General features: G+C 62.8%; 48 protein-coding genes and 2 pseudogenes (2 of these 50 running past the window's edge). 23 read left to right on the forward strand and 27 right to left on the reverse strand.

The genetic code is table 11. The features are described from left to right. A protein-coding gene (locus tag QOL79_RS15695; RefSeq protein ID WP_082665240.1) for a beta-galactosidase crosses the window boundary here: on the forward strand, positions 1 to 949 show its 3' portion. 1169 nt of this gene lie to the left of the window's left edge; the window shows 949 of its 2118 coding nt (coding positions 1170-2118); its start codon lies beyond the left edge, outside the window; it ends in the stop codon at positions 947 to 949. Positions 950 to 1374: 425 nt separating this feature from the next. Beyond that, positions 1375 to 2361, forward strand: coding sequence for an acrylyl-CoA reductase (NADPH) (acuI, locus tag QOL79_RS15700; RefSeq protein WP_054590310.1), 987 nt, complete (start codon positions 1375 to 1377; stop codon positions 2359 to 2361). A gap of 64 nt (positions 2362 to 2425) precedes the next feature. On the opposite strand, the gene QOL79_RS15705 is transcribed toward acuI, so the two are convergent. Further along, complete coding sequence (locus QOL79_RS15705; protein ID WP_054588729.1) at positions 2426 to 3001, reverse strand: SDR family NAD(P)-dependent oxidoreductase; 576 nt, start codon at positions 2999 to 3001, stop codon at positions 2426 to 2428. Here QOL79_RS15705 and QOL79_RS15710 point away from each other — a divergent pair. Further along, positions 3000 to 3161 (forward strand): hypothetical protein, encoded by a 162-nt coding sequence (locus tag QOL79_RS15710; protein ID WP_158500099.1) that lies wholly within the window; start codon positions 3000 to 3002, stop codon positions 3159 to 3161. The genes QOL79_RS15705 and QOL79_RS15710 overlap by 2 nt on opposite strands. A gap of 735 nt (positions 3162 to 3896) precedes the next feature. On the opposite strand, the gene QOL79_RS15715 is transcribed toward QOL79_RS15710, so the two are convergent. After that, positions 3897 to 4394 carry a hypothetical protein gene (locus QOL79_RS15715; RefSeq protein WP_212596805.1) on the reverse strand — a complete coding sequence of 166 codons (498 nt, stop codon included), beginning with the start codon at positions 4392 to 4394 and terminating at the stop codon, positions 3897 to 3899. A gap of 203 nt (positions 4395 to 4597) precedes the next feature. Between QOL79_RS15715 and QOL79_RS15720 the strand changes: the two genes are divergently transcribed. From QOL79_RS15720 to QOL79_RS15740, 5 genes are all read left to right on the forward strand, one after another. Continuing rightward, positions 4598 to 6715 carry a sensor histidine kinase gene (locus tag QOL79_RS15720; RefSeq protein ID WP_283420068.1) on the forward strand — a complete coding sequence of 706 codons (2118 nt, stop codon included), beginning with the start codon at positions 4598 to 4600 and terminating at the stop codon, positions 6713 to 6715. After that, complete coding sequence (locus tag QOL79_RS15725) at positions 6712 to 7365, forward strand: response regulator transcription factor (RefSeq protein WP_283420069.1); 654 nt, start codon at positions 6712 to 6714, stop codon at positions 7363 to 7365. The genes QOL79_RS15720 and QOL79_RS15725 overlap by 4 nt, the downstream gene beginning before the upstream one ends. 155 nt (positions 7366 to 7520) lie before the next feature. Continuing rightward, positions 7521 to 10925, forward strand: a complete 3405-nt coding sequence (locus tag QOL79_RS15730; RefSeq protein ID WP_283420070.1) for an autotransporter domain-containing protein — start codon at positions 7521 to 7523, stop codon at positions 10923 to 10925. A 68-nt stretch (positions 10926 to 10993) separates the two neighbouring features. Continuing rightward, positions 10994 to 11821 (forward strand): 2OG-Fe(II) oxygenase, encoded by an 828-nt coding sequence (locus QOL79_RS15735; RefSeq protein ID WP_283420071.1) that lies wholly within the window; start codon positions 10994 to 10996, stop codon positions 11819 to 11821. A 60-nt stretch (positions 11822 to 11881) separates the two neighbouring features. After that, the gene (locus tag QOL79_RS15740) at positions 11882 to 12118 is read left to right on the forward strand and encodes an NAD(P)-binding protein (RefSeq protein WP_283420072.1); all 237 of its coding nucleotides are present in this window, start codon (positions 11882 to 11884) and stop codon (positions 12116 to 12118) included. Positions 12119 to 12403: 285 nt separating this feature from the next. Here QOL79_RS15740 and QOL79_RS15745 read toward each other — a convergent pair whose 3' ends face one another. The 4 genes from QOL79_RS15745 to QOL79_RS15760 form a co-directional block, all read right to left on the reverse strand. After that, on the reverse strand, positions 12404 to 12850 hold the full coding sequence (locus tag QOL79_RS15745; protein ID WP_283420073.1) for a hypothetical protein: 447 nt from the start codon (positions 12848 to 12850) through the stop codon (positions 12404 to 12406). Between the two features lie 62 nt (positions 12851 to 12912). Further along, a complete protein-coding gene (locus QOL79_RS15750) occupies positions 12913 to 13869 on the reverse strand; it encodes a hypothetical protein (RefSeq protein ID WP_283420074.1) in 957 nt (318 codons plus the stop codon). A gap of 109 nt (positions 13870 to 13978) precedes the next feature. Continuing rightward, entirely contained in the window at positions 13979 to 15370 is a 1392-nt protein-coding gene (locus tag QOL79_RS15755; protein ID WP_283420075.1) for an SEL1-like repeat protein, read from the reverse strand. A gap of 10 nt (positions 15371 to 15380) precedes the next feature. Beyond that, positions 15381 to 15842 carry a hypothetical protein gene (locus QOL79_RS15760; RefSeq protein WP_212598864.1) on the reverse strand — a complete coding sequence of 154 codons (462 nt, stop codon included), beginning with the start codon at positions 15840 to 15842 and terminating at the stop codon, positions 15381 to 15383. 242 nt (positions 15843 to 16084) lie between these two features. On the opposite strand from QOL79_RS15760, the pseudogene QOL79_RS15765 reads away from it, so the two are divergent. Next, positions 16085 to 16297 (forward strand): annotated as a pseudogene (locus QOL79_RS15765) (IS630 family transposase); the annotation flags it as partial. Between the two features lie 919 nt (positions 16298 to 17216). Here QOL79_RS15765 and QOL79_RS15770 read toward each other — a convergent pair. The 6 genes from QOL79_RS15770 to QOL79_RS15795 all read right to left on the reverse strand — a co-directional run bounded on the left by QOL79_RS15770 (position 17217) and on the right by QOL79_RS15795 (position 23175). Next, on the reverse strand, positions 17217 to 18311 hold the full coding sequence (locus tag QOL79_RS15770) for an ABC transporter permease (RefSeq protein WP_176141658.1): 1095 nt from the start codon (positions 18309 to 18311) through the stop codon (positions 17217 to 17219). Then, entirely contained in the window at positions 18308 to 19459 is a 1152-nt protein-coding gene (locus tag QOL79_RS15775; RefSeq protein ID WP_283420076.1) for an ABC transporter permease, read from the reverse strand. Before QOL79_RS15775 ends, QOL79_RS15770 begins: the two co-directional genes overlap by 4 nt. Then, complete coding sequence (locus QOL79_RS15780) at positions 19456 to 20502, reverse strand: HlyD family secretion protein (protein WP_079639905.1); 1047 nt, start codon at positions 20500 to 20502, stop codon at positions 19456 to 19458. Before QOL79_RS15780 ends, QOL79_RS15775 begins: the two co-directional genes overlap by 4 nt. Then, positions 20492 to 21961: a TolC family protein gene (locus QOL79_RS15785; RefSeq protein WP_283420077.1), complete on the reverse strand. Its 1470-nt coding sequence runs from the start codon at positions 21959 to 21961 to the stop codon at positions 20492 to 20494. The genes QOL79_RS15780 and QOL79_RS15785 overlap by 11 nt, the downstream gene beginning before the upstream one ends. After that, a complete protein-coding gene (locus tag QOL79_RS15790) occupies positions 21958 to 22572 on the reverse strand; it encodes a TetR/AcrR family transcriptional regulator (RefSeq protein ID WP_079639907.1) in 615 nt (204 codons plus the stop codon). Before QOL79_RS15790 ends, QOL79_RS15785 begins: the two co-directional genes overlap by 4 nt. Before the next feature lie 90 nt (positions 22573 to 22662). Then, positions 22663 to 23175, reverse strand: coding sequence for a LysR substrate-binding domain-containing protein (locus QOL79_RS15795; RefSeq protein WP_283420078.1), 513 nt, complete (start codon positions 23173 to 23175; stop codon positions 22663 to 22665). Between the two features lie 260 nt (positions 23176 to 23435). On the opposite strand from QOL79_RS15795, the gene QOL79_RS15800 reads away from it, so the two are divergent. Further along, the gene (locus QOL79_RS15800; protein ID WP_283420079.1) at positions 23436 to 23936 is read left to right on the forward strand and encodes a hypothetical protein; all 501 of its coding nucleotides are present in this window, start codon (positions 23436 to 23438) and stop codon (positions 23934 to 23936) included. A gap of 356 nt (positions 23937 to 24292) precedes the next feature. Here QOL79_RS15800 and QOL79_RS19560 read toward each other — a convergent pair. Continuing rightward, a pseudogene (locus QOL79_RS19560) lies at positions 24293 to 24722 on the reverse strand (IS66 family transposase); the annotation flags it as partial. Positions 24723 to 24993: 271 nt separating this feature from the next. Here QOL79_RS19560 and QOL79_RS15810 point away from each other — a divergent pair. The 3 genes from QOL79_RS15810 (at position 24994) to QOL79_RS15820 (ending at position 26603) form a co-directional block, all read left to right on the forward strand. Continuing rightward, positions 24994 to 25305 carry a DUF3732 domain-containing protein gene (locus QOL79_RS15810; RefSeq protein WP_283420106.1) on the forward strand — a complete coding sequence of 104 codons (312 nt, stop codon included), beginning with the start codon at positions 24994 to 24996 and terminating at the stop codon, positions 25303 to 25305. A gap of 153 nt (positions 25306 to 25458) precedes the next feature. Continuing rightward, a protein-coding gene (locus QOL79_RS15815) for an IS5 family transposase (RefSeq protein WP_283420080.1) occupies positions 25459 to 26216 on the forward strand; the annotation gives its coding sequence in 2 pieces (ribosomal slippage) (positions 25459 to 25792 and positions 25792 to 26216; 759 coding nt in all). A gap of 33 nt (positions 26217 to 26249) precedes the next feature. Beyond that, positions 26250 to 26603 carry a VOC family protein gene (locus tag QOL79_RS15820; protein WP_283420081.1) on the forward strand — a complete coding sequence of 118 codons (354 nt, stop codon included), beginning with the start codon at positions 26250 to 26252 and terminating at the stop codon, positions 26601 to 26603. Here QOL79_RS15820 and QOL79_RS15825 read toward each other — a convergent pair. The 5 genes from QOL79_RS15825 to QOL79_RS15845 all read right to left on the reverse strand — a co-directional run bounded on the left by QOL79_RS15825 (position 26581) and on the right by QOL79_RS15845 (position 30759). Further along, a complete protein-coding gene (locus QOL79_RS15825; protein WP_502957495.1) occupies positions 26581 to 26943 on the reverse strand; it encodes a YHS domain-containing protein in 363 nt (120 codons plus the stop codon). The two genes, QOL79_RS15820 and QOL79_RS15825, sit on opposite strands and share 23 nt — an antisense overlap. Positions 26944 to 26984: 41 nt before the next feature. Then, on the reverse strand, positions 26985 to 28751 hold the full coding sequence (locus tag QOL79_RS15830) for an oleate hydratase (RefSeq protein ID WP_283420082.1): 1767 nt from the start codon (positions 28749 to 28751) through the stop codon (positions 26985 to 26987). Between the two features lie 27 nt (positions 28752 to 28778). Then, entirely contained in the window at positions 28779 to 29645 is an 867-nt protein-coding gene (locus tag QOL79_RS15835) for a 3-hydroxyacyl-CoA dehydrogenase (protein WP_046407406.1), read from the reverse strand. Continuing rightward, a complete protein-coding gene (locus QOL79_RS15840; RefSeq protein WP_066730388.1) occupies positions 29642 to 30070 on the reverse strand; it encodes an acyl-CoA thioesterase in 429 nt (142 codons plus the stop codon). The genes QOL79_RS15835 and QOL79_RS15840 overlap by 4 nt, the downstream gene beginning before the upstream one ends. Positions 30071 to 30135: 65 nt before the next feature. Then, a complete protein-coding gene (locus QOL79_RS15845) occupies positions 30136 to 30759 on the reverse strand; it encodes a TetR/AcrR family transcriptional regulator (RefSeq protein ID WP_050746444.1) in 624 nt (207 codons plus the stop codon). A gap of 155 nt (positions 30760 to 30914) precedes the next feature. Here QOL79_RS15845 and QOL79_RS15850 point away from each other — a divergent pair, with 155 nt between their 5' ends. The 8 genes from QOL79_RS15850 to QOL79_RS15880 all read left to right on the forward strand — a co-directional run bounded on the left by QOL79_RS15850 (position 30915) and on the right by QOL79_RS15880 (position 39666). Beyond that, positions 30915 to 31403, forward strand: a complete 489-nt coding sequence (locus tag QOL79_RS15850; protein WP_283420083.1) for a hypothetical protein — start codon at positions 30915 to 30917, stop codon at positions 31401 to 31403. 99 nt (positions 31404 to 31502) lie between these two features. After that, positions 31503 to 31802, forward strand: coding sequence for a CtrA inhibitor SciP (gene sciP, locus QOL79_RS15855; protein WP_283420084.1), 300 nt, complete (start codon positions 31503 to 31505; stop codon positions 31800 to 31802). Between the two features lie 198 nt (positions 31803 to 32000). Further along, the gene (locus QOL79_RS19565) at positions 32001 to 32339 is read left to right on the forward strand and encodes a c-type cytochrome (protein ID WP_349306425.1); all 339 of its coding nucleotides are present in this window, start codon (positions 32001 to 32003) and stop codon (positions 32337 to 32339) included. 153 nt (positions 32340 to 32492) lie between these two features. Next, entirely contained in the window at positions 32493 to 33497 is a 1005-nt protein-coding gene (locus QOL79_RS15860; RefSeq protein ID WP_283420085.1) for a rod shape-determining protein, read from the forward strand. Positions 33498 to 33652: 155 nt separating this feature from the next. Beyond that, positions 33653 to 34354 (forward strand): VIT1/CCC1 transporter family protein, encoded by a 702-nt coding sequence (locus tag QOL79_RS15865; RefSeq protein WP_257541477.1) that lies wholly within the window; start codon positions 33653 to 33655, stop codon positions 34352 to 34354. Between the two features lie 216 nt (positions 34355 to 34570). After that, the gene (gene mgtA, locus QOL79_RS15870) at positions 34571 to 37159 is read left to right on the forward strand and encodes a magnesium-translocating P-type ATPase (RefSeq protein WP_257541479.1); all 2589 of its coding nucleotides are present in this window, start codon (positions 34571 to 34573) and stop codon (positions 37157 to 37159) included. Positions 37160 to 37455: 296 nt separating this feature from the next. Beyond that, positions 37456 to 38925, forward strand: coding sequence for a catalase (locus tag QOL79_RS15875; RefSeq protein WP_283420086.1), 1470 nt, complete (start codon positions 37456 to 37458; stop codon positions 38923 to 38925). A gap of 81 nt (positions 38926 to 39006) precedes the next feature. Beyond that, complete coding sequence (locus tag QOL79_RS15880; protein WP_257541481.1) at positions 39007 to 39666, forward strand: NADPH-dependent FMN reductase; 660 nt, start codon at positions 39007 to 39009, stop codon at positions 39664 to 39666. Between the two features lie 151 nt (positions 39667 to 39817). Here QOL79_RS15880 and wrbA read toward each other — a convergent pair whose 3' ends face one another. The 3 genes from wrbA to QOL79_RS15895 are packed head-to-tail and all read right to left on the reverse strand — an operon-like array spanning position 39818 to position 41639. Continuing rightward, the gene (gene wrbA / locus QOL79_RS15885) at positions 39818 to 40417 is read right to left on the reverse strand and encodes an NAD(P)H:quinone oxidoreductase (protein ID WP_257541483.1); all 600 of its coding nucleotides are present in this window, start codon (positions 40415 to 40417) and stop codon (positions 39818 to 39820) included. Next, positions 40414 to 41226 (reverse strand): DODA-type extradiol aromatic ring-opening family dioxygenase, encoded by an 813-nt coding sequence (locus QOL79_RS15890; RefSeq protein WP_257541485.1) that lies wholly within the window; start codon positions 41224 to 41226, stop codon positions 40414 to 40416. The genes wrbA and QOL79_RS15890 overlap by 4 nt, the downstream gene beginning before the upstream one ends. Before the next feature lie 5 nt (positions 41227 to 41231). After that, on the reverse strand, positions 41232 to 41639 hold the full coding sequence (locus QOL79_RS15895; protein WP_257542018.1) for a DoxX family protein: 408 nt from the start codon (positions 41637 to 41639) through the stop codon (positions 41232 to 41234). 103 nt (positions 41640 to 41742) lie between these two features. On the opposite strand from QOL79_RS15895, the gene QOL79_RS15900 reads away from it, so the two are divergent. Next, positions 41743 to 42615 carry a LysR family transcriptional regulator gene (locus tag QOL79_RS15900; RefSeq protein ID WP_257541487.1) on the forward strand — a complete coding sequence of 291 codons (873 nt, stop codon included), beginning with the start codon at positions 41743 to 41745 and terminating at the stop codon, positions 42613 to 42615. A 440-nt stretch (positions 42616 to 43055) separates the two neighbouring features. Here the strand turns inward: QOL79_RS15900 and QOL79_RS15905 are convergent, their stop codons facing one another. Then, on the reverse strand, positions 43056 to 44171 hold the full coding sequence (locus QOL79_RS15905; protein ID WP_054588728.1) for a Fic family protein: 1116 nt from the start codon (positions 44169 to 44171) through the stop codon (positions 43056 to 43058). Positions 44172 to 44337: 166 nt separating this feature from the next. On the opposite strand from QOL79_RS15905, the gene QOL79_RS15910 reads away from it, so the two are divergent. Continuing rightward, positions 44338 to 46329: a hypothetical protein gene (locus QOL79_RS15910; RefSeq protein ID WP_283420087.1), complete on the forward strand. Its 1992-nt coding sequence runs from the start codon at positions 44338 to 44340 to the stop codon at positions 46327 to 46329. Positions 46330 to 46518: 189 nt separating this feature from the next. On the opposite strand, the gene QOL79_RS15915 is transcribed toward QOL79_RS15910, so the two are convergent. The 5 genes in view from QOL79_RS15915 to QOL79_RS15935 are tightly spaced (each overlapping or abutting the next) and all read right to left on the reverse strand, a layout consistent with a single transcriptional unit that may run on beyond the window. Then, positions 46519 to 47064, reverse strand: a complete 546-nt coding sequence (locus QOL79_RS15915; protein ID WP_283420088.1) for a phospholipase D-like domain-containing protein — start codon at positions 47062 to 47064, stop codon at positions 46519 to 46521. Beyond that, entirely contained in the window at positions 47064 to 49283 is a 2220-nt protein-coding gene (locus QOL79_RS15920) for a DUF8724 domain-containing protein (protein ID WP_283420089.1), read from the reverse strand. The genes QOL79_RS15915 and QOL79_RS15920 overlap by 1 nt, the downstream gene beginning before the upstream one ends. Continuing rightward, a complete protein-coding gene (locus tag QOL79_RS15925) occupies positions 49276 to 53610 on the reverse strand; it encodes a DEAD/DEAH box helicase family protein (RefSeq protein ID WP_283420090.1) in 4335 nt (1444 codons plus the stop codon). The genes QOL79_RS15920 and QOL79_RS15925 overlap by 8 nt, the downstream gene beginning before the upstream one ends. After that, complete coding sequence (locus QOL79_RS15930) at positions 53607 to 56351, reverse strand: Hint domain-containing protein (RefSeq protein ID WP_283420091.1); 2745 nt, start codon at positions 56349 to 56351, stop codon at positions 53607 to 53609. Before QOL79_RS15930 ends, QOL79_RS15925 begins: the two co-directional genes overlap by 4 nt. Beyond that, positions 56351 to 57671 carry the 3' portion of an N-6 DNA methylase gene (locus QOL79_RS15935; protein WP_283420092.1) on the reverse strand. Its footprint extends 284 nt past the window's final position, so the window shows 1321 of its 1605 coding nt (coding positions 285-1605); its start codon lies beyond the right edge, outside the window — the gene reads right to left on this strand; the stop codon is at positions 56351 to 56353. Before QOL79_RS15935 ends, QOL79_RS15930 begins: the two co-directional genes overlap by 1 nt.

Here is a 57671-nt window from a genome sequence, read left to right on the forward strand (position 1 = left end):
TCATGGTACGCTTGTCGGTCCCGACGGGCAGCCGATGCCGGTCTTCGATGAAATTGCGCGGACGGCACGCGAAATGGCGGCGATGTCACGGTGGTTGAAAGATACGCAGCCCGAGAAAGCCGAGGTCGCTCTGCTCTACTCGCAGGAAAGCCGTTGGGCGATCGAGGCGGAGCGGCACAGTCGCGACTATGATCCCGTCGCAACGATCACGGACTGGTATCGCCCGTTCGCCGACGATGGCTATCGAGTGGACGTACTTCCGCCCGACGCGGATCTTGCAGGCTATCGCCTGGTCGTGGCGCCGAATCTCAATATCTTGTCGGGCGACACCGCGGAACGGCTGAAGGCTTATGTCGAGCGGGGAGGCCATCTGGTCCTCGGTCCCCGATCGGGAATGAAGGACGGCGACAACGCACTGTGGCCGATGCGCCAGCCCGGACCGCTGGGGACCTCGCTTGGCGGACGTGTCGGTTATTATTATCCGCTGGACGGCCCAGTTGCAATGTCGGCGATATTTGGCGACACCACTGCGCATATATGGGGCGAGGTGCTCGAACCCGTCGCCGACGACACTAAGGTGCTGGGGCGTTTCGGCAGCGATCAGGGTTGGCTTTCGGGGCAGCCCGCCCTCCTGCGACGAAAGGTTGGACGAGGCAGCATCGCCTACCTTGGCGCCATTCTCGATCAGCAGGGGCAGGGCCGCTTTACCCGTTGGATGATCACGGAGGCCGCCGTGCCGCGTCCCTTGATGACGCCGGTCGACGGTGTCGAGTTCATGACGCGCGCGCGCGGTGCCGAACGCTTCATCATCGCCGTCAACCACGGTGAAACGGCAAAGCGAATATCTCTGCCCGCTGGAGCTGGTTGGCTACATTCCGATGATGTGCAGGGTGATATGCTGCGGCCCCATGGTGTCGCACTGGCCCATGTTAAGCATGGCACAAGATAGGTCGTAATGGTGTCGGTGTCACGCTGTGGGGCCCATCCCCTCATTGTATGTCGCCGGCCGCTGCGTTCGCGGTTCAGATGATGGCCTAAGCGGATCTCGGAAAGCGGGCGTCGGACGGATCTGCGGCGACAAGGCGCCTGGAACTTGCTCGTAACAGGCCTTCCGAACGCGGCCCAAAAGCTGCCGGTTGGGATCTTCTCTTACTCTTCCGGTCTCACCCCGACGCGTCCGACGTTTGGCTGCGGCAAAACTGGTAGCCTGGCGCCGGCGCGAATATCGCTGCCATGGCGAAAAGGGATAAGTGTGTGGCCGGGGAGGGCATTCCATTCGTTGCTCAGATGGCGATGAACGAGCGTGCGATCGGGTTCGAACCTTGAATTCCACGGCCGGGGTGACCGGCGTCACCCTTACGAGAAGGAATGTTCGTGACCAAAGCGATATTGATCGAGCGCGAAAATGATAAGCATGTCGCCGCGTTGCGTGAGATCGACGACGGGCTTTTGTCCGTTGGCAACGTCGTCGTCGATGTGGAATATTCGACGATGAACTATAAGGACGGACTGTTGATCACCGGCGAGCGGTCGCTCGTGACCAAATTCCCGATGATCCCCGGCATCGATTTTGCGGGAGTTGTCGCTGATAGCGAGGACCCGCGATGGCAGCAGGGTGACCGGGTTGTCGCCAACGGGTTCGGTCTTGGCGAGCGCCATCTTGGCGGGCTTGCTCAGCGGGTACGGGTGGAAGGCGACTGGCTGGTTCGTCTGCCCGACAATGTTTCGCCGTTCCAAGCCGCCGCCATCGGCACAGCGGGATATACGGCAATGCTTTGCGTGCTCCGCCTGGAAAGGCTGGGGGTTCTTCCCGACGATGGCGATATTCTGGTCACCGGGGCGAGCGGCGGCGTCGGCGGCGTGGCGGTCGCGCTGCTCAGCAAGCTCGGCTATCGGGTCGTCGCCGCAACGGGCCGGATGAGCGAGGCGGATTATCTGAAATCGCTCGGCGCCGCGGAAATCCTCGACCGGGCCGAACTGGCGGCACCCGGCGAACCCATGCAGCGGCAGCGCTGGGCGGGCGCCATCGATACGGCGGGCAGTCATACGCTGGTCAATGTCATCGCAGGCATTCGTTATGGCGGCGTGGTCGCTGCCACGGGGCTTGCGCATGGGATCGACTTTCCCGCGACGATGTTTCCATTCATTCTGCGCGACATCACCTTGTCGGGCGTCGACAGCGTCATGCAGCCGATGGCGGCGCGCGAAGAGGCGTGGGCGCGCCTCGCGACCGATCTCGACGTAGCGAAGCTGGAGGCGATGGTCGAGGAGATCGGGCTGTCCGATGTGATCGAGCGCGCGCCGCGTATCCTGGCCGGGGAAATTCGCGGCCGAACTGTTGTCGACGTCAATCGCGACTGAAGACCGACTGGCTGATGATGATGGTCGACGGCCGGTCCCGCAATGCGGAGCCGGCCGCCGAATCTTATTGGGCCGTCATGCCGCCATCGACGACCATTTCCGAGCCGGTCATGAAAGCGGCGTCGTCCGAAGCGAGAAAGGCAACCGCGGCGGCGACATCGGCATCGCGTCCGAAGCGGCCGAGCGGGTGCAGTCCGCCTACCGCGACGCGGGCGTCGCTCTCGACGACACCGAGCCGATCGGAGAATCCCGCCACCAGTTCGCTGCCCATCACCGTGTCAATGACGCCGGGGTGGACCGAATTGACGCGGATGCCTTGGCTGGCGAGTTCAATGGCGACCCCCTTGGTGAACAGGCGAACGGCGCCCTTGGACGCATTGTAGCAGCTGGTGTTCGGCGAACCGATCAGCCCGGCGACCGAAGACAGGTTTATGATCGAACCACCGGCGGCCCAAAGGCTGGCCCGTTCCGCGAGAAGAGGGGCCGCATAGCGACAGCCGAGGAATACCCCTTCGACATTGACGGTATGGATGCGCCGCCAATCGTCGAGGGTGGTATCCGCGAGCGATTTCATCAGGAAGAGGCCGGCGTTGTTGACCAATATGTCCAGGCCGCCGAAGCGGTCCTGTGCAAGGGACATGGCGCTTGCCCAATCCGCTTCGCTGACCCGCTCGGGCAAGATCATGCGCCGCATCCTGCGCAAGATCGCCGAAAATGATTTCGGATCGCTCGGCGACACCTCGACCCTCGCCGACCCCAGCCTCGTTGACGGACTGATCGAGGGGCGCAAGAACCGGTAAAAATGCCGCAGCCTCCCGCCAGCATTGGACGGGCCCGATTCGGGCCGTCTCCGCAGAAGGGCTGGGCAGGCCCCCTGCGCCGCAGAGTAGCGGTGAAGATCGGGACATGAATGGAACTGCAATGGCGCGCGTGGGAACTTTCACACGCGCAGACAGTCGCAAACTCAAGAAGTCACCGAACCCGTCAGCGGCGCCGGCGATCATTTGCTCCGGTCCAGTGCCCACGTCATCAGCCAGCTCCGCCGGCATGCTCGACTATCCTGTCGATTTGTCCCTTTATTGCGGCTCGTGGATCGGCTTTCTGCTCACCCTTCGCGCTCGCTGCAAACCTCGAACTTCCGGCTCTGATGCATGAGCCATGGCCCTAAATGCGGACGGTCTATGCCGCCAATTCGGGCATCGGGTAGGGCTCGGCAGTTATAGCCGCTATTTCGAGCTTGCTTCCGAAAGTTACCGGTCCGCTATACGGCCAATGACGGACACTATAGGATGGCTGGCCCACTTCGTAGCCGGGCTCACGGTTCGATCGATGAGGGTGCCGTCGATTTCCAAAGGAAAAATGGTGGACGCACTTTTTTTAGGGCTCGAACCTAGGACCCGCTGATTAAGAGCAGCTTAGCGTCCGCATGCGTTCGCGAGTGTCCGCCGAATTTGGTGCACCCGCCAATTTTTCAATGCGAACAACGCGGCGCAATTGACGGTGACGGCGGCAGGCCACGGTATCTTTGCCCGTTATCAAAGGTGATAGACGGAGCGGGCGTCCCGCCGCCGTTTGCATCCGCCTTCGAAAAAGAACATGAGGTCGGTGCCGAGATGCAAGGCCTTTTCGTGCGCTTGCGGTGCAACAGCAACCGGTCTGGCTCGTAGCATATCGCCGGCGTCCTTCTTCATCTGCTTGCAGTTGGCCCTGAGGTCGTTGGCCGACCAGATCGTGTCGGCATTCATCCCGGCAAGCTCGTCAACATAGCTGCATGCCGTGATCAGGCTGCGCGCCCAGCCCGGAAGCATTATGCCTTCGCCCCCAGTGCTGTCCCGGGTCACGCCTTGGCACAAGGCTTTTACCCGCTGGCGGGTGCCATCGGAGGTTTCGCCCGTTCGCCATGCGGAATGAAGAGCGTCCAGAATCCCGTCGACACGTCGCTCATACTTGCTCCACGCCGAGGCTTCATCAGCCCTTGCGATCCCTGGCGTCAGCAGCAGGGCGGCGGCAAGGCATGCGCCGATGAGCTTCATGTCATTCTCCTCTGCAAGGGCGGCGCATACTTTGCACCGATTGCTGTAATCGTCACCCCCCGGTTCAGGGGATAGCGTCTCGTGCGAATGCCCTGTTCAGGGGGTGGCGCGAATCCCCGCCGCCGTTAAGTCTGGAATCCGAGGCAGTAATATCGGGGGGGCGAATAACTTTCATGAGCGCGCGACCGTCGCTGGCAACTGTAATGATCGGGCTGGTTCTGGCCGGACTGATGGCCGGCGCTGTCCTGATTCAGTTGGCGATCAGCCGTCCATGGCTGGGCGTGACGTTCGCCGCCGATGAAACCGGCGCCATCCACGCGGCGCCTGCGCCGGGCCTTGATCGATCCCTGACCGGCCCGGCGCAGGTTTCGGCCCTTCGAGAAACTGACGGAAATAGAGTTGCGATCGAGGCCGGCGACCTGATCGAAGAGCCGGACGCGCTGGCAACCTATGCCGACATGCGACGCTTCTTCGCCCGCCAGTCAGCGCTGGCGGGGATGATGCGCGGTCAGAGTATCTCAATAGAGCTACTGGATGGCGATACGCTGCGACAGATGGTGGTTTCGCCCGCCAGAATGCGGCCAATCGGCGATCTTCCTGTCGCCTTTTGGGTGCAGATGCTTGTCGGCCTGTCGAGTTTTCTGATCGGCGGCTGGGTCTGGGCGCTGCGACGTGACGATTTGCCCGCGCGCCTGTTCGCCATGGCCAGCCTTGGTATTCTGGTTTTCGCATTTCCTGCCGCGGTTTACAGCACCCGTGAACTCGCCATCGATGGCGGCCTTTTCCGCGTCCTTTCGGTGATGAACCACGGCGGTGCCCTGTTGTTTGGCGCCGCCATGATCGCGCTGCTGCTGCGCTATCCCAGGAAACTTGTTCCGGGACGATGGTTGTGGGCGCCGTTCGCGCTGTTCGGGGCATGGTGGCTGGGCGACAGCCTGCAGGTGTTCGATGGGCCTCCTGCTGGTTCACAATTGCCGACGATGCTTGAAATGATCGGCATCCTTTTGGCGGCCGGGCTGCAATACTGGCGCTCGCGAGGCGATCCCGGCGGCCGTGCGGTCGTGCGGTGGTTCGGCCTGTCGGTCGCAATTGGCTCTGGCGCTTTCGTATTCACGGTGATCGCGCCCAGCCTGGTCGGTCTGACGCCGGGCTTGCCCCAGGGCTATGCCTTTGCCTTCTTCCTCCTGATCCACATCGGCATGGCCATCGGGGTCGCCCGCTACCGCCTGTTCGATCTCGACCGCTGGGCCTTCCGCATCCTGTTCTACATGACGGGCGCCGCACTGCTGATCGCGGTTGACGCGGCTCTGATCTCGTGGGTCGCGCTGGAACGCGCGCCGGCTTTCGGACTGGCACTGGTGCTGGTCGCGTTCCTTTACCTGCCCCTGCGCGATATGATTGCACGTAAGCTGTTCCGTCGTGGCGGAGAGGTCAAGGCAAGTTTCCAGGACATGCTCGCCATCGCGCTCGCAGAGGGCGAGGCGGAACGCATGGTCCGCTGGCGCGCCTTGCTTCAGCGGGTATTCCAGCCGCTGAAGATCGTGGCGGGTGAAGCGATTGCACAGCCCGCAGTGATTGATGACGGCGCAGCCCTTGCCATCCCCGCCACCGGGGCGCTGCCGCCGCTTCGTCTCGTACATGCCATGCACGGTCGTCGTCTGTTTTCATCGCGTGAGCAGGCAAGGGCGGGCGAACTGTGCGCGATGCTGGATCACGCCATCGCCAGCCGCCTGGCCCACGAAAAAGGTGTTGCCGAAGAGCGCCAGCGCATAACCAGCGACATGCACGACAATATCGGCGTACAACTGCTCGGCGCGCTGCACAGCCGCGATCCAGCGCGCAAGGATGAACTGATCCGCGACACGCTCGCGGACCTCCGGGAAATCATCAACAACAGCGCGGGCGAGCAACTGACCCTTGCCGAGCTGATGGCGGACCTCAGGGTGGAGATTGCCGACCTGCTGTCATCCGCTGACATTGGACTGATCTGGCAGGTCGACACTGAAGCGGAACTGCCACCGCAATCGGTGGCCGCCATGCGGTCGATCCTGCGGGAGGCTGTAGGCAACGCGCTGCGTCATGCCGAAGCCTCGACGGTCGGCATTCGCCTGGGTGATACGACGGGAGGTCTTGTGCTGTTGGTTGCGGATGATGGAAAGGGTTTCGATCCTGACACCGCGCCGGCGGGCAACGGTCTGCGCAACATGCGCTCACGCGCGACCGCGCTTCACGGCACGATGACGGTTTCGCGCGGAGCGGCCATGGGAGTGCGCGGAACGATGATCGAAGTGCGCTTTCCGTTGGAAGGTGCCCCTGCATGAAATCCGTGCTGATCCTGGAAGATGTATCGGAAACGCTGCACTGGCTGGGCGAGATCGCAGTCGAGGCTTTTCCGGGCTGCGGGGTGACAGGCGCATCCAGCGTGCGCGATGCGCTCGCCGCAATGGACCGGCAAGTGTTCGACCTCGCCCTCATCGACCTGCGCCTGCCAGACGGGTCGGGACTGGACGTGCTGCGCCGCCTGCGCGCGGCCTTTCCCGACACCATTTGCATCGTCACCACCGTGATGGCCGATGACAGCTCTATCGTCGGCGCGCTTTCGGCTGGCGCCTCGGGCTATCTGCTGAAGGAGCAGATGCGCGAAGGCATGATCCGCCAATTGCAGCAGATCAAGGAAGGGGTCCCCGCGCTTTCTCCCTCCATTGCCCGGCGGATCATGGAGCATTTTCGGCGGACCGGGCCGGCAGCAGGCGAAACCGGAAACCTGACGTCGCGCGAATTGGAAGTGCTGACCCTTATCGGACGCGGCATGCGCAATGCCGAAGTTGCCGCACAGCTCATGCTCAGCGAGAATACCGTCTCGGGCTATATCAAGGTGATCTACCGCAAGCTGGGGATTTCGAGCCGGGCCGAAGCGTCGTGGCATGCGGCCCAACTTGGCCTGTCTTATGGCGGAAAAGCCGACAAATGACTGTGCCGGGGATTGGAAGTGTTCTTTCTTTTCCGTGAATTGTGTCCGCCGCGTTAGCCCCCCGGAACAGGGGGTGCATCCTCTCTCAAAGTCCAGTTAGGCACGGATGGGCTCGCGATACTGCGCGCGGGCGCTCGACGGGGAAAGTTTCAGAGATGACCGGCACGTTTGCGACGAACGCCGTATTGAAGACGACAACCGCTATTGTCAGCAGCTTGGGTTCTGTTGCCCTGCTGGCGGGATTGCCTGCGCCCGCTTTCGGACAGGTCACCGGCTCGGAGCAGATTCCGGGAAGTCCGGACGGCGCCGAAAACGGATCGAACGGCGACAGCAATACCGTGGAATTCGTGGATATCTCCGGAGACGGAACGACCGTCATCGGGTTTCACAACAAGCTGGTCAACAATCTGCCGGTAAGCGAGGCTTGGGTCTTCACCCCTGCTGGTGCCACCGGCCTGATGGCGCCCACGGGTTACCTCCATTTCACGGCCGCCGGGATTTCCGACGATGCCTCGGTGATCGTCGGCGAGGCCAAGCCGACCGCGCGCACGAATTTCAGCGGTATGGTTGGCGTAAAGCGGCTTGACGGCACCCCCACAATCCTCGCCCAACCCACCGGCGCGGGAAACTACAGGGCGGTTGCGGTCAGCGGTGACGGCAATGTGATCGGTGGTCTGGCAAGTATATCGGGCTTCAACATCCCGATCTTGTGGACCGGCACCGCCGCCCCCGAGCAACTGCTGCAAGTCGGCACGTTCAGCCCCGTGCAGAATGGCGTGACCTTCAATGCTGAGATCATTGGCATCTCGAGAGATGGCTCGGTCATCGCCGCCATCGGTGGGCGCGGCCAGCAATATTCGGGCGCCACTCCGGTGGGCCCCAATGTCCAGGCCCTGCGCTGGACCCGTGCCACCGGATTTGTCGAACTGGGCGTTCTTGCCAGCCACTCCGCCGCCCTCGCGACCAGCCTCGCGAACGACATTTCAGCCGATGGCGGAACGATCGTCGGCTCGTCGCAGCAGGGCGGCGTCATGGGCAACGATCTGTACAAAGACGACAACCTGATTGCCATCAAGTGGACCGAGGCGGGCGGCATGGTCGCCCTGCCAAAGCTGACAAACCAGCTCGCATCCGTTGCCACTGGCGTGAATGCCGACGGCAGCGTGATCGTAGGCGAGGCAATCGTTCCCGGACAGACCATCGGCACCTTCGTTGTCAACGAATCCCATGCCGTGCGCTGGACCAGCGGAAATGCGCAAACGGTTGCGGCATGGCTCTCCGCCAATGGCGTGGCCAATGGCACGAACCAGTACCAGGAGGCGCTTGGCGTCAGCGACGATGGCAATGTCGTCGCGGGCTACGGCATCATCAACGGACACCGGCAAGGCTATATCGCCCGTGTGGCCGGGGCGACGCCCACGCCGACACCAACACCCGCTCCGACTCCAACGCCAACGCCTACCCCGACCCCAGCGCCCACGCCGACGCCCGCTCCGGCGCCGACGCCCACCCCGTCGCCGACGCCAGGACCGGTGACTGTCAACACCCCCGTCCCGGCTCCCTTTGCGATCGTCGTTCCCTCGGTCACTGGCGACAATCTGCTTCCGGGTGGTCCGGGAAGCGGCAATGTCCGTTACAACAGCATTTCCGGAGATGGACGCGCCATCGGGACTTCGGACGGGTTCATCATAACGGGCTCGGGGCGCTACAAAGTTCCTCTGCCCGACGGTTTTTCAACCAATCAGATGACGATAAGCGGGCTTTCCAATGACGGGACAGTCGCAGTCGGATCCTATGCTGCCACCTCCCAGAGCACTGCCGCCTTCCTGTTCCGCAATGTCGATGGCACGGGTACCTCGGTCAGGCTGCCGGGCTTCGACGGCGCGGTCAACGTCCAGGCACTCGGCGTTTCGGCGGATGGGCGCGTGGCGGTGGGCTTCAGCTCTCCGGATTCCAGCGCCAGCGCAAGCACTCGCGCGGCGATCTGGATCGACGGCGGTCGTGCCAGGGCGATCACGTCGAGCGGATTCACCTATTCGCTGGCGCGGGCGGTCTCGTCGGATGGATCGGTCGTCACCGGAGAGGCTTCGGGAGGCGGCTTTGACGGCCAGTTTTCGGCCTTCCGGTGGACCCAAGCCGGCCAAATGGTGTCACTGGGTGCGATCGGCCGCTACGGCGAATCGTTCAGTTCCTCGGGCAACGACATTTCCGCAGATGGTTCGGTCATCGTCGGAAGCTCCACCGCTCCTACCGGTTTCGTCGCATTCCGATGGACTCAGGCAGGCGGGATGGTCGCGCTTGCGTCCCTGCCCGGAGAGACGAGATCGGTCGCCAACGCTGTCAGCGCCGATGGCACGGTCACCGTCGGCACTTCCTCTGCGGGTTTCACCGACTCGGCAGTCCGCTGGACGTCCGCTGGCGCCCAGTCGATCGCCGATTGGCTCGCCGCTGCGGGCGCGAACAATGGCGCGAATACCTATACCAGTGCCGTCGATGTGAGCGCTGACGGAACGATGGTGATTGGGCAGGGGAACATCAACGGCACCAGCCAGGCCTATCTGGCGAGAGCCGCAGCCGGATCACCCGCTCCGACCCCGACGCCCACTCCGACGCCGACACCGGGCACGGGCGTCATCGGTCTGGACGACTTCAGCGCAACAGTGATGCAGGCGGCGCCCAACCGCGCGCTGCAAGGTAGCCTCGGGCTGATGATGTGGGGTGCACATCACCGCATCCTGACCGACTATGTACAGCCGGGCCGCGGCTGCGCGTGGACCGTGCTGGACTATCGCCGCGATGGCCGCAACGACACCGACTCCGTGTTGGCCGAAGCTGGCGCCTGCGTCGATGCCGGCCCGCTGCGGCTGGGGGCGGGGATCGGCTATGACCGGTCGGATTCCGACCTGACGCTCGGCGGCAAGCAGAAATTGGAAGGCTGGCACGGCGTGGCCGAGGCCGACCTGCGGCTCGGCCAGAGCGGTGCCGTGCTGAGCGCGACGGCGATCTATGGTGACTGGAACGTCAACCTGCGTCGGAACTACCTCAATGGTGCAAACACCGACACCAGCACCGGCTCTACCGATGCCCGCGGGATTGCCCTGCGCGCTCGGCTTGACTGGTTCGACATGATGGGAAGCGACAGCTTCGGACTGACCCCGACGATCAGCTATTCCTGGAGCCAGGTGACGGTTGATGGCTATACTGAAACTGGCGGCGGCTTCCCGGTCACTGTCGGCCGCTCGGTTGACGAGGCTTCGGAAGGGCGCCTTGGCCTGACCGGTCGATTCACCCTGGCCGAGCCAACGACGCTGCGTCTGCGCGGGGAATATATCCACCGCTTCGACCGGTTCGACGGCGGTCCGGCATTCCAGATCATCGGCACGGGCATGGGTGGCACGGGCGGCATTTATGCGGTGGACCGCGACCATGCCCGCCTGGGCGCGGACATCGACCAGCGGATCGGACGCAATGGCGTGCTCTCTCTCTCGGCTCACAAGACCGTGGGCAACGCCGGAGGCAATCCGTTCTCGGTGAGCGCCTCGCTCCATTTCGGGTTTTGAACCGGCTGTTCCTGCGCGCGGGGCTATACGCCTAGCGCGCAGGAACCAGTCCGATCGAAAGGGAGGAGATGCAAGGATCTGAGCCAAGCTGGCAGGAATGGATCACCAGCAACCTCTCCGCTGGCTGCGATCCGGCGGACATGCAAGTCCGGATGATTGCCGCCGGATGGAATGAGGCGGATGCACGCGCAGCCCTTGCTTCTGGCATCGCGCAGGTCTTTCCCAGCCTGACGGCGCCGGTCGTGGCTCTGCCAGTTGTCCCGGACACGGGGATGATCTGGTGCGAGGGACGCGAGATCAAAGTGACCCTGCGCCTGGCCAGCCCTGCCGTTGCTCTTTGCGAAAACGTGTTGTCATCGGTCGAATGTGCCGAGTTGCTCGCTTTTGCCCACGATCGGGGTCTGCGTCCCTCCACGGTTGTGGATGAGGTCAGCGGCGAGAATTTACCCCATCCGGAACGGACCAGCTCAGGTGTTATGTTGAAGCGCGCTGAAACCGCCTTAATCGACCGGCTCGAACACCGGCTGGCGGCGCTCACCAACTGGCCCGTTGCCAATGGCGAGGGTCTGCAGATCCTGCACTATCGTGAGGGGCAGGAATACCGGGCGCACTTCGATTCATTTCCTGGTGGCGCGGGCGGCGCAGTTCACACCGCGCGTGGCGGGCAGCGGGTGAATACGGTGCTGGTCTATCTGCAAAGCCCGGAAGTGGGCGGCGGCACCGCTTTTCCGTCTTGCGGGCTCGCCGTGTGTCCTCAGCCCGGATCAGCGGTGATTTTCCGCAACGTGGACGTAACGGGCCGCCGAGATCCCGCCAGCCTTCATGCTGGACTGCCCGTTGTTCAAGGCGAAAAGGTGGTCATGACCTATTGGCAACGCGAGGGACCTTATGCTTGACTGGCAGTAGCCGATCACGTCGGGCCTGCCTCCGAGATGTCTGCAAACTCCCGGAATCACATGAACCTCGGCCGCTCAACCCCTGTCGAAACGGCCTCTAAGGGCGTGGAGACCCAGGACATTGTCATTATCGGCGGCGGCCAGATGGGGCTTTCGCTGGGCTACTACCTCCACCGCGCCAAGGCCGATTTCCTGATCCTCGATGCCGAAGACGGGCCAGAGGTGTGTGGCGGCACAGTTGGAATTCACTGCGCCTGTTTTTATCTGCGGGTTACAGCACGCTATCGGCCTGGCTGATGCCGCTGCCTACGCATGAAGGTTATCCAACCTGCGACGATTTGCTCGACTTGACTGACGGCACCCTCCCAAACAATCACCAGATTTCCGTTATGGCCAAGTACAGGAGAAAACCGCCCGTCACGACCATCAAGGCAAACACCCCTGTCATCACCCAGAAGTAGAGGGGCTGTCTTTCCGCTCGGGCGTATATCCATCCCGACTTATCGCGCAGGTGCCTGTTCCGGAGCGCTGACCAAAAACCTTCCAGTCCGATAATGACGGACAGTATTCCGAGCAAACACTTCATGATGAAGTACGTCCGGAGGTCAATTCATCCGCAGCAGCGGGAAAGTTTTCCGCCTGGGACAGGGTGAGGTAGGTATCTCGACAGACCTCTTCCATTACCAGGCCCTCCATCTCGAGCCAGTGTGGGGACCGGAGCCCTGCTTCAGAGTCCCGCGTGTCGAATAGGTCGCCCTCCCGAAAGCGCTCCTGCCGAAGCCTCCGGAATTGCGACCTATCGCAATCATACTCATTGAGAAAGGCGTCGATCAGCAGGGAACTGTCCAGCGTCAACCAGACAGACCATGACCAAGCCGTTCTGCCGTTCGGCGCGGTCTGGTCTGGCGCCGAGAGATAAGCTCCCCAGCGGTCATCCTGGCTGAGAACGTATACCCGCTCGTCAAGCGGCGCCGACTGCAGCCCGGGGGAAATCAGGAGGGTCGTCGCAAGGACTACCGCCGGAATCATAAATCACTCCACGCTGCGGCTCCGGGACCGCCGAGGGCGGCTGTAATCATGTTTCACAGGCGTCAAGGGCGGGACGACAAGCTCTCCGATGAGGCCGGCCTGAATACGCGGGCGGCGCGGTTCCATTCGAAGGGGACGGTTTCGCAGATCTCGCCAGTAAGACAGGGCCGAGCGTCGAGCATCCCTGCAGGAGTGCGGTCTACCTGAAATGCCGGCCAGCGACCGGGCGCCGCGACGAAAGCGCGGGAAGCACCGTCCGTCTCGTCGGAGATCCAGACTTCATAGCCATAATCGGCAGCCGCCTGCTCCGCGCAGAAGCTGGGCGCCTCGATAACCCAGTCCCGCTGGCCGTCGCCGTTCAAATCCGGTGTCGAAGCGACGGCTGGGTAGGAGACGGTGAATGCATCGGCGTCATTTGCGTTGCCACAGGCGCGACGCCCGGCGAGATACCTGTCAAAGACAGCCGCCGGAATATCATCCGGCAACTTCGGTCTTCCATCGACCTCGCCGAGATCCACGGTCCCCTCGCCAAAGCCGCTTACGACAGCTTCGCCATCGGAACTCGGGCGCTCGGAAAGGCTGCGGGTTGTCGGGTCCCAGGCCCAGGCGAGGCGACAAACTTCCCGGGGGGGCAAGCAGTTCAGGTGGTTAAACGAAGCCTCCAGTCGGATCTCGTCGCCGACTGTTCGGATGTCCGGATCCCAAGCCTGTCGGTCGAACACACGCAAGTAGCGATTGTCGTCGCTGACGTACAGGCTAAGACGACAACCTCCGGTTCCGCAGAGCCGTTGGTCTTCCGGCCAGCGAATCAGCCAGTCCACGACCCCGTCCCGGCTGACGTCAACTGGCAGGAGCACCCCGGCAGCCGGTTCCGACAACGGGATGGGACGGTTGGTGGGGTCCTCGATATCGAAGCCGGTATGGTTCAGTTCGTCCAGAACATACCAAACGAGGCCGGGTGGGGGTTCTTGCGAAAGAACGCCGACCGGGGTCAGGGCAAGCCAGAGGCCTGCGAACACAACCCTTCCCGGTACGCCTAAGACCATTGAATTCGTCATCCCCTTAAACACGCGTCTGTTTTTGGGGTGGGTGATGCCCCCGCAGCCATATTGTCAACTAATCGGTTCGTCACCTCTTGGGCTTGCTGCCCATGCGCACTTTAGGTCCGGACGTTGGCGTCACCGTCTGCGCGATGCCCAGACGGCGCATGGCCTGCTGTACCTCGTCCATGGCTAAAGTTTCGATGGCGTCCTGGCCGCCCAGAGCCGCGGCCGCCTGGAGCAGCTCGATCCCTCGCCGCTCATCGCTGGTAATGCCGCCTTCGCCGACGAAGGTCATCTTGCCCAGCACGGTCAAGGCTTGCGGATCGTTCCGCGCGGCTCCCAAGCGGATGTAACGCAGACCTTCGGGGACGTTCTTTGCCACGCCCTGACCCAGCATCAGGGAGAGGCCATAGACGCCCTGCGCTCCGGGATGGCCCAGATCGGCCGCGCGGCGAAATAATTCGAGGCCCGCTGCTACGTCGTTGGGCACTCCTTGGCCGGTCATGTACAGTTGCCCAAGGAAGGACATGCCTCCCGGATCGCCGGCTTCGGCCGCACGACGGAACATGGCAACGGCCCCCCGCTGGTCCTGCGCCACGCCCCGGCCGACGAACATCATCCGCGCCAGTTCGGTCATCGATGCACCGTGGCCCTGTTCAGCGGCGAGGCGGGCGTAGTGTGCCGCGCGTTCCCAGTTCTCCGCGGTCCCCACTCCCAGTGCGTAGACAATGGTACCGAGAGCTGCCTGAGCAAACAGTTCGCCCGCATCGGCTGCTCGCTCCAGGTTGGCCACGGCAACAGGATCGAGCTGCCCGTCGGCCAGGCCGCTCAGCCGATAGATCCCGTTCAGCCCTGCGCCGTAAGTGCTGCCTGCAGCCGCCGCCCGGGCCGTGGCGTCAAGTGCCAGCGCCGGGTCCTGCGGACCTCCGATCCCCTCGTGCGCAAAATAGCCTAGGTTGGCCAGCGCCTCGGCATGGCCGCGTTCGCCCGCGGTGGCAAACCAGCGGCGCGCCTGGGCATCGTCCCGTGGGACGCCGGCATATCCGGTGTAATAGAGCCGGCCGAGGTTCCACGCACTTTCGGGATTGCCGCCTTCTGCCTCGGCGAACAGCCGAGCCACCACCTGTTTGGACGTTTCCTGCTGATGGATGATGTACGTGCGGCGATCGACCACGGACTGCGGTCCCCCGCTTGACTGATTGCCGCGGCCAAGCGCAGCCGCCAGCCCGTCCAACGGCGTGCCCATGCCACCCGATCCGGACGAGGAAGACGAGGGGGACGAGCCGCTGCCCAGCGAACGCTGCTGCTCCAGCCCGGCCTGGAAGGCCCGGTCGGCTGCAGCGCGATCATTGGCGGCGTCTTGCGCCCGCATCGATGCCATCATGCGCTGGCGGTTGGCCTCGTCGTTGGCGGCGCTCCACTGCGCTTGCGTGGCCTGCGACACGGCGAGTAGGCCGACTGTCAGCAGCGCATGCAAAAATCGACTGCTAGCCACTGAAGGGCACCCCTGGGCCTACCGGGCCGTTGTGGTTCTGACGAATGCTCATGATGAACTCCATCGCGTCCTTCTGCTGCACAAAGAATTTGCAATATTCGGACAATTCGGGGTCGGATGCATAGCTCTTGTCGCGCAGCGTCGCGGCGAATTTCGCGGCAAGCGCCGCCATCGACGACTCTTCGGCGGCAACCGGATTGGTCCACAAAAGGCGGTTCTTACTCGGCTGGATCGCTACGCAGGCGCCGTAGCCCGACCGGGCATGGGCGGGGGTTGCCGTGAGCGCCATCGCGAGGGTGGCGGCGGTCAGTAGGATGCGCATTAAAGTTCTCCCAATCAGGAATGTGCGGTGGTCCTTAGAGATAATCAGACAGGACTTCCCGAAACGAAATAAACCACTCATAAATAAAAAACTGGCGGTGCGACGGAATCGCACCGCCAGAGCTACCTTCAAGAAGCTCCATCGCTGAAGCACCTTAGAGGCCGGGTCGCCCCTTCATAATGAGCTGTCCGCTCACCGCCGCACACCCCCCGAACGGGGGGGGCAGAGCTAATATCCTACGCCTCAGGCGGTATCTGGGCACTACAAAAACCCCTCGCCAATGGCTGTTTGATTTGATTCAGTGCGGCTGACGGAAGTGAAGATGCGTCTGGCGGGTGAGTAGCCCCTAGTTTTCTAGACGCCTTCCGCTTTCAAAATCTGCTGCCGTTCGAACTCGACGGGCGACAGCATACAGCCCGGACTTCAACCAAATCGAGAAGGCCTTCTCCCGGCTCAAGGTCATGCTCCGCAAGGCAGGTGAGCGAACCGTCAGCGGGTTGTGGGACTTGATCGGCAGGCTCGTCGACATCTTCCAGCCTGCCGAATGTGCCAATTACTTCAAATCTTGCGGATATGAGCCGGAATGAATGGAAACCGCTCTAGGCGAGTGAGGAGAGCGCCCCACACGTCAGGGGTGCGCGTAGCAACAGCTGGTCGTTTGCGCGAGATGCCATCGTGAGAACATCCTGCTTTGGCCGAACGTCCGGATTTCAGGCTTGTACCAGAAACGAAGCTTGCCGGTTCCGGAGAATTGGGGATGATCGGCTGCAGCCCGCGCGTGGAGGTTCGCCTCGGCCTGACGGAGAAGCAACATGCGACTCGCAATGCCGCTTAAGATCGCATCGGCAGTCGTCTTCGGTGCAGGACTAGCGACCTATGCGCGGTATCGCCGGGAAATGAGGCAACGGATCACTGGGCTGCCGCAAAATGGCATCGGCAGGTGGCAAGCGGGCGCTGCGGTGGCGGTATCGCGCATCATAGTACCGTGGTTACACAGATACAGGGCGGGGCAAAGCTACAAGACCCGACCGGGCCGGCCTCACTCCGAGCTGCAACGCAAATCAGTCCATTCCGCCGGACGTTTCGCAAGGGGGCTTGCCCATGCGTACGATTCTTCTGCCAGATATGAACTGGTTCCCCTGCTACCTAGAGAGCTACCTAGCGGAGCCGCGCCGGTTCTCGCGAGGATCTTCGACTTACCTAAGTTGCTCATATATAATGAGCTTGTGGTGGACGCACTAGGGCTCGAACCTAGGACCCGCTGATTAAGACCGGTTTCGAGACCGCGAGCGTTCTTTGGTGTGCACACATTTCCGCCTACGTGCACTGAATTAACCGTTAACCTGGTGCTGGTCATTGAGGATGAGGTGGCGCTTGGAACCTAGGCCGCCACCCTGTGGCGCAACCATGGCGCCGATCGCAGCAAGTCAGGCGCGTTCGTGAGCGCCCGGCCCGCGGCGGGCAGCGAACCGCTCGGCAACAAGCCTGCCCCCGGCGATCTGACGACTATGGCGTCAATTCTTCCGGATTGGTCATAAACCGCGAAACAAGGCCCGACCCGACCAAAAAAGAGATTGTTAGTATCACCAGCGCTGTGAGCGGCCGAAGGGCTTCCGATAACGGCGCGCCCATCTGGTCGGTCAGGAGGAGGGCGCGGCTGGCGTGGGTTGAAGGGAGCAGCGCGCCCAGCGCCGAGACCCAGCCCGGCATCGCCTCGCGCGGCCAGGTCGCGCCCGAGAGGAAAAAGATCGGTAGCGAGGTGGGTATAAGCAACAGCAGCGCGGCGCGGGCGTTGGGGAACAGCCGGGAGGCGAACAGCGAGAAGGAGGAGATGGCTCCTGCTGCGAACAGCGCGACGATCAGTAGCGCGCCGATTCCGGCTTGGCGCGGGATATCCTGCGCAGCGAAGAACCAGCCGAAATAGGTCAGCGTGAGCACGAACGACACGAGGCTCAGCGCCAGCCATTGGCCACCCAGTTCGTTCCATCCGCGCCGCCTGCGCCCGGCGAATAGCACGGCGGTACCAAACAGCATGGTCTGCTGGAGGATCACCGGTGTAACGGCGGGAAAGATATAGGCGCCGTATTCCAGATTGGGGTTGAACAGCGGTTGCGACTCGACGGGATCGGTAATTTCGATACTAACCCCGAGCCGTCCTTTCGCCTCGTTGTTGAGCGTGTTGACGATGGCCCCCTGGATCGCCTGGCCCAAAGCTTTGGCTCGCACGAGGTAGGTTCCGTTGATCCACAGCGCTATGCCACTGTCCTGGCCGCGCAGGGCGTCTTCCAGTGCTCGGTCAGGCAGCAGCAGCACGCCATCGACCTTTCGCTCTACCAGCAGGGTGCGCGCCTCGGCTAGGTTGGCGGGGCGGGCGGCGACCTCGGCCAGCGGGCTGGCCTCGATCAGATCGACGAGCTGTCGGCTGAGCGGGGTGCGCGCCTCGTCCACCACTGCCAGCCGCACGTCCTGCGCATGGCCTTGGCTGTAAGGCGCGGGATAGTAGAAGCCGTAGAACAGCGCTGCGACCACTATCAGCATCAGCGCATCGGTGTTGCAGCCAAGCTGGCGCAGCGTGTCGAGGAAGGCGGCGCGCAGGCTCATGCCGGCGATTTCCTCCCGCCCAGCCATGTCGCAAGCGCGAGGCCCGCCGCCGCGTAGCCCGTGAGCAGCAGCGCCGCGCCCCAGGCCTGGCGCGCGGGCGCGCCAAGGAACTGGTCCATTTGCGCGGTCAGGTAGTGGGTGAACGGCAGCACCTGATGCCAGAACCGCGCCACTGTCGGCGCGCCCTCGATCGGCAGCGAGCCGCCCGAATAGGCCAGCGCCGACCCGGCATAGAGCGCGCTCAGCGAATAGCCGAAGACGTCACGCCGCGCGCCCGCAACGAAGCCGAACGACAGCGCCAGCGACGCGGCGATCAGGGCGAGCTGGGCGGCAAAGGTCGCCAGCAGCGATCCTTCCATCCGCCACCCCTTGAAGCCCACCAGCCAGACCATCCAAACCGCTCCCCAGAAGCTCAGGACCGTCAGGTAAGGCACCAGCTTTCCCGCCAGCGCAGCCGCCCCGCCACCCGTCTCTGCGCGCCATGCGTCGAGCGAGCGGCCATCGGGCCCGCCGAGCTCGCGCGCCATCGCGTAAACCCCGACGCAAGCCGCCAGCAGGTGCAGCATGGCCGGCTGAATAAGCGCCTGCAGGTACCACTCGAAGCTCGCTTCCGGATTGAACAGCACCGAGATCTGCACCTGCGGGATCGCCGCCCGGTCCGACAGCATCCCGGCGCGCCACGCGTTGTCCTCGATCCCGGCGATGATCGATCCGCGCAGCGCGGTCGCCAGGCTGCGCTCGACGGTAGAACCCACGCTGAGGTAGGCGGCGTTGTAGTACAGGCGGATCGGCTCGTCCGCCGCGCGGGGTTGGCCGAAGCCGTGGGGGATCGAGACGAAGGCCCAGATCTGCCCGCGCCGCATCGCCGCTTCGGCCGCCGCGTCACTCACCGGCTGGGCGGCGATCCGCACCTCGGGGCGGCCCGACAGCAAGCGGACCAGCGCCTGGCTCTCGCTGGTGCGGGCATTGTCCACCACCGCGACCGGGAGTGCCTGCAACGCCCCTTGCGACAGCATGGCGGCGACGATGGCGATGGCGCAGAACGGCACGACCACCAGCGCCAGCAGCATCACGCGGCTGGTGGCGATGAAGCCCGCTTCGCGCCGCGCCGCGCCGCCCAGCCGCGCGAAAGCCGATGGCGCGGTCACTGCGGCCAGTCGAACAGCACGCTCATGCCCGGCCGCAAGCCTTCGACCCGCTCGGCCGGTTCCAGCTTGATCTCGAAACTGCGCGCGTCGAACCCGGCATTCTGGCGGGTGGCCTTTTCGCTGGTGAAGCCGGCCTGCGCCGAAATCGCCGTCACGCGCAGGCGCACCGCCTTGTTGCCGAGCGCGGGGACGGTGCCGGTCAGCACCCGGCCCTGGGCCATGCCCGAATAGTCTTTCTCGGAAATACGGAGGGTGACGCGGGGATGGGCCAGGTCGACGATCTGGAACAGCGGCACCCCGGGCGCCACCACTTCGCCGGGTTCGACCAGACGGCGGCTGATCGCTCCGGCGATTGGCGCGGTGACCTTCGTGTCGGCGGCGATCTGGCGCGCGGCGCGGTTGCGCGCTTCGGCGGCAACAGCCTGCGCGTCCGACACGGCGCGGGTTTCGCCCCGCGTCCCGGCCATTGCCTTGCGATACTGCGCCTCCGCCGCTGCCGCGTTGGCGCGCGCGGCCACGTTGGCCGCGGCGGCCTCGTCGCGCCGCTGGGCGGAGATGACCCCTTGCGCGTAGAGGCGGTTCATGCGCCCGGCGGTGACGGCTGCGAGCTTGGCGGCGGCGCGGGTGGATGCCGCGATGCCCTGAAGCGATGCGATGTCTTCCGGCCGGGCACCCTGGTTGGCGATGGCGTCCAGCGCGCGGGCGCTGTCCAGGTTGGCCTCGCTCTGGCTCACCAGCGCATCGATCCCGGGGCTGGAGAGGGTCGCCAGGTGCTGGCCGGCGCCGACCTCAGCCCCTTCGGCCACCGCCACCTCCTCCACCCGGGCCAGCATCTTGGTCGCGACGTTGACCTCGGTCGCCTCGACCGTGCCCTGGAGCGGCACCGGTTGGGGCCGCGAGGAATGCCAGATGCCGGCCAGTGCCAGCAGCCCAAGCACGGGCAGCGCCCACAGCAGCCAGTTCACGCGGCGACCTGTTTCCGTCGCTGCCCCGTACGGTTCCGGGGTCGCTTCGGCTGTTGCGGGATCGGTTTTATCGGTCATCGACGGTCTGCCTGTCGCGCGCTTCGGCGTAATCGACGAAGCGTTCGCTTTGTCCGCTGGCTGCGAGCAGCGCGGCAAGCGAGAGGTCGTATTCGTAAGCCGCCGTCGCGCGCTGGGCACGGGCGAGGCCGAGCGCGGTTTGAGCGTCGGTCACTTCTGCCGCGGTGCCGACGCCTTCGCGGAAGCCGATCTGCTTGACGCGCAGGTTCTCCTCTGCCGCGGCAACGCTGCTGGCAATCGAGGTAAAAGCGCGCCGGGCGTTGTCGGCCATCAGCCAGGTCTTCTCGATCTCGCCCTCGGTGCGGGTGCGGGCGTCGGCCGCGCGCAGACGGGCGGCCTCGCGGCGCGCCCCCGCTGCGGCTACAAGCTCGCGGCGGTTGAACGCGGAGAACAGGGGGATCCGCACCGTCGCGCCGACGATCCAGTCGGGATCGACCGGCAGCGACTGCTTGCGCACGGCGTTGACCGATCCGAAGGCATAGACCGAAGGCCGCATGGTCGCCCGCGCGGCGCGCTCCCCGGCGGCGGCCAGCTGTTCGGCCCCTTCGGCCACGGCGAGCTGCCCGTTTCGCGGGGCATCGGCCGTCCACGCGCTCAGCGGCGGCAGCGGCGTCGTGTTGACGAATAGCGGGGTGGATGGCGCGGGGTTGGCCGTGCCGGTGATTCCGGCGAGCGCCAGTTCGGCCATGTCGGCATCGCGCCGCGCCCGATCGTTGGCCCGCTGGGCGGCATCGCGAGCGACAATCGCTTCCAGCGTCAGTGAATGCGGTACCACGCCTTCGCGCTCCATCGCGCGGACGTTGCCGAGGTGCTGTTCGGCGGAGGCCAGCGTCTGCCGGCTCGATACCTCGAGCTGGCGGGCGAGCTGGGCACCGAAATAGGTTTCGGCCAGGCGCACGCTGCTGGCACCGCGCGCCGCGTCGCGCCCGCCTTGCGCCAGTGTGACCTGCGCCTTGGCCGCGTCGCTCACCGCCTCCAGCGCGCCGCCGGTGTACAGCGGCATGATCGCAGTGACATTCGGCCGCACCACCACGTCTCGCTGGGTATAGTCGTACTGATCGGGGATCGGCGCGAGCAAGCCGGGCAGGGCCTGGCCGATCCGCCCCGCGATCAGCGCGACGATATCGGCATAGACTGGCGGATACTGCCCCGGCAGCCCGCCGAGATAGCTCTGGGCATCGCCCAGGAACTGCTCCTTGGGCTCTGTGAGGTCAAGGCTCAGCGATTTCTCGTAGGCTATGACCGATGCCGAGGCGGTGATCGTGGGGCGATAGAGATGCTCGACCGCCTTCGCCTGGTGTTCGGCCGCGCGCACGTCCGCCTCCGCCGCGGCGCCCCCGGCCGGAGTCGCCTGCATCGCCATTTCTGCGGCGCGGTAATCGAGCGTGGCCTGCGCCAGCGCCGGGCTGGCGGCGATCGCCAGCAGCAGGGCCGGCGCCAGAGGCAGAGTGCGCTTCATTCCGGCCGGCCCAACATGGCGCGCATGCATGTGATGAAGATCTCCGCCACCGGAAGGCTCCCGCTGTCGCCGTTATCACGCAGCGCCAGGCCGCGCCACAGGACCAGCAGCGTCTCGACGATTTCGGTCGAGCGGAACCGCGGGGTCAGTCCGAAATGCGCCACCAGATCGTCGATCCGTTCGGCAAACAGCACGTCGATTCGCTGCTCGGCAACGGCTATCGCGTGGGCAAGCGCCGGGTTGCGCACCGCCTCCAGCCGCAGCTCGATGGCCATCTGCGCCCATTCGCGGCGGTCGGAAACGGTTGCCAGCCACTCGCCGATCCGGGCCATGGTCTGGTCGAATGTCATCGCGCGATAATCGAGCGTCATTTCGCCGAAGGTGCGGACCCGCTCCTCCAGATTGCGCTCCATCACCGCCAGCAGAAGATCCTCGCGCGACGCGAAATTGGAATAAAACGCACCCTGGGTGTAGCCGGCACGGGTGCAGACCGCGCGCAGAGACAAACCCGGCATCGAACTTTCAAGGATCAGCGCTTCGGCCGCGTCGAGCAGCGCTGTGCGCGTTGCGGCCTGCGAGTCTTCGCGACGGAGGGGTCTATCAGCGGCCATCGGGCGACCATACAGATATCAACTGATATTTCAAGATTTCGTTTTTCAGATGCCGTGCGGAAGGGATGCTTGAGGAGCCGCTGACGACCATCACGCTGGCGATGGCGTGGCTTTCACGCCCGTCATGTCTTTGAAATCGGTAATGATCTCGCCGATCAGCGCCCGTAGCCAGCGGTGTGCGGGATCGTGCCGGTAACGGACGTGCCAGGCCATTTCCACGGGAAAGCTGCCGAGGTCGACCGGGGCGGGCAGGATTTTCAGCCGGGGGTCGTGCATCAGCTGCCTGCAGATCAGCGAGGGCAGGGTGGCGCAGTAATCGGTCACCGCTACCATCTCGGCTGCCGCGAAGAAATTTGTCACGGAGATTGCGACGTCGCGCTTGAGCTGCTGCTGAGCCAGCGCCTGGAACAGCCCGGCGCGCATCCGTCCGGGCGGCACGATGTTGACGTGCTTCATCGTCTCGAACTGCTTGCGCGTCATGGCATCGCCGATGGCCGGATGGTCGGCGCGGACGGCGCAGGCGAGCCCTTCGTCCTTCAGGTGCTGGACGAGAAGGTTGTAGGAGGGTCTCGGTTTTCTCGAGCAGGGCAGCGGCCACATCATCAACCTGAGCTCGGTTGCGGGCACAGGTCTTCGCATAAGACGGCACGGTCTACTCCGACGCCAAGTTCGCCGTCAGCGCGATCAGCGAGGGCTTGCGCCACGAGGTGGATTGAAAGGTCCGTATCACGTCAATCGAGCCTGGAGCTGTCAGCTCTACGAGATCGAGGCAGAGGTTCGCGGCCAGTAAACCGATATCCGACGACGAAGCCGGAAAGATCGCAACCAGCCATTAATTGACGAGTTGCGCCAGGCACTCGACGATGCCCTTCACCGAGTTCGTGGCCGGTGCGCTCGGAGGACGGCTGAAATTCGCTCCGGCAATCGGGCTAACGATACCGGCCACGATCTGGACCACCGAAAAGTTCTGCTACAAGTGCGGTTGTGAAACGAAGATCGTCAATTTCATCCGCCTGAACCTCAACCAAGCGTTCCCCGGACATCCCCATGCTGACGTTACGATCTACGATTTTGACGAATGGCCGGAGGGAAGGGCAATCTTGCTCAAACTGCTCCCCAAGGATCTTCTGGCTTCACACAACATCGGGGAGGTGAAACCTCGTTTTGGTGGGTGGAGTTCGAGGCCGCAAATCTCCAACGGCTGCGCCCATTGCGGAAGCTTACACAGCATGATGCATGATTTGGATGACATCGACACGCTAGCGCCCGGGCCTGAGATCCAGTTGAATTTGGAAAGCAATCTACTCCAACAGCTGGAAGATATTCGCAATGTGATCGACCGCTGGTGGTTTGAGCAAGGTTGAACCTGACAATTGCACGACGTGACGATACACAATGTGCGTTAACTCGTTTCGACCTGCATGAAACGCATCCCCCTACATCTGATACCCAGAAAATTGACGATCTTCCGCGTGGGTATCGAGGGGGTATCGGGCGCCCGAACTTGCTTGCTTGGGCGTGGCGCAACCTGCTTCAGAGTGCTTCGACCAAAGATTTGTTGACACAACAGACTTGGAATAATATGAAGCGATTCAAGATGATATGGATAGATCTTAAGACACGCTCTTAATCAGCGGGTCCTAGGTTCGAGCCCTAGTGCGTCCACCAATTTCCTACATCAAAACAATAACTTGCGTGGCCTAAGTTTCGGGTCGAGGCGTTACGTCATCGCGCTAGGTAGCAGCCTAGGTAGCACGGCCAGCTGTCGAATATTTTTTCCGCTGCGGCTGAGCGGGAGAATCGTGGCCTCGAAATCGCTGACTTCATCCCAACGGGCAGCCGGCCAGTAGCCAGCGATCTTGGCGATGATATCGGCGATATAGGCCTGCGGTTCGAGAGTATTGTGTTTGGCGCTCTCGATGACGGAGTAGACCGCAGCGGTGCGATCCCCGTCCGCCTTTGAGCCTGCTAATAGCCAGTTTGACGGGCCAGAGCCACCCAGCGCATCACGCGCTCCGCACTGGTGTTGTCGATCTCCAGGCACTCATTGTCGAGAAAGCCTGTCGGCGCGACCCAGCGTTTGCGAAATTGATGGTCGCCTTGGCCATCTAGGATTTGGGCGAGAGGCGCCGAGCGGAATAATCTGAGGCCAGTACCGCGCTTCACCTCTTTCACGACTGCTAGTGCCCAAATGAAGGAGCGGGGATGGGAGCGCGACTGAGAATGTCTTAGCTCTCTCGTCAAACATCAGGCGGAATGCAGGGACATTTCGATCAAAGGGAAAATCACTTTGCCTGAATAGCCACAGCCCGCGCACGGCGGAGGCGTGGTAGCGGCTTTGGCGGGCTATCGTTTCATCGTTCGTCTGTCGCGTCCACTGCACCTCAAAAGCGACTGGCCGCGCGCCCGCCTTTCCTGTCGCTGCCCCATCACCCCGTTCCCGGATTGCTGATCTACGATCAGCCTAGTCAGGTCTATTTTCCACGCCGGACAGCCGGCGATCGAAAGGCCGATCCAGTGACGTGGCGCGACCAAGACGTCGAAGCCGTGCGGAAAGTGTTCGCGTTGCTTGGGGAGCAGGTGGCAGCCGCCAACGGACGCCTTCAGGTTATCGTCCTCGACCATGCCGACGAGGATGTATGGGGTGAACTGGATAACGTGGTACTTGCCGAACAATGGCGCGACCACGCGCTTGTCCCGCTCAATTGGCTGGAGCCCGATCACCCCGAATAGATTAAGATGAGGGATTTTCTAAAGTAACCGGCAGATGCCTCGCTCCTGCCAAACAGGATTGGACCCCACTTTGTCTAGGGTCTAAACCCAATCAGCATATTGAAAATTGGTCGATGTATTGATTCAAGGGCCTCCAGCAGAGGAGGCGTGGGAATGTCGCGTTCGTTGTTTTGGTTGTCCAATGATGCGTGGGCTGCGATTGAGCCGCACCTGCCGAAGAACCAGCCTGGAGCCCGGAGGGTTGATGACCGGCGGGTGATCTCCGGCATCGTCCACATGCTTAAGCGCGGTGGCCGGTGGGCGGACTGCCCTGCCGAATACGGCCCGGCGACGACGGTCTACAACCGCTGGAACCGATGGAGCCGCCGAGGCATATGGACCCGCATCCTGGCAGCACTGACCGAAGAGGGCTGGATTGCGGAGACGGGCCAGATCGACAGCAGCTACATCAAGGCTCACCGCAGCGCCAGTGGCGCAAAAGGGGGGCGCGAGCCAATGCCATTGGCATCTCGCGTGGCGGCCGGACGACTAAGATCCACGCGCTTGTCGATGTTCTCGGGCGACCGCTCCGCCTTATTCTGACACCAGGCAACACATCGGACGTGAAGGGCGCAGACCTGCTGATCGGCGAAACCATCGACATGAAGCGCGTGATCGCCGACCGTGGCTACGACGCAAACCGCATCAGGACGACCTTGCGCGAGCAGAGAACGATCCCCGTGATCCCCGGTCGCCGTAACCGCAAGCGTCCGATCCAGTATGACGAACGCCGCTACAAGGACCGCTGGCGGGTAGAGGCTATGTTTTGCCGCCTCAAGGACTTCCGTCGCATCGCTACCCGCTATGATAAGCTCGCCCGAAACTTCCTCTCAGCCGTGAGCCTTGCGGCTGCCGTCGCGTTCTGGCTTTGAGAACGTTATGCTTCTTAAACCGAGGAAAGAACCATGGCCGTCAAACGAATTATCGCCAATATCGCTGCGCCCCATCCTGATGCTGCTCGGTCATTCTATTGTGACATATTGGGCCTCGAAGCCGTCATGGATCATGACTGGATTATTACGTTTGCTGCGCCGGCGATAGATGGCAGGCCGCAGGTCAGCATTGCCAGCGAAGGAGGTTCTGGAACGGCTGTTCCTGATCTCTCTGTCGAAGTCGACAACCTCGAAGAAGTCCAGCAGCGCGCCGAGAAAGCCGGGCTGAAAGTCGAGTATGGTCCGACGGACGAGCCTTGGGGCGTCAGACGCTTCTATGTCCGCGACCCGTTCGGACGCCTTATCAACGTCCTGAGACACTCATAAGTCGCATAGATGTCGTCGATTGAGTCTGAACTCTAGGGTGGGAATGATCGCCATGGGTAGCAGCACCCTCATGGTGCGGCTCGGCATGCGCTACCCGTGCTGCATAATGCACGGGGTCGGCGTCGAACTTCGCCTTACAGCCGGCCGAGCAGAAGGCGTAACGCTCGCCTTCATACTCAGCCTTGTGAGCGGTCCTGGCGGGATCGACCACCATGCCACAGACCGGATCATGGTCGACGTGACCGGACGGCGTTTCGCCGTCCGGCTCATGATGGTGATGATGGCCGTGCGCCCCAGTCACCTCGGCGGCGCGTTCGCTCTTCTGATCGTCGTCGGCCATTCATCACCTTTCACACGCCGCGCGTGCCTTCCGGCCTTTGTTCACTCCTCGATCAGATGGAACTCTTCGAGCAGCTTGGCGATCTCTGTGCCTTCGAGCTTCTTCATCAGCAGCTTGCGCAGGAAGGCCGGTCCGGGAAGATCGATGCCCTTGCCGTCCCGCAGCGGACCGATCGCAGCAAGAAGTGTACGAATATCATAGGTCGAGTTGAAGACCTCCGGCACGCCGCGCTCGACATTCATCAGCGTGTAGACGGCCTCCATCGGGGTTCTCACCGAATATTCCGTGGTGAAGATGCAGTCCCGCTGCTTCGATTCCGCGAACTGGCCGATGAAGGCGAAGTTGACCGCGCCCTCCGGCACCACGTCCGGCCGGTCACCCGCCTGGCGCGGCATGAAGAAGGCGGTAATATAGGGCATCATCGTGGGAACGGTGCTGGCGCCGGATGCCGCGAGTTCGGGAATGTCCTCGACCGGCACGCCGAGGTGATAGAGCCATTCCTGGGTGATCTCCTCACCGGTGCATTCCTGCATCGGCTTCTTCACGAAGTCGCCGGGGCAATCGACAAAGAGCGCGTAGAACCAGGCGATCATCTGATCTTTGGGCTGCTTCTTGAAATGCGGCTGGCGATGAACCGTCCAGCTCAGCAGCCACGCCGAGTCCTTCACCGTGACGATACCGGCGGAGACGATCTTGCCGGTAAAGGGGTTCCGCTTGGTGATCTTCTCGACATAGGCCGGAATGCGGGCGTCGAGGGCAGTGATGGAGGCGGAGGCCCATTTCGTCTCCGGGATATGGGCGCCGAACACGTCGGGGCGGCCGAAGGCCGGATCCTTCGCGGCGATGCGGCGCCACAGGTCCCAGGCCGGCGCCGGTCCTTCATTGAGCTTCGCCGGCGTCCTGTGGTCGCCATTGTCGGAATTCTCGGTCAGCGAGCCGATCGTGATGAAGACGAGATCGTCTGGCCCGAGATTGACGCCGCCTTCGACGCCGCGCTCTTTCCAGTGAATGCGGGTCGCTTGCTTGCGGCCGGGCTGGATGTCGAAATCGACATCGGTGACCTCGACGCCGTAGCGGAACGTGACGCCGTGATCGGTCAGCCACTTCACCAGCGGCAGGACCATCGATTCATACTGGTTATAGCGGTTGAACTTGAGCGAGGAGAAGTCGGCGAGACTGCCGATATGATGGATGAAGCGGTGCAGGTAGAGCTTCATCTCCAGCGCCGAATGCCATTCCTCGAAGGCGAACATGGTGCGCCAGTAGAGCCAGAAATTGCTTTTGAGGAAGTCTTCGCCGAAGACCTCGTTGATACGCTTGTTCTCCATCTCCTCGCGCGTCGCGAGGAAGACCGAGAGCAGGTCCTTCTGGGCCTTGTCGTTTAGCGTCAACATCGCTTTGTCGGGCACGTCCTGGCCCTGGTTCTGCGTCGTGCGCTGGAGCGAAAAGTTGGGATCGTCCTTGTTGAGCCGGTAGAACTCGTCGAGCACGCTGGCGTCCTCGATCTCCAGCGAGGGGATCGAGCGATAAAGGTCCCACAGGCACTCGAAATGTTCTTCCATTTCGCGGCCGCCGCGAATGACGAAGCCCTTTTCGGGCACGTCCAGACCATCGAGCGCGCCACCAGGGATTTCCAGCTCTTCAAGGATGGTGATGCGGTCGCCGGAAACGCCGCCGTCGCGGATCAGGAAGGCCGCGCCGGCAAGCCCCGCCAGCCCCGAACCGACAAACCAGGCCGTCTTCTTGTCGGCGCCCTCGGGCTTGCGGGGACGCACGAAGGCTTCATAGTTTCCGCTGCTATAGTGCATGGCGAACTCCTGTTCTTCTTGTTGGGATCAGTCTGCGGAGGGCTTGTAGCTGTAGAAGCCTTCGCCCGAGGCGATGCCGAGCCTGCCCTTGTCGATGTAGTTTTCCTTCAGCCAGGCGGCGAGCGACTGAGCATGCTCGTCGCCATGCGAGAGGATGTTGTAGGGGGTGTTCAATCCGATGATGTCGTAGATCTGGAACGGCCCCATCGGCGCGCCGGTGGCGATCCGCCAGACCTTGTCGACATCTTCCGGCTCGGCATAGCCGCCGGCCGCCAGATCGGCGGCCGCGTTCAGGAGCGGCACCAAAAGCGAATTGAGGACGTAACCCGCTTTCTCCTTGCGCACCGGGATCGGCACCATGCCGATGGCGGAGGCGAAGGCGATCAGGGCATCGAACACGGCCGGATCGGTGTCGTCCGTGCCCATCACCTCGGCGGTGTTGAACTTCCAGATGCTGTTGGCGAAGTGCAGCGCCAGAAACCGGTCCGGTCGGCCGGTGTAAGCCTTCAGGTCGCTCGGCAGCAGGGTCGAGCTATTGGTGGCGAAGATCGTCCTGTCCGGCGCGAGCCCCGCCAGTTTCTCGTAGAGCGCCTGCTTGATCGAAAGAACCTCCGGAACCGCCTCGATCACGAGGTCCGCGTCCGCGACGGCCGCGCCGAGATCGCTCAGCAGAGCGATCCGCTTGAGCGCCCCGGCCGCCTTGCCGCCAGCCGCGCCCGACACCTCGTTCGTGTAGGTTTCGACGAGCGCCGCCAGCCGTGCGCGCGCCTGTTCGAGCGCTTCCTCGCTGATGTCGTAGGCGACAACATCGAAGCCGCTATAGGCCGTCTGGAAGGCGATCTGGCTCCCGAGGACTCCCGTGCCGAGAACCGCCACTTTCCTGATATCGCTCATCCAATTTCCTTCTGCGCGGTATCGTCACTTAGAAACGGAGCCGCCACCTCCACCGGGACGCGGGCCAGCTTGCCGGTTTCCCGATCGACCAGGGCCCATTGGGTCAGCGAGGCGACGATCGTCCGGCCGTCTTCGGCATGGAATTCGACACATCGTGCATAGCGGGCACCCCGCGGCGCTCGGACGACCCAGGTGATCGCACTGACCTCGTCTCCCGCCCGGACATTGCCGCGATAGTCGACCTCATGGCGCAGCACGACCGCGACGAACCGGTCGCGATCCTGCGGCCGCGCGGCCGTCAGCCAATGCGCCACCGACGCATCCTGAATCCAGGTCACCCAGACCGCATTGTTGACATGGCCGAGTTCGTCGATGTCGGCGTCCCGGGCGCGGAAGCGGATATGGAAGCGCCGATGCTCATCCACCTCGCCGACGAGTGGGTGTCCGTGCTCATCGCAGCCGATGCGTCGACGATCTGACACGATCCCGCTCACGAATACGCCTGCTCCTCATGCGACGAACCCAGTCCTGCCATGGCGCGGAAGAAGCCGACGAGCATCTCGTCGCGCGGCATGGCGCCTTCGACATCGCCCTGCACCGCCAGTCCCATCCAGAGCGCGTAAAGACCGATACCGGTCTGCATCGGCGGCAAGGCCGGACGAAGTGCGAAGCGTTGCGTCAGATCGGCGACGAGCTCACCGAACATCCGATAGCAGGCCGCCTTGCCCTCCCGGTGCCGCTCGGCGAAAGCCGGATCGCGCCGGGCATGGAGCTGCAATTCGATCGAGAGCAGTGACCATTGTGCCTCGTCGGCCAACTTCGCGAGCCGCGCGGCCAGCACCTGCAGCGTCGCCTCGATATCGTCGCCGGAGCAGTGCGCGACCAGGTCGCGAAGCAGTGTGACCTCGTCCTGGATATGGCTTTGCAGGATCTCGACCAGCAGATCATCCTTGCTGGCGAAGTTCGAGTAGAAGGCGCCCTGCGAATGCCCTGCGGCGCTGCAGATGTTGCGAATCGACATGGCAGCGACCCCCTCCTCGATAATCGAGGAATGCGCGGCCGCGATCAGCCGGTCCCGCGTCTGGCGCTGCGTGTCCTTGCGCGTAAGCGGCATGGGTTCGTTCTCCAACCAACGGGCGAGACGTGCGAAACCTTTTCGGAGGTTCCGCGTTCTCAGTGAAACCAGATATCAACTGATATCCGCAATCAACGGCGATTTCAACCCGAAATCGTTCCTGGGCAACGAAATCTCAGTGTGAAGGAGCGCTCTTGGCTCAAACCTACATTGGCTATTCCCCGGACGTGGAGGTTCTCGGCGAGGACGAGGAGCGGCTGACCGCCGAGATCCTCGAGATCATGGCCACCACCAACCGGCGGGCCTTCGAGCGTCATCGCCACGCCGTGCGCGACGCCCATGCCAAAAGCCATGGGTTCCTGAAGGGCGAACTGATCGTTCACGAACTGCCCTCGCATCTGCGCCAGGGCTTGTTCGCCCGACCCGCCAACTATCCGGTGGTGATATGGGCATCCGCTGGACATGCGTCGCGCAGCAGAGACAGAATTCTGTTCAACTCATCGGAAACCAAGGTATTTTTAGGGGTCTCGGGAAAAGGTTCAACGCTGCCCGGTTGCCTGTTCAGTGCCTCTTCCATGCTTCCCTCCCGTTTTTTGTTGCCCCAGGTATTCTGGAGTCGCCAATGGCAGCTTAGACTAAGGCGATCCCGCGGCAATCGCAGACGTCGGCGCGTGTTGGAATGAGACGATCAAACCGCCAGACTTGGCGTGCCGCGATCAGTGCACCGGTGTAACGGCAAGGGCAACGCGTTCTTAAGGGCCGCCCCTTACTCTGTGCGGGATATGCTCGAGAACCAGAAGATTCGACCTGCCAGCGTCATCGGGCCCTTGGGCGAACCGCTGACGCTGGAATCGCTTCCCCCGCCGGAAACCCAGCGCTGGGTTGCCCGGCGCAAGGCGGAAGTAGTTGCGGCGGTGCAGGGCGGCCTTTTGACTTTCGACGAGGCTTGCGAGCTATATAGCATCACCCTCGAGGAACTGGCATCCTGGGAACGGGCTGTTGACCGCTCCGGCATGCAGGGTCTGCGCGTGACCCGTATCCAGCACTATCGCGACCTCTATGAGCGTCAGCTCAAATACTGACGCCGCCCCACCTCTCCGCCATGCCGCACTGTTATCGGACGTTTTTTCGATCCGGGAATTCGGGGAGGCGTACCCCGCGACAGCAGGCAATGGCAGCATTGACGGGTGCCCGCTCCGGCACGATAGGCATCGATGATGCGAAAATTGCCTGTTCTCGCCCTTGTCGTGCTCACACTGAGTGCTTGCAGTCCCGGACGGATGTCGCGGGGAGTTTCAGCCAGTCCCACGACTGCGAAGGTAAATACCGATCCCGCAGGATCGGGCCCATCGTCACGGGGTCTCGCATTTGCAAAAGCTAACTGCTCTGGCTGCCATGCTGTAACCACAGGACGCGGTTCCCCGAACCCCGAGGCGCCGCCGTTCGAGGTGGTCGTCAACGCACCGGGCCTCACTGCCGCAACACTCAAACCCTGGCTGCGCGATTCCCATAATTTCCCAGCGATGATGAACTTTGCCATCGATCCCGAGCAAATCGATGACCTTGCCGCATATATGACAACGCTCCAGCGCCGCGACTATACGCCGCCGATCCAGTAGCGGTCGTCGCGGAAATTTGCGTCGAGGCGTGCCGCACCATTGGGCGGATCGACGCAGTGTTTCGGGTGCGGCAGGAATGGGCCTGCTGGCCATGCAGATGCCGCCCAACCGCCTTCGGGAGACATCCCAGGCCGCAACTGCTACCCGGGCAAGATGAAGAGACTGTTTCAAGCCATGGGCAAGCCTGATTTCGCGATCGATTTCGGCACCGCGAACACGCGCGTCGTATCGTCCAGCGGCGGCGTCTTGTTCGACGAGCCGTCGCTGTGCTGCTTCACGGGGCAGGCGGATCGCGGAGAACTGGTGGCTGCAGGCTCCGCTGTCAGGTCCATGCTGGATCGAACTTCGGGATCCATGAGGGTGGTCCGCCCCCTCAACCGCGGGGTCCTGAGCGACATCGCTGCGGCACGCGATTATCTGACTTATGCCGTGCGGTCGAGTGTGGGCCAGAGGAGGCTGCGCTCGTTCCGCGCAATAATCGGCGTACCCGCCGATGCAACCAATGCCGAACGCAGTGCTCTGTTCACGGCGGCGAACGACGCTGGCCTCGGATCCGTTCAGTTGCTCGCCGAACCCCTTGTGGCTGCGCTGGGCGCTGACCTTCCGATCGAGCTTCCGCGAGGCACCATGATCGTTGAATGCGGGGCAGGGACCACGGAAGCAGCCGTACTGTCGCTTGGCGGGATATGCGCGGCCGCATCGCTTCGCGGCGGAGGCGATGCTCTGGACCTTGCGATTTCCGACTATCTTCATTTCCGACACAAGTTCCTGATCGGCGCCAGCACGGCAGAGCAGGCCAAGCGCGACCTCGTCAAAATGCTGCATGAGGGCGTGGACGCCGGTGTCGATATCCGGATCAAGGGACGCAATCTGGCCACCGGACTTCCCGCAGCGATTGGTATTCCCGTTGGCGATTTGCACCCGGTGGTGGAGAAACACGTAGCGGGAATTGCCGCAATGGTGGTCAATTTGCTCGGTCAGATACCGCCTGAACTGAGCCGCGACATTCACGATGGCGGCATTGTCCTGACTGGCGGAAGTGCAGCCATCGGTCTTGTCAGTCGGGCCGTCGCTGACGCCACGGGCCTGACCGTGACAGTGGCAGACAACCATGCCCACTGCGTGGCGCTCGGTCTGCAAAAGGCGCTCGCGCATTGAGCATCCGCGCGTTCGCCTGCGGCAACGGCTTTTGACTTGCTGATCGTTATCCGCCATCGTCCCGAAATGATCTGTGTCGCCCTTCTGCAGCGTCAGCGCTGCCATGCGAGTTCGCTTTGGCGAGTAGTGTAGAACGATTATCAGGAGCCATGCCCGTGTCCCGTCTTCGCCAACACCCGGAAAGCCATCTCGTCGCGCGCATCGGTTGGTTGCGGGCGGCTGTGCTCGGCGCCAATGACGGGATCGTCTCGACCGCGAGCCTGATCGTCGGCGTGGCGGCGGCATCCGCCGCCACCTCCGAGGTTCTGATCGCAGGCGTCGCCGGCCTCGTCGCCGGGGCCATGTCGATGGCGGCGGGCGAATATGTTTCTGTCAGCTCACAATCGGACACCGAACAGGCCGATCTCGCGCGCGAACGGGCGGAGCTTGCCGGGCAGCCGGAATTCGAACGGGAGGAACTGACTCGTCTTTACACGGAGCGCGGTGTCGAGCCTGACCTTGCGCGCCAGGTTGCCGACCAGTTGATGGCGAGAGACGCGCTTGGCGCTCATGCCCGAGACGAACTCGGCATATCGGCAGTCACCGCAGCCCGCCCGATCCAGGCAGCCCTGACCTCGGCTGCCACATTCTCCGTTGGCGCCGCGATGCCTCTCGTCATGGTCCTGCTGATGCCGCGTTCATTTCTGGTTGCGGGCGTCTCGATCGCCTCGCTTGTCTTTCTCGCTTTGCTCGGAGGGATCGGGGCGCAGGCGGGTGGTGCCAATGTGATCCGGGCCACCCTGCGTGTGACCTTCTGGGGCGCACTCGCCATGGCGCTGACGGCAGGCATCGGGGCGATTTTCGGTACTGTCGTATGAGGGTTGCAGTCGCCGCCCCATTTGAGCGCAGGGGCACCGCATACGGGATGTCCAATCTGGTGACAGGCATCGCGATGCGGGCGGCAGTTCAATGCCGCATCCCTGTTTGCAGTTCTGACTGTGTTGAGGCTTCTGCTGGTGCGCCGACAGCTTGATGCGCGTAACGAGGGTTTGAAAGTCTGATCGGGATCAGAGCTGGGGCGATTGGAAACGGGAATGGGCGGGGCAAGTGAAGATATTCCCTACTGGAGCCAAGACCCGTCCACGTTGACGGCATCGCTTGAGACCAGCCCGGTCGGCCTCTCGTCCGTTCAGGCGGCAACGCAATTCGGCCTCGTCGGCCCCAACAGCGTCGAAGATAACGCGCGTCTGAGCGCTCTGCGCCTGCTGCTTCGCCAGTTCGAAAGCCCACTCGTTCTCATCCTGGCCTTTGCCGCTGTCATCTCGCTGGTGCTCCAGCAATGGGTGGATGCGGCCATCATACTGGCGATTGTCCTTGGCAGCTCGCTGCTCAGCTTCTTCCAGGAATACCGGGCATCGTCCGCGGTAGAGGAACTCAAGAAGCGTCTGGCGCTGACCGCCCGGGTTCTGCGAGACGGTGTCGAACGGGACCTGCCGGTCAAAATGATTGTCCCCGGGGACGTTGTGCTACTGTCGGCCGGCAACCTCATCCCCGCCGATGGCCTGGTGATCGAGGCCGCAGACTTTCTGGTCAGCGAGGCGAGCATGACCGGCGAGTCCTTTCCGGTCGAAAAACGCCCCGGCATCGTCGCCCCAGACGCGCCGATAACCAAACGCACCAATTCCGTGTTCCTTGGGGCCTCGGTCCGCAGTGGTGCGGCGAAGGTGCTCGCGGTCAAGACCGGCCGCGCGACCGAGTTCGGCGCCATTGCGGCGCGGCTGAAGGCACGGCAGCCCGAAACGGACTTTGCCCGCGGCGTCAGGCAATTCGGCTATCTGCTCATCCGGGTCATGATCGTCATCGTGCTCTTCGTGCTGACGGTGAACCTGCTGCTCCACCGCCCGGTGATGGAGTCGCTGCTGTTCGCCGTGGCGCTGGCGGTGGGACTGTCGCCCGAACTGCTGCCGGCGATCATCAGCGTGACCTTGTCCGCAGGGGCCCGGGCGATGAGCAAGCGGGGCGTCATCGTGCGCCGGCTCGATGCGATCGAGAACCTCGGCAGCATGGACATCCTGTGCACCGACAAGACCGGGACGCTGACGGAGGGGACGCTCATCCTGAGCGAGGTGCTGGACTCTGCCAGTCAGCCTTCGGATGAGGTTCGGCAACTCGCGTTTCTGAACGCGGCCTTCGAGACGGGGATCGAGAACCCGCTCGATACCGCGATTGTCGCGGCCGGCGAAAGCGCCGGGCTGACGAAGCAGGGCTTCAACAAGATCGACGAAATCCCCTACGACTTCATGCGCCGTATGCTGACCATCGTCGTGGCCGAGGACGACTGCCCCGCGCAGCACCTCTTCATCACCAAGGGAGCCTTTGCCAACGTCCTCGCTAACTGCACATTCTTCCACCGCGACGGCGCCCAGGTTCCGCTGGATGCCGAGGCACGGGCGCGCCTGGACGCGGTGTTCGAGGCCAAGGGCGCTGAGGGCTTCCGGGTCCTGGCGCTCGCCACGCGGCGGGTTGCGGTAAAGCCGGACTATGACCGCGGAGACGAGTGCGACATGGTCTTTCGCGGCTTCCTGGTCTTTCTCGATCCGCCCAAGGCCGATGCACGGCGCACGATCGAGAACCTCAACCGGCTCGGTATCCGCATCAAGGTGATCAGCGGCGACAATCGCCATGTCACGGCGCATCTGGCGGAGGCTGTCGGTCTTGATGCAAGGTCGATGCTGACGGGAGAAGAACTGGCCAGGCTCAAGGACGAGGCGCTGTGGCACCTGGCGCCCCGGACCGACCTGTTCGTCGAGATCGACCCGCAACAGAAGGAGCGGATTGTCCGTGCGTTGCAGCGCACGGGCCACTCCGTCGGCTATCTGGGGGATGGCATCAACGATGCGCCGGCACTTCATGCGGCTGATGTCGGTATTTCCGTTGAGGAAGCCGTCGATGTTGCCCGCGAGAGCGCCGACATCATCCTGCTGAGCCGCGATCTCGATGTGCTGCGTTCGGGCGTCGAGGACGGCAGGGAGACATTCGCCAATACGCTCAAATACATCGCGATCACTACCAGCGCCAACTTCGGAAACATGATCAGCATGGCGCTGGTGACCCCGCTTCTTCCGTTCCTGCCGCTTGCCGCCAAGCAGATCCTGCTGAACAATTTTCTCTCCGATGTGCCCTCGGTCGCGATTTCCAGCGACAATGTCGATCCCGAGCGGGTCACCCGGCCGCAGCGCTGGAATGTTTCGGAAATCCGCAAGTTCATGATGGTCTTCGGGCTGGTCAGTTCGGTGTTTGACATCCTGACGTTCGCCCTGCTCGTGCTCGTATTCCGGGCGAGCGAGGCGTCTTTCCAGACATCGTGGTTCATGATTTCGCTGTTGACGGAACTGGCCGTCGTGCTCGTCCTGCGGACCCACAGGCCTGTGTTCCGCAGCAAGCCTAGCCAATTGCTGCTGTGGTCGACCATTGCCGTGGTTGCCGCGACATTCGCCATTCCCTTCCTGGGAACATTGACTTCGGTCTTTGGCTTCGTGCCGCTCTCGGCACCTCAGCTGATTGCGATTGCCGCGATTGTCCTGGGCTACATCGTGGCTACCGAGCTGACCAAGGCATGGTATTTTCGGTCGGAAAGATCCGGTGCCGGGCACGGGAAAAAGGCAGCTCGGGTCGACACTTGAGCCGGCGCGGTCAATCGTCGGGATGTGACAGAACTGACCCGCACTGCCGCCCGAAAATAGCCGCTGACGGGGAGGTCCGCGTCAGCAGCAAAGTATCAGATGCACAAAAAAAGAGGCAGCCGACAGGCTGCCTCGTGAGTTGCGCCAATATAACTTGGCTTCGGGTCGCAGACACAATCCTAATCGGATCGTGTTTCAGCGCAATGACGATTTTGGCAGACTGTCTCTGATCGCTGTTCTCTCCCGCCAAAGCATGAGACAAGCCATTCTCAGCGAGAACGCGGGAGAGGACCATCATGAGCGAGCATGACAACAGCCAGGGCAAGTGCCCGGTCACGCATTTGACGACCGATTTCGGGGCGCCGGTGCCTGACAACCAGAACAGCCTGACTGCCGGGCCACGCGGGCCTTTGCTGGCGCAGGATGTCTGGCTGAATGAGAAGCTGGCGAATTTCGTACGCGAGGTCATTCCCGAACGGCGCATGCACGCCAAGGGTTCAGGCGCATTCGGCACATTCACCGTCACCAACGACATTTCCCGCTATACCCGCGCGAAGTTCCTCTCGCAGGTCGGCAAGAAGACCGAGATGTTCGCCCGCTTCACCACTGTCGCCGGCGAGCGCGGGGCTGCCGATGCCGAGCGCGACATTCGCGGCTTCGCCCTCAAATTCTACACCGAGGAGGGCAACTGGGACATGGTGGGCAACAATACGCCCGTTTTCTTCCTGCGCGATCCGCGCAAGTTCCCCGACCTCAACAAGGCAGTGAAGCGCGATCCCCGCACCAACCTGCGCAGCGCCACTTACAACTGGGATTTCTGGACATTGCTGCCCGAAGCGCTGCACCAGGTGACCATCGTCATGTCCGATCGCGGCATCCCGAAGAGCTATCGCCACATGCATGGTTTCGGCAGCCACACCTACAGCCTGATCAATGCCGCAAACGAGCGTTTCTGGGTGAAGTTCCACTTCATCACCCAGCAGGGCATCGAGAACCTGACCGACGCCGAGGCGGGCGAACTGGTCGGCCAGGACCGCGAAAGCCACCAGCGCGATCTCTACGACGCCATCGAGGGCGGCAACTTCCCGAAGTGGAAGATGGCCGTGCAGATCATGCCGGAAGCCGATGCCGAAAAGGTGCCATACCACCCCTTCGACCTCACCAAGATCTGGCCGAAGGCGGATTACCCGCTGATCGAGGTCGGCGAGTTCGAGCTGAACCGCAACCCGGAGAACTTCTTCCTGGATGTGGAGCAATCTGCCTTCGCGCCATCTAACCTGGTGCCCGGCATCTCGGTCTCGCCCGACAAGATGCTGCAGGCCCGGCTGTTTAACTATGCCGATGCCCAGCGTTACCGGCTTGGGGTCAACTACCAGCAGATCCCGGTCAACGCCGCGCGCTGCCCGGTGTTCAGCAACCACCGCGACGGCCAGGGCAGGGTCGATGCCAACTACGGCGGCACCTTGCACTACGAACCCAACAGCTTTGGCCAGTGGCAGGAGCAGCCCCAATATCGCGAGCCGGCGCTCAAGATCACGGGAGACGCCGATTTCTGGAACTACCGCGAGGATGACGACGATTATTTCAGCCAGCCACGCGCACTGTTCCAGCTGATGACGCCCGCCCAGCAGCAGGTGCTGTTCGATAATACCGCCCGCGCAATGGGCGATGCGCCCGCTTTCATCAAGCAGCGCCATATCGCCAACTGCATCCATTGCGATCCTGCCTATGGCGCAGGTGTTGCCAAGGCGCTCGGCATGGCTTGATTATCAAACCGACAGGAAAGAGAGGTGCCGCGCCGCTCAGTCCGGCGCGCCTGTCGTTTCTGCAACCGAGGCAGCTAAAGAATGGCAATCAGTTTCCTTACTATCCTCGGTTCGGTTCGCGAGAGCACCCCGCCGCGGCCAGCCCGGTTGGGGGAACGCGTGGCCAAAGCGCTGCATGGGCGCGTTGCCCACTGCGGCCTGTCTGAACTCATCGACCCGCTCGACTGGCCGCTCGGCACCCCCTTCAAGCCCCACTTTGCGTACGCGGCCGGCCAAGCTCCGGCGCACCTGGATGAGCTGGCGCAAAAGATCAGCGCGGCCGATGCCTTCGTGATGGTCAGCCCTGAATACAATCATTCGATGAGCCCCGCGCTCGCCAACCTACTCAATCACTTCGGCTCCTCGCTGTTTGCTTGGAAGCCCAGCCTCATCGTCACCTATTCAGCCGGCCAGTGGGGCGGAACGCGGGCCGCAATTGGAATGCGATCGTTCCTGTCCGAGCTTGGCTGCCTGCCAGTTTCGGCCATGATTCACGTCCCCAAGGCGCAAGAAATCTTCGATGAGGGCGGAGGGTACAAAGTCGATGCCGACCCTCAGGCGTGGGCCGATTATTTGGCACGCGGGATAAACCAGCTGACATGGTGGGCCGAGGCCGCGCAAAAGCAACGCGCGATTGCCGGCGACCCAAGCGAGGCTTTTCTCGGAACGCCCGCACAGCGCAACGCACCGAGCCGCCAGTAGCGCAAAGGGAAGCCGCCTGAACATGTCGCCGGCTACGTTCTGAGCTACGATTTGTCCGAGTGCTTAGATCAACGCCAACGCGGCATCCTTTGTGCCCCCTCCGCGCGCCAGCTGCAGGGCGCAATCGCGTGATAGCGCCCTGCGTTCTAAATCAGCCGAACAGCTTGCCCGCCGTCCGGGTGACGCGCGCGCCGAGATAGCGGGCACCGGCGAGTTCATCCTCGTCGGGCTGGCGGCTGCCATCGCCGCCGGCAATGGTCGTGGCGCCGTAGGGCGCACCACCGCGGACCTTGTCATGGCCTGACTGACCCGCAAACCCGTAGTCGAGCCCGACGATGGTCATTCCAAAGTGCAGCATGTTGGTGATGAGCGAAAACAGGGTGGTTTCCTGACCACCATGCTGGGTGGCGGTCGAGGTGAACGCGGCGCCGACCTTGCCATTGAGCGCGCCGCGCGCCCACAGCCCGCCGGCCTGATCCAGAAATGCCGCCATCTGTGAAGAAATCCGCCCAAACCGCGTGCCAGTGCCGATGACAATGGCATCGTAGTTCTCGAGGTCGCCCACGGTCGCGACCGGGGCAGCCTGCTCGAGCTTGAAGTGGCTGGCGCGAGCCACCTCCTCAGGTACGGTTTCGGGTACGCGCTTGATATCGACCGTGGCGCCCGCTTCGCGCGCACCTTCCGCGATGGCCTGCGCCATCGTCTCGATATGGCCGTAAGTCGAATAATAGAGGACGAGAACCTTGCTCATGACTGATTTCCTTCTGGATTGATCGGCATAGTTGAGGCGCCGAAGGCGTAGGCATCCATGCGCAGGACGCCGTAGGTGTTGCTGGTGTGCAGGCGCTCCACGGGGGCGCTCGCCCCCGCCGCACCTAGGGCAACGAACAGCGGCAGGAGATGCTCCTCGGTCGGATGGTTGCGCTGCGCATGCGGGGCGAGGCGGCGATAGGCGAGGAGATCGCAGGTGCGTCCCTCCTTGAGCGCCGCATCGAACCAGGCGGCGAAGGTGCTAACCCATTCGGGCTCTGCCATGCCTGCCTGGCCGCGCCAGCTCGAAAGGTCGTGCGTGAAGCTGCCGCTGGCGATGATCAGCACGCCTTCGTTTGCGAGCGGTGCGATCGCGCGGCCGACCTCTAGGTGATGCCCCGGACCAAGCTGGCTTTGCACCGATAGCTGAACCACCGGGATGTCGGCCTCCGGCCAGGCAAGCATCAGCGGCACCCAGGCCCCATGGTCGAGCCCCCTTGCCGAATCCGTCGCCGAGGGAAGTCCGGCCTCGGCGAGAAGATCGACGATCCGGTCGGCAAGCTGCGGGTCACCCGGGGCGGGATAGGTCAGCCGGTACAGCGCGTCCGGAAAGCCCGCGAAGTCGTGGATCGTCCGGTTACGTTCGACCGCGTTGACGGTGGGGACGCGCGTTTCCCAGTGGGCGGATACCGCCAGGATTGCGCGCGGCCGCGGCATTGCCGTCGCCAGGCCCTTGAGGAAGTGGCGGGCGGCCACATCCTCAAAGGGCAGCGTCGGCGCACCGTGCGAAAGAAACAGCGGGCGGAGCATTTCGCTTACGCCTTCTGCTTCAGCGGGTTGCCGATGGCATTGGCGCCGTCGCCCATGATGGCCTGCGCCGCCAGCACGATGGTCCAGAACACCGGAAACTCCCAACCACCACCGGTATTGGAGAAGGTGAAGCCGTTGCCTGCGTGCGGCACGATCGCCCCGATCATGATCGGCAGCGCTGCCAGTGCCGCCCAGCGCGTCATGAAGCCCAGGATCAATGCGAGACCAAGCCCGATCTCGCCGGCCATGACCGGATAAGCCAGAATGCCGGGAAAGCCGATGCTTTCGAAGAAACCAGCCGTTCCGGCGGGCGTGAACACCAGGAGCTTGATCAGCCCGTGGGTGAGGAGGAGGGCGCCGCTGGTCACGCGGAGCAGGGCAATCGCCTGCGAAGTCGAAGCTGTTTGAGTCATGGTCAATCGTCCTGTGTGTCGTTGACCCTGAGGTACACGGTTGCACGAGTGCATGGCATTCGCAAAGTTTGACTAGTGGCCATGCGTTTTCGTATGGAAGTGCATGGATTGGGACGATCTCCGCACATTCCTCGCGATCGCCCGGCACGGTACGCTCTCCGCTGCCGCGCGCTCGCTTGGCGTAACCCAGCCGACGACGGGGCGCCGGCTCACGGCGATGGAAGAGCGCACGGGCGCGCGTCTGCTGCAGCGGCTGCCCGGCGGCTACGCCCTGACCCCGCTCGGTGAGACTATTCTTGGTAACGCAGAACGGGTCGAGGCAGAGGTTCTCGCCGCAGAGCGCACCATCACCGGGAAGGACATCGCGCTGGAAGGCCTGGTCAGGCTGACCACGGTCGATACGCTGGCCGCGCGGATCGTCACTCCGGCGCTCGCCGACCTGCAAGCGAAACACCCTGGCATCATTGTTGAGCTGGTTCCCGACACGCGTTCGCTCAGCCTGTCCAAGCGGGAGGCGGATATCGCTCTGCGCATGTCACGCTTCGAGGGGAACGAGGTGGCAGCCCGACGCGTCGGCGCGCTCGCCATGGGACTGTACGCATCTCCGGATATGGCCCGGCGCATCGCGGAGGGGCAAGCCCGCCTCGTAACGGTGCTCGACGATCAGGTGCACTTGCCGGAGGCCAAATGGCTGCGGGATGCCTTTCCCAATGCGCTTATCGGTTTTCGCTCCAACAGCCGCGAAGTGCAGGTTCACGCGACTCTTGCAGGCGCCGGGGTTGCGGCGCTCGCCCGCTATCGTGCCGATGGGGAGGGCGGGCTAGTTCGCCTGCACCCCGAAAGACCTGACCTTGTTCGAGACATCTGGATAGGTGTGCATGTCGACATGCGCCACATGCCGAGAGTGCGGGCAGTGACCGATACAGTTGTCGAAGCACTGCGGAAAAACGCCGCGATTCTCAATCCGGGTCACTGAACCCCAGGTGTTGATCGAGCAAGACAGGCTCGAGCACACGATGGATCCAGCTTTTCATCGCAATGCCTTGATCAACCGTCGCTGGATCCGCTGCTACCTAGAGAGCTACCTAGCGATCTGCGAGCGGAAATCCGGTTGGCCCAAGGGCCATTTAACACACAGAAATATAGAGGGAATTTGGTGGACGCACTAGGGCTCGAACCTAGGACCCGCTGATTAAGAGTCATTGGTTCTTCTAAAATATTGATCTTGTGTCTTTTTATTCTTTCCGTTTTCGTTGGGGCCTCCCACACGTAAACGGCAAACAGGCCAAAGGTTTTTAGGTCGTCGGCCCCGTTATTTCTCACACGGTCAGGGCCTGAAATGATAGGGATAGATTGTCCGTATGTCGCAGATTTATTGGCCACATATGGCCAAATGCCTGTGCGGTAAATCGTTCTTCAGATGACCTCAGCCAAGAACTTGAGGTGATAGCGAGCATGGCGATGCTCACCCGTTCGGTAAAGCGCTCCGAGCTCGACCAGCTTTGTTAGATCGCGCGTAGCCGTCGCAGGAGCGGCGCCGGTGATCGTTTGATAGTTGCGAGCACTCAATCCACCTGTGAAGCCATCAGGGCCTTCCGCGAATATGCGTAGGATAGCTTTCTCCTGTCGTTCGTTGATTTGCCCTTGGATGCTGTCGAACAGGCGTGTCTTTCCGATCAAAAAGCGAACCTCGAGCAGGGTGCGTTCCTGCGCTTCCAGCACGATCGCTCCGAACCAGTTCAACCAGTCGTCGATCCCGAGATCGCGGCTCCCTCTATGAAGAGCGGCGTAATAGTCTTTGCGATGCCGATGGATGGTTTTGGCCAGAGCGGTCAGTGTGGGCGCGTTCAGGGCTTGCGCGAGAGCCTTTTCCGCGATCGCTCTCCCGATACGTCCATTGCCGTCCTCAAAGGGGTGGATGCTTTCGAACCAGAGATGAGCAATGCCAGCGCGCAAGACGGGGCCGAGCGGCTTCCTCCCGTCCGGTGCGCTATCGTTGAACCAGGCAATGAAGGCTTTCATCTCCCCCGCGACCTCAGATGAGGGCGGTGCTTCGAAGTGGACGCGCGGCGCATGGAGAGGGCCCGAAACGATCTGCATCGCATCCTCATGCGTTCGATAACGCCCGACGTCGACGATATCGCGCCTGCCGTTCATCAGCATTGCGTGCCAGTTGAACAGAAGCTCGTCGTTCAAGGGCATTGCGTAGCGTTGAAACAGGTCCGCCATGAGCTCGGCGGCGCCCGCCTCGGCATTGCCGACGCGCCGTTTTTCAGCAGTCAGGCCCAAGTGGCGGGCGAGGGACGACTGCACGCTTGCGCGATCCAGAATCTCACCCTCGATCGCTGAGCTCTCGATCGTTTCCTGAGAGATGAGGTCCAGCGTTAAACCCTGCCGCGCTTCCTGATCGACGTGATGTAGTGCGCCGATGACAACGCCGGCTCCCTTTAGGAAACTGGCCTCCACATCCTGGAGGAGGGAAGGGGAATAACGGAATGACGGCCAGTCTGCTTGTTGCCAATTCCACTGCATGATCGATACCGAGCCCTTCTATCGATCACGATAGCGGTATTTTATGATCGATAGAAGCACCTTCTATCGATCATCCGCACTCGGCCCATTGAGCTTCCGAAATCATTTTGTTCCTGTAAGGAGCCCAACCCCACGCCGTAACTGATTACAGGATCGCATCCATTTCATGATTCCCAAGAGCCGTCGCAAGCGAATTTCCAAAGCACCAGTGCTCCCGGCCCAACCAAATAAGAAACGCGGTCCCAAGCCGCGCGCTATCGTGGAGTTTCCCGAGCCGAACTCGACCATGTGGGGCGATCGGGACATATTCCACGAGGCGCTGGCGCTGCATATGGAACGGCACGGCGACACCGCGTGGCATCTGCATAAAGCGATTATTGGACCAAAGGACCGTATCGACCGGAAGACCATCGTGCATTGGGTCGCTGGCACAAAGGTACCGCGATCCGTTACAAGCCTGGAAATTCTGAGCCGCATCGAGACGCGCTATCGCCTTCCGGCCGGTTACTTCGCCGCCAAGCTTCCGCATACCGGGCGAGCGGGGAGCGGGCATACCAAACTCGGCGAGATGAGTGTGGCGGAACGCCGCCGGATGGCCTGGCATCTGCCCAATGATTTTGACAGGCGCCCCCTTCGCGAGCGCCGCGAGATTTTGGACTGGGTACGGAAGGTCATTATTTCCGGCGCCACCGACTATCGTCGCTATCAGGCCATGGCCATGCGGCAACGTTATGCGCTTCGCTTCCCGGATCTGAACAACATTCGGCCGCAGGTCCCGGTTGAGCCTGCCGAAGAGTTCGACCTCGGCGAACTGGATGACATCGAACTCGAACTCGTGTCGACATCGCGCGATGCCCCGCGAGCGTTGGCGGAGGAAGTCGCACATCTCATTCAATTCAAGACGGCGACGCTTACCGAGATCGGTTATCAGCGCAACGGCGTCTGGAATGAGCAGACCGCGCTTCAAAAAGTCGATCATCTTGGACTGCTATTCGGCGCGCTCGCCGCGTCGCCCGACGGGGCAGTCGCTGGTTTGGGCGTGCCACTCGCCAAGCTCAGCGTCGCTCTGCTGGTTTTTCCTGCCGTCTGGGACTGGTACGTAAGATGGCGAGAGCGGCGGCGCGGCTTCTTTACTATCTGGGAAGTCAACATGGTGCAGCTTGGGTTGGCGATGACCCGCGCGGACACCGGCTGGCTCCGGCAGCGACCGGATCTGGCGCATAGGCTGCGCCAGATCCCCGGGTTGGTGTCGGAAGCGGACATCCAAGCTGCGCAATCGGATTGGGACGGGGTTTGCGAGGCCTTCTACTCTCACGGCATGGTCCGAGCGAAAGAGATTCAGCGTGTCGCAAAGGTCCATCGCGATACGTTCGAACCGATTATGGTCGAGCTGGAGGCGGATAGCCCCATCGGCGAGTATCGGCGGATCGCGGAGGAGATTGTACGGTTGATGCCGTCTGCGGGGCGCTATCCTCGTCCGGCAGCCGAAGCCATGCGTTCGTTGCTCTTGATCCGGCTCGGGCTGCATTTGGGCATCCGACAACGAAACATGCGGGAACTGCTCCTTTGTCCGCGTGGCGGGACTCCGAGGTCGGAGCGCCAGCTTGAAGCGCAGAGGTGCGACGAACTGCGCTGGAGCACCAAGGAGAAGGGGTGGGAGGTGCTCATCCCCGCTGCGGCCTTCAAGAACGCGAATTCCTCTTTCTTCGCGAAGCGGCCGTATCGGCTGCTGCTGCCGGACGTTGGAGATCTCTATCGCTTTATTGATAGATATATCCGGATACATCGCCCGGTTCTGCTCAACGGTGCTCCGGATCCCGGCAACTTCTTTGTGAAGACGGTAAAATCCACCAGCCGAGAAGCCGCATACAGCCAGTCTGCATTCTATGAAGCATGGCGGCTGACCATTCAGCGCTATGGGATTTTCAACCCCTATACCAAGCGTGGAGCGATTGAGGGATTGTTGCCGCATGGGCCTCATAATGTGCGCGATGTTCTTGCCACGCATATCCTCAAAGAAACCGGATCGTACGAGCAGGCGGGCTATGCAATTCAAGATACCGCAGATGTGGTCGCCCAGCATTACGGGCGGTTTCTGCCGGAGAACAAAATTGCGCTGGCAGCGAAAGTGATCAACCAAGTCTGGGCTGTGGCTTGAGAACAGCAGGGGAGGCGATGGCGGCGGCGTCCGATTTGCGCCTGATTTCGGACCTCCAGTCAAACTGGGCGCGTGCCCCGATAGCGGACACTAATTGGCTCTCGCGAGAACGATCGAAATTTCGGACAGTTGGGAATGTCTTTCTTTTGGGGCCACATAGTGAGATATGCTGTCTTGGCCCTTCAGAACTCAAAACCGCGTGCTCGTGATCACTGCGTCCAGCAACACCTTGACCGCCGAGACCGCCGGCCCTTCGATGAGCATCCCGCACTCGAGGTTCGTTGACTTCGACCGGCGCAGGAGGTTGGCCGAACCCACATAAGCCGCGACCCCATCCGCCAATACGATTTTCGCGTGGAAGGTTTCACTGGATGTATCTGCGCCGCCATAGTCGATGATCCGCGTTGCGGCTACCTTCACTCGTCGGCCCTCGACGCCGCACGAGTTAAGCTGGCTGGCATCCCTTAGCACCAGCAGCCGCTCAGTCGCGACAGTAGCCTCGAACAATTCGGCGGCCCAGGCCGCGCCGATGCGATCGACGTAAGGGATCATTATCGTGAAGCGCTCGCGCGCTAAGCCCGCAATGTGCTGGAACGCATCGGTCGTTCTCGTCAACGCGACGTAGTCGCTTGCAAGGTCGGCAGCGAGCGCATCCGCGAGGCGGCTCGGCTCAGGTGGCATTGTGACCACAAGCCGGGCCGTGGCTTTGGGTGATACGAGGATTTCGCCTGACATCAGGGCAGCTTGGGATCGAAGAAGCCGATGAGGTCGGGCGCGATCCGCGGCTCCCATTCTGGACCTTTTCCGCCCTTCAACACCGCCCGTGACAGTAGCAAGTTCGAAGCGATACAGCTGACTTCGGACACCATGACGCAAGCGGGGCAGGCACCGCCGCGTGAATCGCACAGTGTGCCTGACCCACACCTGAGCGTCCGGGGTTCCAGCGCGCGCTTGAGGAAGGCGTCGGCATAGTTGCGCCACATGGCGGAGATGTTGCCGAGATCCGGCGTCATACCTTTGCGGTAGATCACGAAGGACAGATCGGCAGGAAAGATATGCTCCCCAACGCCGTCCCGATCGACGCCGGAGGTGTCGGCGAGGGAATGCATCATCTGATGGGACAAAGTGTGCAACAGGAGATAGACGTAGGCTGGCAGCGTGCGCGGATAGCCGCCGGTGCCCTCGCGATCCTTGAACACCTCCAAGAACGGGCCGAAGTCGTCGTAGCGCTCGAGATAGGCGCGCCCGACTTGGTCCTCCGGGACATCGATGATCTGGTTCGCCTTGAGCCAGCGAACGACACGGGCTTCATCCAGTTTGAAGTAGAGGGCCTCGTTCAGCTGCTGTGTGACGTAGATCGGACGCTTGTTGTCGGGGATCGGCAGCTGGTCGAACGCCTTCAGCCGAACTGGCATATCGACACGCTGACCGTTGTGCTCTCTCTGATAGATCGGAGTGGCGGAGACGCGAGTGTAGCCGAAGCTGAACTCGCAGATCGGCAGACCCCGGATGAGAACCAGCCGCTGGACGCCGAGGTGGCTCAGAAGCGATCCGGTTGCCTCCTGATACTTCTCTTTACGTGCCGGATCGTTGACGACGTCGGTCAGCGCGATGTCGGGGTTCATGACATCGACCGCTCCATGACGCGTCATTGCCAGCTCGATGTGTTCGCGCACGAATGCGTCATGCTGGATCGTGAGGCGGATCGGGTCGTACCGGCGTGTCCAGTCCTCTCGCACGGCGATCGCCTTCAGGACGGAAGGACTGCCGAGCTGCCCGCGTTCGACGATGCCATCGGCGAACCATCCCTCGCGGAGCGTCATCGCGTTGTCGCGATGCCGACGAGCCGCGTCGCCACGGCCCGATGTATCCGCCTTGTCGGCCATGCTGATGTACGTCTCGTACTCTTCCCACTCGTCCTTCCGAGACTGATCCGCCTCGACACTCTGGCGAATCTGGTCCTCTGAGGGTTCGGCGAAGGGGATGTCGTGGATCTGGGCCAGTCGGGAAATCAGCGCATCGCGTCGCTTCGGTGTCATCAGCTCGACGACGCCGCTGTCCTCGAACACGATGAAGCTGGTCCGCTGGACGTAGAAAGTCGAGTTCGCCCGATATGAGACCGGGAGCATGTTGACCTCGATCCACTGAAACGCACGGCCACCATCGTTTTGCTGGATCTGGAGGCGACGCAAGACGTCGGGGTTCGCCTTCTTGAGCGACCGGGTCTCACCGCATCCCTCGCAGACGTAACGCCACTCGGAGAATACTGGTGCTGCATTCCTCAGCTTGAAGCTCGTCGAGCCGCAGGTGCACATCTTGATCTGACGCGTGTCCTGCGTTTGGGGATCGAAATTGTAATTGAACGGGCTGAGTGGTTCGATGTCGCCCGACCAATGCGCGTAGACCACGTCAATCTGTGTCCAGCGCGCCTCATGACCGTTGCATTTCTTCGGAAGCGGCTGACGCGCCTGGTCGGCGATGCTGTCGAATTCGCGGGTCGAGCCGCAGATCCCGCAACGGTAGAGGAGCGGGTAGGGGACGTAGCCGACTCTGTCGGGACTGGTCATCTGGAAGTCTGTGCGGAGCACCCGCGCGTCGCCGGTCTTGGAATCGCGGAAGGGCGTGTCGAGAACAAGCTCGGGCAACGCGTCAGGCAGGACCTTGACGACACGGTCGCGCCAGTTGGTCACGGCATCGTCGAGATTCTCGAAGATCAGGTCGATGGTGGTGGGCTTCAGATCCTTAGCTTCGTTTGCCAGCGGGACCGATCGGCAGATCCCCTTGCCACCTTCCCACGTCATCAGCACGCCAGGAGCATATGACCCGGCGATCTGGACGCGCGATCTGGACATCGTCGGCGGTTCGAGCGGATCCGGATCGCTGCGTTGTGAGCCGTAGGCCGATGGGCGGCGCACTTGCGCGTTCCGCCAGTCCTTTCCGTTCGTGTCAGCCATTGCTTCCCCCGTCGGCATCCAACTCGGACGCGGTCCCGCGCTGCGTCCTGATCGCCTTCATAACCTTCGCGAGATCGCGCCTGTCGACGTCTGGTGTCCGTCCCTTGGAGAGCGGATCGCGCATGGCCGCGACGATATAGCCGGCCTCGTCCACGTCGCGAAGCGAGGTCATGGGAGGCTTGAAGACCGGAATGTCAGTCCAGTAGTCACGCAGGCTGGAGATCGTGTTGCGGCCAGATATATCGCGGGCGAAGTTCTCGACCTGCTTATCGACGAGCCCGCGGTAGAATTCCTCGTAGTGCGGCGAACCAAGGTTCGATGCGCCCTTTCCTGCGAATCCGCTCGCGCGCAGCATGAAGGCGACAAGTTCCTTGGTAAAGCCAAGGTGGTCGCGCTGCTCCATCGCGGACAGGCGGCTGACTTGGTCCATGTGCGCGACCTCGAACTTGCGGGCGTCGTCCTTAACGATGAAGTCCCGTGCCTCGCGCAGCATAGCCCATGCCTGGACGTAGGAGGCCATCGTGCGCCTGATCGCGTTCTCAGCCCAGCGCTCCACCGCCGGAGGGGCAATCATGCGCTCCAGAAAACGGTGGAAGATGTCGTGCGTCTCCACCACATAGCGGTCGCGGCGGTTCTGCGGCGTGGGCAGCAGCATGACGAAGCCGACATGGGTGCGACCGACGCGGCTCGACGCCTGGATGTATTCAGCGATGTCGGAAGGTAGCCCGGCGAAGAACATGCTGTTGAACCGATCGACGTCGACGCCATGACTGATCGCCGACGTGGCGACGATGTTGCGGACGGTTTCGGCGACGTCAGGATAGTCGGTGCCGGCGAACGACCTGTCCGCGGCCTCCATCACGCCCTGGATTTCCTTCATGTCGATGCCACCGGAGATGAGGCGGCTGTCGAACGCAGCATGCGCGCGTCCGATGCGTCGATGCTCCTGCTCAACTGCGGCGCTGAGGGCGTCGATGACCTGGTCACCGCCCTTCTTGTTGGTGACGTAGGCGAGAGCGATGCGGTGCAGGTCGATCAGCGCGAGGATCTCCGCCTCGCGTCCCTGCTCAACCGCGCGATCGACCGCCGCACGGTGCCAGTCGCCCTCACGGCCGGGGGATATCGCTGCGCGGAGAAACGCGATCGTCTGCTTCCGCCTTGTGTCGTCCAGAATACCGTCCCAAAGCGCCGTGATGATGCCATGGAACGCGGCGAGGACACCCACCGTCGTCACCGTGTGCGTCGCGTCGTTTGTCATCAGCGAGACGTAGAGCCGCATCCAGGGAGCGGTGGCCTCGGGCGCCTGTGCGAACGGAAGCGACTTTGCAAGCCCGACACGGTCCGCGTTATCCTCCGGCGCCTCGGCGGGTTCGGCGAAGAAAGAATGATAGAGGTCGGGTCCAGGATAGGGGAAACGGAGCGGGGTGCGCTGATATAGGGTTTCGAGCTGCCGCTCCGGAGCTGAGATCGTCGCCGTCGCGGCGATGATCTTGGGCATCCGCGGGGCACCCCAGCCATCACCGGTCCAGCGCCGCGCGACGGCTAGGCCGTCTCCGGCCATGTCGGCAATATCCTCGAGCGTCGTGTCGAGCAGGGTGTCGAACAGCCCGCTGAATGTGCCAAGGCTCTCCTCAAGGAGGTGCGCCTCGTCCTGGATGATGAGCGACGGGAACGGGTCGTGGAAAATGCGCTTGCCATTGGCGTAGGCGGGGAACACGTTCGAACAGCGCTCAGTAGCTGGATCACGCTTGAGATCCGCCTCGCTGCGCGGGTTGTCGAGATTGCCGTGCGCGTCGATGCGGCGTGCAAGACCGAACATGCCCACCACCTTGCTGATCGTGCTGGTGTTCTGACCAAGCATCGCAAGCTTGTCGACCGTGCCGAGAACGATGGACGGAGCACGGGCGTAGACGGCGTCGTCGGTCAGCAGAAACGGCAGGGGATGCCGGCCACCATGGGCGCGGTTCCAGCCGCATGCGTCGTTGAAGCACTGGATCACGGCCCGCCGGCCGTAGTGTCCCTCGGTCTCATCGCGCCTGAGCCCGGTCGGATTGCCGCAGACCGGACATTCGGGGATCTTGTCGTATGCTTCGCGCGCATCGACGTATCGGCGAGCGCGGTCGCGCAGCTCGTCGTCGCCGGTCTCGCCATCGAGATCGCGGTCGTCAGGATGGTCGTGGTCGGTCGAGAGTGGGATTTCCGCCTTGAAAACGTTGTAGTGGTTCGGCGTGTTCTGGCTGCCGACCCAGAAGCCCATCTCGAACGGCCAAGAGCCGACCGAGTGCTTCTTGCGGACCATCTCGGCCCGAACGACCAGCTTCAGCAGACGCTGCGCCTGCTGGAGCGTGAGGAGCCGCAGAGGGTAGCGGATCATCGCCGTGATGCCGCGGTCCTTGCCGCGTAGACGATCGAGGAACATCGCGAACAGCAGGGTTCCGTAGAAAGCTTCGGACTTCCCGCCGCCCGTTGGGAAGTAGAGCAGGCTCACCCCGTCCTCGTCGAGGAGGGGATCGTGCGCCTCTCGCCATTCGTCCATGCGCGAGGCGAAGACCGGGACATGGGCGAGGACGAAGGCCATTTGGAACAGGCGCCAGCCGCGCTTGTCGTCGAATGCGTCGCGGAGCGCGAACGCCTCGTTGGTCATCGTCCATGCGCGCCAAGGCGCCGCCCTCAGTTCGAGCGAGCGGCGGTCTCCGCCTCCAGCGGCGAGCGCGTCCGCGGCCTTCTTCGAGGCGATGAGCAGTTCGACGCCGCGCTCAATGTATCGCGCTTCGGCGCGTTGCGAGACGATGTCCTTACGCAGGCGAGCGGCCTCTATCACCGCGTCTGCTGGTTCAAGGCCAGCTGTGACCGTGTCCCTCAGCCTGATTTCCTGTTCGTCGATCCACTTCACGTAGGCGCGGGGCAGCGCCAGTAGACGCGAGGCGTCGAAATCAGGGTCCTTCAGGACCGCGAATTGATACGGAAGGTCGATGTTGCGCGCGACGATGCGGGGCTGCGCAAAGCGAGGGGCGCAGGTGGTGCGCAGGGTGAGCGTCGAGCCGCCATCGGACGCCTCGACGCCGCAGTTCAGACCGATCGCCGGATAGTGGAGATGCTCGCGGAACCGGTAGGACGGTTCGACGCGATCCAGCCGCAGCGGGCGGTGCGCATCGTTGGGAAGCTCGATGGTGAGACCCGCGTCGAACACGGTGTTGCATCGGCCGCGGGCGTCGGGAGCGGTGAGCTCAGCCGACTGGTTGTCGAGCATCACCCGCATCGAGAGGGCGCTCACATCCAGGAAGTCTGCCTGCCGTTCGACCCTGACGACGACGCGCGACAGGTCGGGGAGGATGCAGTTCCGATCGACCGGGCGGGCCGCGAGACCCGCCATCGCCAGATTCCATTTTTCTTCTGTCAGCGTGTCGCCAGGCTGGACGGTCACGTCGCGCCAAGCCATGCTCGCGCCAGATCCTACGACCCATGCTTCCAGCTGGGAGCTGATGGCATCGCACATTGAGCGATTGTAGGCTTCGACGGTCGACGCCAGCACATCGTCGGCTGCGCCCAGTGCGAATTCCAGCACCGGCAGGTCGAGGTCGAGCCTGGTCCACTTCCCGGGGATCGGGGCCGGATCGACGAGGTTCAGTGGAAGTTCACGGCCTTCGCGCACCAGCCTCGCGATCGGTGGGACGGGAGGCTTGATGTCATCCGGCGTGTTCGGGTTAGTGTCGGCTTGGTCGTCGTCGCCCTTGGCGTCTGTGTCTGGTTCTGCGTCGCCGCTCAGCAGCTTGATTCCATGCGCGGCGTAGGCCTTCCTGCGAACCTCGGCGAGGATTTGCGCCCTAGTCGCACGGACCTTCGCGCGCTTCGTCTCGTCCATTCCTTTCCAGTCGGGCCGATCGACGCCGGCTGCCTGGAGAGCGGGCGTGCGCTCCGTGCGGATAGCATCGTCGATCTGCTGCTGGATGTTCGTCCTCAGTCTGAAATCGAAGTCGAGCTCACCGCCTCCCGCTGCCAGATCCATCCAGCTGGGGATGACGCGCAGGTAGACGGAGAACCGGGGCGCGACGCGGATCGGCGCCGCCACGCCGGCGGCGGCCATCAGATCCACCCCGACCGCCGCGACGCGGATGTCGGTGGTCTCGTCATCCTGGCCCGTGACGTCGAAGCGCGGCAGCAGCTGCCCTGCGAAGATGCCGCGGCGGGGCGACCCTCCGCGAATGTTGCGTCCCCGCTCGTCGGCGCCGGCGACCCTTGCCACCAGCGCATTGACGAGAGAGTCGCACACTGCCTCCTTCAGCTCGACATCGATCGCGCCGAGTTCCTCGTTGGTCTTTCCCTTCACGACGCCGTGTAGCCCCGAACCTTGTCGACAATCGCGACGTGCTCCTCCGCCATCGACCGAAGGATCCTGATCTGATCCGTGTGGTCGCGGTTGCTCGCCATTGCTGCATGGGGATCGGTGAGTATCCCCCTGAACGCGTCGTGGAAGACATTGCCGAAGCGGACGCGGTGAGATCGTTGGGCTACCACTGCCCACCGCCAGAAGTTTGCGGCCATCCGTTCGCCGATCCCGAGAGCTCCGGTAAAGCGCATGAAGGTGGCTTCGTCCTGTGGAGCGTGCGGCACGACGTCGTGCAACGGCTTTTCGATCTCGTCATCGAGGTCGATCCAATATCGAGCTCGCTCGGGCGTCACCGTGGTATCTCCCATTGTTGCGACTAGGGCTCTGAGTTTCGATGTAGTGCTTAGTTCCGGTATCGCTGCGAAGCGCTCGGCAATCAGTTCGTGATAGTCGCGGATCTCCTGCGCGGCCGTCCGTTGGATGTTCACCAGCGTTCTCGCCCGCTCGACGAACCCGTGGCCGATGACGCAGACCTCGTCGCCCTCCTTCACCTGCGACGCCGCCCGCTCCACGAAGGTTGTGGTGGCGGCACCATCGTCCCGCAACACTATCTCGGTGTTGCGACGGGCTATGATGCGTTGCCCGTTCTTCAGATCGATCTCAACCAGGTTGCGCTCCCCGCGGCCGCCACTCAGGTCAATGACGGACCCATTGGGGAAGTCGACGTCGTCGGTTGGCATCTCAAAGCGCACGACGTGACGGCCGATCTCCTCGACCCTCTTACTCGACTTGGCCGCAAAGGATCGTAATCGTGCTGCGAGCGGGGCCAAGTCGATCTCGTCGGCTAGACGTTCCGCGTCTCTCGCGGCAAAGGCGAGCGTATCTGCGTCGGCCAGCACCGTCACGTGCCCGGGAAGCCATGGCTGGCTCAGCGTTGTCAGGATCGCCGTTCGCGTCGGAGCGACGATCACGACCCGCTTGAACTGGTTCCTGGCTGCCGCCGGAAGTTCGGAAACCGCACGGAGTACCCGCTCCCCGCCGAAGCGCACGAACTCGGATTCGATCCTAGGACCCAGCTTTGGGTTGGCGACGCCGAGGCGGTTGGCTGCGAACTCGGCGACAAGGTCGGATCTGAACACGAAGACGGACTTCGAACTGGATCTGAGCGCAGAAGGTATCACGCTCTCCAATAGAGTGGTCATCGGTGTCGCGCCATCGAAGCTGCGCATGAGATTACGCGCCGTTTCGAGCGCGCCATCCGGCGCATCGACTTGGCTGGCTAGACTTCTCGGGTCCGAGAGGTCGGCTAGATCCGCATTCACCCGGTAAACCGAGAGGAGGTCGTCGGCGGCCGCAGTTGATGTCTCGGTTTCGAGGAACCTGCTAAGCTCGGCCAGAGACCCAGGAAGCGAGGCGGTTCGACGAACGGTGGCAATGAGGCTTCGCGCAGTCGTCGCTCCATTGGGGTCGCCTCTTTCAGCTAAGCTGTTGGCCAAATGCCTGACTGCCTCGATGCCGCGGCCTGCATCTCCGAAGAACCCGTCGACGTCGATGCTGTCGCCACCTTCGAAGGTGGATGCGCCCGTGGCTGCGGACCTGACGATCTCGGCGGTTTCCGAGTAGGTGACGTGCCCGGATGACGGAATCACCTTCCCATTGCGGCCGGGGAGCTTGGTGCCAAGGATGTCGAAACAAGCGGTGCGGTATGTCCACGGGTCGTCGGCGATCGCGAGGATACCGGTGGTGGGGTGGACCTGTCGGAGGCAACTGACCATCTCGATCGCCTTGCCTACCCAGTCCCAGCCCAAGCGGTTTCGCGCGGTTCGCGTAAGATCGAGGATCAGGAGATCCGGGCTGTCTTTTATCGCCCGGAGGTCGACACCGATGCGGCTCTCCCCCCGCATGGTGTAGAGGAAGAAGTCTGCCTTGGCTGGATGGTCCGCGTCGCCGGAACGTCGCTGGGTCGCGATATCGGTCTTCGACCGCGTCCTCCAGAGCAGCGTGCTGTTCGACGACCTGTCGCCCCTTGGCGCCGCATGGGGAACAATCTCGTCGAGGATCGGATGTTCGAATTCGGCATAGTTGCGTCCATCAGACGCACGTCCAGTGAGTTTGCGAACGCGCGCCATCACCTGATGGAAATCCTTCGCGGCGTCTCCGCTGTCTTGGAGATACCGTTTGACATGCTCGAAGTTAACTTCGCCAAGCGTATGGCGGCCCACCTGGACCTGCCTGGCCTGCGCATGGGTGCTTCTCGCATAGGGGAACACGATCGCGCGGACGCGGTCCGCGCGGTGCCGGCCAGCCTCCCATGAGCCCTGGACCTCGACCTGCTCGGCGTCGGCGCTACCGACCGCAGCTATTGTTAGAAGGCCGGCTATCGCGGACGACGATACCCGCACCGGCGGCCACGGCATTACGACCTGAGTGGACCCATCGGATGCCACTTGCGCCGCAGAACGGACCAGCTGGGCGTAGGCTGGCGTGATTTCTGCGATGGCCGGTTGTCCGAGCTGATGGAATGGCTGTCTGGCGAGCGCTTCCATATAGCCGTCGATGTCGCGGGCGACACGTTCGGGCACGACCTCCTTCGCTGGCAGCGGAGCTGCTTGGCGGACCGCGTTGGATTGAGCCATTCTCGACAGCAGTTCTTGGCGCTTGTCCATGGCGGCCCGTCGCTGATCAGCGTGATCGTGAAGCTCGCTGCCGGGCGGCTTTTGATGATGGCGAAACTTGGCCATCAGGCGTCTACCGCCTCTTGGACGAGCCGATAAGCGACGGAGGCAGCGACTTCGGCATCTCCGCTCTCGTCGAGCGCGGCCGCGAACAGGGGCGGTGCCGGAAGGTCGAGTTCCCTCAGTAGCGTGACGGAGACGGCGGCGGTTCCCGACACGCGCCGATATCGGTTGTCGACGGCAGCAGTGTTGAGCAGCTTGACCGCCAACTCAAGCTGCTCAGGATCGTCCCCTGTGAGAACGATGGTGTGGTTCTCGCTGACGAATCCGCCCCATCTGGAAGAGATCGCCGGATCGACCATCGCAGCGACCAGCCGACGCGGCTGCTTGTCGTTGGTCGTGCGCTGCATGACCGCCGCCGCGCCGGTGATGATCGCGGTACTATCGTCGGGGAAGGTCACGAAGTCGATTCCGGCACCCTTCTTTCCGGCGGGCCGACATAGTTCCCCTGGCCGGACGTTCTTCGCCCAGATCAATGGATATCCGCGCTGCGCGCGACCGAGCTCGGGGACGAGGCGCCCCGTCTCGCGGTTCCATACGAAGTACCCTGCGCGCGCCGTCACGCCGTAGTCGGCCAGCGTCGATCCCCCGACCAGTCTTGGATCTATGGCGGGCAGCGGCCAAGCGTCGCCGGGCTCGACGGGTAGGGTTTGCTCAACCAGAGGATTGCTCGAGGGCATAAGGCCGACGATGGGGAAGCGAACAGGGGCGCGGGGGTCGTGTGCCTTGCCCTTTTTCACGATGAGCACGCTGATGTCCTGCGCGACGTCGATGAACACACCATCCCGACCAGCGATTGAGCCGACGGCGAGGACCTCCGCCTGAGCGCGAATGAACGTCCGCATCCGATCGTATAGCGGCCCCGCCCTGAAGCTTGAAGGGATTACCAAGGCAACTATGCCACCGGGCCGTGCGTGTCGAAGGCACAGCTCGGTGAACAGCGCATACTTGTTGATATGACCGCTGTGCGCGACCTTCCGCCAAGCCTCGCCGCGTACTTCGTCGATGGCCATCCGACCATAGGGTGGGTTTGCGATGACTAGGCCATAGGACGCGGGAATCGTAACTTGCAGGGCGTCGCCCGTGAGGATCACATCACGCGGAAGCGGCGATCCAAGCCGCTCCGCGATGAGTCGACTCGACAGTGTGGCGAGGCCCGTATCGATTTCGATCCCGTTCAGCCGATAGGCGACCTCGTCAGCATTCAAGCCAGCGATTGCCATGCGGCCCGCAAGTGTCGAGAGGAAGGCGGCCCCGCCGGCCGCCGGGTCGAGGACAGTGTCGGTCTCGAGATCGAAGCCGGCGCCGATCGCCAGATCGATGACC

Origin of the sequence: Sphingopyxis sp. Geo48, from assembly GCF_949769155.1 — a bacterium.
Taxonomy (GTDB): domain Bacteria; phylum Pseudomonadota; class Alphaproteobacteria; order Sphingomonadales; family Sphingomonadaceae; genus Sphingopyxis.

Bases quoted from the DNA above. Each gene is read 5' to 3' on its own strand.
- QOL79_RS15825 (WP_502957495.1), bottom strand. From the start codon at position 26,943: ATGGCCGACGACGATCAGAAGAGCGAACGCGCCGCCGAGGTGACTGGG.
- QOL79_RS15790 (WP_079639907.1), bottom strand. From the start codon at position 22,572: ATGGCCGCTGATAGACCCCTCCGTCGCGAAGACTCGCAGGCCGCAACG.
- QOL79_RS15795 (WP_283420078.1), bottom strand. From the start codon at position 23,175: ATGATGTGGCCGCTGCCCTGCTCGAGAAAACCGAGACCCTCCTACAAC.
- QOL79_RS15860 (WP_283420085.1), top strand. From the start codon at position 32,493: ATGAAGAGACTGTTTCAAGCCATGGGCAAGCCTGATTTCGCGATCGAT.
- QOL79_RS15895 (WP_257542018.1), bottom strand. From the start codon at position 41,639: ATGACTCAAACAGCTTCGACTTCGCAGGCGATTGCCCTGCTCCGCGTG.
- QOL79_RS15730 (WP_283420070.1), top strand. From the start codon at position 7,521: ATGACCGGCACGTTTGCGACGAACGCCGTATTGAAGACGACAACCGCT.
- sciP (WP_283420084.1), top strand. From the start codon at position 31,503: ATGCTCGAGAACCAGAAGATTCGACCTGCCAGCGTCATCGGGCCCTTG.
- QOL79_RS15770 (WP_176141658.1), bottom strand. From the start codon at position 18,311: ATGAGCCTGCGCGCCGCCTTCCTCGACACGCTGCGCCAGCTTGGCTGC.
- QOL79_RS15830 (WP_283420082.1), bottom strand. From the start codon at position 28,751: ATGCACTATAGCAGCGGAAACTATGAAGCCTTCGTGCGTCCCCGCAAG.
- QOL79_RS15845 (WP_050746444.1), bottom strand. From the start codon at position 30,759: ATGCCGCTTACGCGCAAGGACACGCAGCGCCAGACGCGGGACCGGCTG.
- QOL79_RS15785 (WP_283420077.1), bottom strand. From the start codon at position 21,961: ATGAAGCGCACTCTGCCTCTGGCGCCGGCCCTGCTGCTGGCGATCGCC.
- QOL79_RS15920 (WP_283420089.1), bottom strand. From the start codon at position 49,283: ATGGCTGACACGAACGGAAAGGACTGGCGGAACGCGCAAGTGCGCCGC.
- mgtA (WP_257541479.1), top strand. From the start codon at position 34,571: ATGGGCGGGGCAAGTGAAGATATTCCCTACTGGAGCCAAGACCCGTCC.
- QOL79_RS15710 (WP_158500099.1), top strand. From the start codon at position 3,000: ATGGCGCTTGCCCAATCCGCTTCGCTGACCCGCTCGGGCAAGATCATG.
- QOL79_RS15740 (WP_283420072.1), top strand. From the start codon at position 11,882: ATGAACCTCGGCCGCTCAACCCCTGTCGAAACGGCCTCTAAGGGCGTG.
- QOL79_RS15875 (WP_283420086.1), top strand. From the start codon at position 37,456: ATGAGCGAGCATGACAACAGCCAGGGCAAGTGCCCGGTCACGCATTTG.
- QOL79_RS15930 (WP_283420091.1), bottom strand. From the start codon at position 56,351: ATGGCCAAGTTTCGCCATCATCAAAAGCCGCCCGGCAGCGAGCTTCAC.
- QOL79_RS15820 (WP_283420081.1), top strand. From the start codon at position 26,250: ATGGCCGTCAAACGAATTATCGCCAATATCGCTGCGCCCCATCCTGAT.
- QOL79_RS15745 (WP_283420073.1), bottom strand. From the start codon at position 12,850: ATGATTCCGGCGGTAGTCCTTGCGACGACCCTCCTGATTTCCCCCGGG.
- QOL79_RS15705 (WP_054588729.1), bottom strand. From the start codon at position 3,001: ATGTCCCTTGCACAGGACCGCTTCGGCGGCCTGGACATATTGGTCAAC.
- QOL79_RS15780 (WP_079639905.1), bottom strand. From the start codon at position 20,502: ATGACCGATAAAACCGATCCCGCAACAGCCGAAGCGACCCCGGAACCG.
- QOL79_RS15900 (WP_257541487.1), top strand. From the start codon at position 41,743: ATGGATTGGGACGATCTCCGCACATTCCTCGCGATCGCCCGGCACGGT.
- QOL79_RS15715 (WP_212596805.1), bottom strand. From the start codon at position 4,394: ATGAAGCTCATCGGCGCATGCCTTGCCGCCGCCCTGCTGCTGACGCCA.
- QOL79_RS15725 (WP_283420069.1), top strand. From the start codon at position 6,712: ATGAAATCCGTGCTGATCCTGGAAGATGTATCGGAAACGCTGCACTGG.
- QOL79_RS15720 (WP_283420068.1), top strand. From the start codon at position 4,598: ATGATCGGGCTGGTTCTGGCCGGACTGATGGCCGGCGCTGTCCTGATT.
- wrbA (WP_257541483.1), bottom strand. From the start codon at position 40,417: ATGAGCAAGGTTCTCGTCCTCTATTATTCGACTTACGGCCATATCGAG.
- QOL79_RS15910 (WP_283420087.1), top strand. From the start codon at position 44,338: ATGATTCCCAAGAGCCGTCGCAAGCGAATTTCCAAAGCACCAGTGCTC.
- QOL79_RS15915 (WP_283420088.1), bottom strand. From the start codon at position 47,064: ATGTCAGGCGAAATCCTCGTATCACCCAAAGCCACGGCCCGGCTTGTG.
- QOL79_RS15800 (WP_283420079.1), top strand. From the start codon at position 23,436: ATGCCCTTCACCGAGTTCGTGGCCGGTGCGCTCGGAGGACGGCTGAAA.
- QOL79_RS19565 (WP_349306425.1), top strand. From the start codon at position 32,001: ATGTCGCGGGGAGTTTCAGCCAGTCCCACGACTGCGAAGGTAAATACC.
- QOL79_RS15880 (WP_257541481.1), top strand. From the start codon at position 39,007: ATGGCAATCAGTTTCCTTACTATCCTCGGTTCGGTTCGCGAGAGCACC.
- QOL79_RS15905 (WP_054588728.1), bottom strand. From the start codon at position 44,171: ATGCAGTGGAATTGGCAACAAGCAGACTGGCCGTCATTCCGTTATTCC.
- QOL79_RS15735 (WP_283420071.1), top strand. From the start codon at position 10,994: ATGCAAGGATCTGAGCCAAGCTGGCAGGAATGGATCACCAGCAACCTC.
- QOL79_RS15835 (WP_046407406.1), bottom strand. From the start codon at position 29,645: ATGAGCGATATCAGGAAAGTGGCGGTTCTCGGCACGGGAGTCCTCGGG.
- QOL79_RS15890 (WP_257541485.1), bottom strand. From the start codon at position 41,226: ATGCTCCGCCCGCTGTTTCTTTCGCACGGTGCGCCGACGCTGCCCTTT.